We start from the raw sequence: 47,623 nt of genomic DNA, 5'->3' as shown, positions 1-47,623 counted from the left end.
CGTGGGAGAGTAGGTCGCCGCCAGGTCACCACGGCACACGCCACGCCATCCAAGGGCTTGGACGGACACGGTTTCCCAAACACTTGACAATCGGCTTCATGAACGACAGAGCCGGTGCTTCTCTCCATGGGAAGCGCCGGCTTTTCGTTGTCTTTGGGGTTTCAAAGATGTCGACGCGGGCCCCCTCCCTAACCCACCACCGCTCTTGGCGGACCAGAGGTCCGCCTGCCGCGTCAGCGCAAACCTTCGGTTTGCGCGAGAGCTTCGCAGGGGAGGGGACAGGGAGGGCGGGGAAGAATGGGGAAATGCCATGCCGACGGACGCTGACGTGCCGGATTGCGAAAGCTGCGGGGCCTGTTGCGCCTATTCCTGGGAATGGCCGACCTTCATCGGTGATTGGGATGGTGACGGGATCATGGAACATCTGAAGGAGGACGGGCGCATGCGGTGCAATGGCAACCGCTGCGCCGCCCTGATGGGAACCCTCGGCGAGTCCGTCTTCTGCAGCGTCTATGAGCACCGCCCGCTGGTGTGCCGTGAATTCACGGCGGGAAGCGATGCCTGTCACACCGTCAGGTCCCAGTTGGGGCTGCAAGATTGAACCAAGCGCCGACCCGGTGACGCAAGCTGCGCCGACGGTCCTCCTCCGGGGCTGGCGCGATGTCCCAATCCCAGGCGCGGTCCGGATGAGGAAGATCGAGCCCCCACAGGGAGTTCTCGCGCTCCTGCACCGCGCCATTCTCCAGCCAGAGGCTCTCCACATCGGTGAAGAGAGCGGCCTGCTCAGCGACACGGGGCAGCCAGGAGCGATGAGTCCACGCCAGGGCTCGGGCGAAGCGCTCCCGCTCCGCTCCCGGCGTGTTCGGCGCCTTGCGGTCGATGGCGTCCAGGGGCAGGAGGGGGAGTTGCGACAGGAGATTGCAGGACACGGCGAAAGCGAACCGCTCCCCCGGCAGGTCGGGCGGCGACGGTGAGGGAAGCGGCGAGCCGTCGGCGAGGGCGACATCCAGGGGCGCCAGCGCACCGGTGACGTCGAGCGTGAGCAGATGGACGTTGGGATGGCGCCGCGCCTGCCGGCGTGCGGAACGGGTGTGAACCATGTCGATCAGCACCACCTCGCCGAATCGCTCGGCGAGCAGCGGCAACGGAATCTCGATCAGCAAGCCGGACCCTGCCACCAGCGCCCGCCCGCCCCGCGGCGCCCGCTCCGCGGCCTCCTGGACGAAGCGCCGGCAGGCCTCGACGTGGGGAGCCCAGGCCCGCCGCTGGCGCCGGTGACGCGCGCCGAGGGCTACCGCTTCCGCCAGATAGCCGTAACGGCGGGCCAGCGGCGGGCAGGGTGTCGTCAGATACTCGAAGGCTTCCCTCAGCATGGCCGCATCCGTTCCGCGCGTCTTTTGCCGGTCCGGAGCCTGACCCGAAGGGAACCCCTTGACCGGAACGGGTGGCAGGGTACCTATGGCGGCATGGTGGAGATCAAGAGGAAAGCGGCCCTGGTCACCGGGGCGGGAAAGCGGATCGGACGCGCCATCGCGCTCGACCTCGCGGCGCGTGGCTGGCGCGTGGGGGTGCATTTCGGGCATTCCCGCAGCGAGGCCGACGCGGTGGTGACGCAGATCGTCGGACAGGGCGGCGTCGCCGTGGCGCTTCAAGCCGACCTGGAGCGCGAGCTGGACGCGCAGGCGCTTGTGCCCGAAGCCGTCGAGCGCCTTGGCACGCTGTCGCTTCTGGTCAACAACGCTTCCCGTTTCGAGCGGGACGAGGTGGGGGATGTGACCCGCGAGTCCTGGGACCGCCACATGGAGGCCAACCTCCGTGCCCCCTTCGTGTTGAGCCAAGCCTTCGCCGCCCAGGTGCCGGCAGACGTGGAGGGGCTGATCGTCAACATGATCGATCAGCGGGTGTGGAACCTAACCCCCCACTTCATCTCTTACACCCTGTCGAAGGCCGGCCTGTGGACGCTGACCCAGACGCTCGCCATGGCGCTCGCTCCGTGCATCCGGGTCAACGCGATCGGGCCGGGCCCGACATTGAAGAACGTCCGTCAGACAGAGGAGGAGTTCGCCGCCCAGCGCGACGCGACTCCGCTCAGGCGCGGCCCTTCGCCCGAGGAGATCTGCGCGGCCCTGCGCTTCCTGATCGACGCGCCGTCGGTCACCGGTCAGATGGTCGCGCTGGACGGCGGCGAGCATTTGGGGTGGGCGCAGCCGTCCCTGGGGTTCGTGCCGACGGAATAGGCGGTCCGGCCGGGATGCGCAACGCCGTTCCGCAGCCAGTGCCTCGGCTGGTCGGACAGGCCGGCAGAAGGACCGCGCGTTGTACACATCCGCCCCAGTTGGCGCAAGGGGCTGTTTGCACGATCCGGAAATTTCGCGACGCAGCGCCAAAGTGCCAAGTTGACTCGGGGTGTCTTCAGCAAAAACAAAGATTTAGCTTAAATGCCTAAATTTTGTGCATAGCTTTGGAATCCCTTGGGGCGCCTTGGTTCCGTTGGGGTAACCCGTAGGTTATCGACACACTTATCCACAGGAGTCGTGGATATCCCGATGAGTGACCGCCAATGGGGTGAGTCGTTCGTCTTAACCATTCAGGGCAGGGGGAGGTTGACCCATTCCCCGCACCCGACGACATTCGAGACATGGCCGACACCACAGACACCCCCACCGAGCTTGTTCTTCCGGAAACGGACGGCGCCGACACCGACGCTGCTGATCTTCAGGGCGCGGATGCCCAAGGCGGGAACGCCGCTCAACGCCCGCGACGGCGCCCCGCCGATCTCGCCCGGGGGGCGGAGGTCATCCGCGACCATCTGAAGACCCTGCCGCAGACGCCCGGCGTCTACCGCATGCTGGCGGGCGACGGGGCCGTGCTCTATGTCGGCAAGGCCAAGAACCTGAAGCGGCGGGTGTTCAACTACACCCAGGTCAACCGCCTGCCCGTGCGGCTGCAGCGCATGGTGTCGGAAACGGAGACCATGGAGTTCGTCACGACCCACACCGAGGTCGAGGCGCTGCTCCTCGAATCGAACCTGATCAAGCGGCTGATGCCGCGCTACAACGTGCTGCTGCGGGACGACAAGACCTTCCCGCACATCATGATCACCAAGGATCACGACTATCCGCAGCTGACCAAGCACCGGGGCGCGCGGTCGCGCGACGCCGACTATTTCGGCCCCTTCGCCTCGGCGGGGGCGGTCAACCGGACGATCACCGCGCTCCAGCGCGCCTTCCTGCTGCGCAACTGCGCCGACACGGTGTTCGCCGCGCGCACGCGGCCCTGCCTGCAGTACCAGATCAAGCGCTGCACCGCGCCCTGCGTGGAGCGGGTCAGCCCGGCGGAGTATCAGGCCCAGGTCGATCAGGCCCGCGCCTTCCTGTCCGGCAAGAGCCGGGACATCCAGACGGAGTTCGTCGCGGAGATGACCAAGGCGGCGGAGAATCTCGACTATGAGACCGCCGCGCGCTACCGCGACCGCATCCGGGCGCTGACCGCGGTGCAGGCGCACCAGGACATCAACGTCGAGGGGGTGGTCGAGGACGCCGACGTGATCGCCGCCTACGCCGAGGGCGGGATGACCTGCGTGCAGGTGTTCTTCTTCCGCGGCGGGCGCAACTACGGCAACCGCGCCTATTTCCCCAGCCACGACAAGAGCGCCGAGACCCCGGAGGTGCTGGCCGCCTTCATCGCCCAGTTCTACGAGAACAAGGCGGCGCCCGGCCTCGTCCTGGTCAGCCACGATCTGCCGGAGCAGGAGCTGCTGACCGAGGCCCTGGCGCTGCGCGCCGGCCATCGGGTGGAGCTGGCCGCGCCCAAGCGGGGCGACAAGCGGCGCATCGTCGAGCACGCCCTGACCAACGCGCGCGAGGCCCATGGGCGGCGGCTGGCCGAAAGCTCGTCGCAGGCGCGGCTGCTCGACGGGGTGGCGTCGGTCTTCGGGCTGGACGGCCCGCCGCAGCGCATCGAGGTTTACGACAACTCTCACGTCCAGGGCGCCCACGCCATCGGCGCGATGATCGTCGCCGGGCCGGAGGGCTTCATCAAGAACGCCTACCGCAAGTTCAACATCAAGACCGAGGGCGCCGCCGGCGACGACTTCGCGATGATGCGCGAGGTGATGGCCCGCCGCTTCGGCCGGGCGGTCAAGGAGGACCCGGAGCGGACGCAAGGCACCTGGCCCGATCTGGTGCTGATCGACGGCGGCGTCGGGCAGCTCAACATGGCGCTGGGCGTGCTGGCCGATCTGGGGATCGACGACGTGACGCTGGTCGGCATCGCCAAGGGGCCGGACCGCGACGCCGGGCGGGAGCGCTTCTTCATGCCCGACCGTGCGCCGTTCCAGCTGGAAATGCGCGACCCGGTGCTCTATTTCCTGCAACGGCTGCGGGACGAGGCGCACCGCTTCGCCATCGGCACCCATCGGGCGAAGCGCACCAAGGCGTTGGGGAAATCGATGATCGACGAGATTCCCGGAATCGGACCCAGCCGGAAGAAGGCCCTGCTTCACCATTTCGGCAGCGCCGTCGCCGTCTCCCGCGCCGGACTGGCGGATTTGGAGTCGGTCGAAGGGATCAGCAAAACAGTGGCGAAAAAGATATACGATCATTTCCATTCAGACGGTTAGAATGACGCCGCCCGCCGCGCGTTTCCCCCGATTCCAGAGTTGCGACCGATGCTGACCAGCCTGCCGAACCTGCTCACCCTGTCGCGCATCGCGGTGATTCCCGTGGTGGTCGGGCTGTTCTACGTGCCGGAGGCGTGGGCCGCCTACACGGCCTGCGCGCTGTTCGCTGCGGCCTGCATCACCGACTGGTTCGACGGCTATCTGGCCCGCGCCTGGGAGCAGGAAAGCGTCATCGGCAAGTTCCTGGACCCCATCGCGGACAAGCTGCTGGTCGCCGCGACCTTGATCATGCTGGTCGCCTTCGCCCGGCTGTCCGGGCTGTCGGTGCTGGCGGCCGTGGTCATCCTGCTGCGCGAGGTCCTGGTGTCCGGCCTGCGGGAGTATCTGGCCGGGCTGAACGTCGGGGTTCCGGTCACCTGGATGGCCAAGTGGAAGACGACGATCCAGATGGTGGCGATCGGCTTCCTGATCGTCGGCGACTACGGCCCGGTCCACATTCCGGTCACGCTGATCGGCACGCTGGGCCTGTGGGTGGCGGCGATCCTCACCTTCGTTACCGGTTGGGATTACATGCGCGCCGGGCTGAAGCACATGATGGCCCATCAGCCGGCCAAGCCGCAAAAGGGCGCCCCGGGCAATCCGGCCCGCACGCCGGGCTGAAACGCGTTTCCTGCGGTCCGCTTTGGAGCGGTCTGTTTTTCCGGCACATGGCAGAGCGGGCGGCCATTCCGGTTTGTCCGTTCGCATGCCCGTGTGTTTCTGCTATGTGACCGTGGAACGCCCGCGCAGCGATGGGCGGCAAGGCGGAGGATAGGGGCTTCCATGAAGATGTTCGGCCTGACGGGGTGGAGCGGCAGCGGCAAGACGACGCTGATCGTTCGCCTGATCCCGGCGCTGATCCGGCGCGGCCTGACCGTTTCGACCATGAAGCACGCGCACAAGGGCTTCGACATCGATCATCGCGGCAAGGACAGCCACAACCACCGCGAGGCCGGCGCCACGGAGGTTCTGGTCAGCTCGCCCCGCCGCTGGGCGCTGATGCATGAGATCCGGGACGACGAGCCGGAGCTGTCCCTGGCGGAACTGCTGCCGAAGATGTCGCCGGTCGATCTGCTGCTGATCGAGGGGTTCAAGCGCGAGCCGCACGAGAAGATCGAGGTGTGGCGCGCCTCGGTGGGCAAGCCGCTGATCGCGCTGGACGATCCGAGCATCGTCGCGATCGCCAGCGACGGGCCGGTGCCGGACGCCAAGGTGCCCGTCTTCGACCTGGGCGACGAGGAGGGCATCGCCGCCTTCATCATTGCGCGTTGCGCGCTGGACCGCTGTGGGGCGACAGGGCAGGCTGTCTGAGACGGCGGTGTGCGGGGGTGGAGTGGGGCGATGGCTCAGCTTAGCGACGATTGCTTCGCCTTCGGCGGGGAGATGATGGCGGTGGACCGGGCGCTGGAGCTTCTCTCCGACCGCCTCCACCCCGTCACGGAGAGCCGCCGGATCGGTCTTGCCGACGCCCTTGGTCATGCGCTGGCCGAGGATGTCGTTGCCCCGTTCGACGTGCCGCCGCACGACAATTCGGCGGTGGACGGCTACGCGGTCTTTTTCGACGACCTGACTCCCGACGCGGCCACACGGTTGCCGGTCACGGCGCGCGTCGCCGCCGGCCATGCGCTGGACCGTCCGGGACGGCGAGGCGAGGCGGTGCGCATCTTCACCGGTGCGCCGATGCCCGAGGGCTTCGACACCGTGCTGATGCAGGAGGACTGCAAGGCGGAAGCAGGCTCTGTCACCATTCCTCCCGGCATCCGGCGCGGCGCCAACCGCCGCCGCGCCGGGGAGGATATGACGCGGGGCAGCACCGTCCTGACCGCCGGCCGCCGGCTGCGGGCGGAGGACATTGGCCTGCTCGCCTCGCTGGGGCGGCGGGAGGTGACGGTGCGCACCGCCCTGCGTGTCGCCGTCTTCTCCACCGGGGACGAGGTGCGGGAGCCGGGCGTGCCGCTGGAGCCGGGCTGCATCTACGACGCCAACCGCTTTGCCCTGATCGCCGCGCTGCGCCAGCTCGGTTGCCGCGTGACCGATCTCGGCATCCTGCCCGACCGGCTCGACGCCGTTCGCGGCGCGTTGGACGAGGCGGCGGGGACGCACGACGTTCTCATCACCTCGGGCGGCATGTCCACCGGGGAGGAGGACCACGTCAAGGCGGCGGTGGAAGCGTTGGGCGGCCTGCATTTCTGGCGGCTGGCGATCAAGCCAGGGCGCCCGGTGGCTTTGGGGACGGCAAAGGGTGCCGTTTTTGTTGGCCTGCCGGGCAACCCGGTGGCGGTGATGGTCACCTTCCTGCGCATCGCCCGCCCGATCCTGCTCCGGCTGATGGGGGCGGCGGACGAGGCGCCGGCCTTGTTCCCGCTGCGCGCCGGCTTTACCTACAAGAAGAAGGCGGGGCGGCGCGAGTATGTGCGGGCCACGCTCGCCCGCGCCGCCGACGGGGTTTTGACCGCGGTCAAGCACCCGCGCGACGGAGCCGGCATCCTGTCGTCGATGGTCGAGTCCGACGGGCTCGTCGAACTGCCGGAAGAGATCACCCGCGTCGAGCCGGGGATGATCGTGGATTTCCTGCCTTTCAGTGAGGTTCGGTGATGAAGATCCTCTATTTCGCCTGGCTGCGCACCAAGATCGGCGTGGCGACCGAGACGGTGGACCTGCCGGCGGAGGTCCGGGACGTAGGCGCCCTGGTGGCGTGGCTGAAGACCCGCAGCCCGAAGCACGCCGACGCGCTCGCCAACAGCACGGTGGTCAAGGTCGCGGTGAACCAGGAGCATGTGCCCTACGACCACCCGGTCGGCCCCGGCGATGAGGTGGCCCTGTTCCCGCCGGTGACCGGCGGCTGAGAGGAAGGGCGTGAGGAAGGACGTGTTGCCGTGACGGTGAAGGTGCAGAGCGAGGACTTCGACGTCGGCGCGGAACTGGCCGCGATGACCGGCGGCAAGACCGGCATCGGCGGGGTGACCCTGTTCGTCGGGCTGGTCCGCGACATGGCCGGCGGCGAGTCCGTCAGCGCCATGACGCTGGAGCATTATCCCGGCATGACCGAGCGGCAGTTGGAGGCGATCGAGGCGGAGGCGCGAGAGCGCTGGCCGCTGGACGACGCGCTGATCATTCACCGCTATGGGCGGCTGGAGCCGGGCGACCAGATCGTGCTGGTCGCCACCGCCAGCGCCCACCGCGAGGCGGCCTTCGAAAGCTGCCACTTTTTGATCGACTGGCTCAAGACCAAGGCGCCCTTCTGGAAGATGGAGGCCACCCCGGAGGGCGAGCGCTGGGTGGAGGCCAAGGAATCCGACGACACCGCGGCGGCCCGCTGGACGAAACCGGCGTGAGGTGAGAGGCAGGGCACAGACGGCGCCCTCCTCGGGGTGATTGGATCCGCTCCCGCGCCAGGCTGTGCGCGTGTGCGGAGTATCCGATCATGCGAACCCGGTTCCTGCTCACCGGACTGGTGGCCCTGTCGCTGGGCATGGTCCTGTCGTGCCCGGTTCAAGGAAAGGAGCGGCAAACGGCGGAACGGGTTCTGACCGACCCCGTCAGTGGCTGCCGCGTCCGCGATCCTGACCCCAGCCGGGGGAAGTCCGTCCGCTGGACCGGCGCCTGCCGCAACGGTTTCGCCCATGGTGCCGGTGTTCTTGAAACGTTCAATGGCGCGGATCCCATCGACTGGACCGAAGCGGTCTTCGTCGATGGCCGGGCCGAGGGGGCGGGACGCAGCGGGCGCGAGGATGGGACGATCTTCCAGGGCCGTTTCCGGCATGGCCTCGCCAGCGGTCCGGGAACGCTGACCCTGCCGGACGGTCACCGCTACGTCGGCGGATTCGCGTTCGGGCGCCCGACCGGGCAGGGGGAGTTCATCGCCTCCATGGGGTTGCGCTACCGTGCGCGGGTCGATCGCGACGGGCGGGTGTGGCCCGGCGCGCCTCTCGGCTCGAAGGCGGCCGAGCCCATCCAGTCGGCCGAGCGGCCGGAACCACGGGGCAGGGCGGCGCCGGGCAGCCTGGAGGAGTGGCTGCGCACACCGCCGTGGGACTACAGCGATCCGGCTGGCCGCGATCCGACTGCCCGCGATCTGGCGCCGAGCGATGCGAACCGGCGTTGAGCAGCTTTGCGCAGGCGGCGTTTGCCAGACGCGCCGCTCCGTGGTGACATCCGGGACCCCTTCGGAAGACGGCGATGAACTGGCAGACCCTCGGATTCTTCTTCGCGACGGCCTTCGTGCTGTCGATGACTCCCGGCCCCAACATGCTGCTGGCGATGAGCCTCGGCCTGCGCTACGGCGTCCGTCGCGCGGCCTGGGGCGGGCTGGGCATGTGCGTGGCGCTGACGACGATGGCCACCCTCTCGGTGCTCGGCCTCGGCGCCCTGCTGGCGGCGTCGGAGCCGGCCTTCCAGGCGGTGAAGTGGGCGGGTGTGGCTTATCTGACCTGGCTCGGCATCGCCGCGTGGCGGGCGCCGGTGCCGGACGGTTCGCCGCGCGTCGGCGCCGCCGCCGCGGCGGAGGAAGCCCCGGCCCATCGCCTGTTCCTGCGCGGGCTGCTGGTCGCCTTCAGCAACCCGAAGGCTCTGGTCTTCATGGCCGCCCTGTTCCCGCAGTTCATCGATCCGGCGACCCCGCTGATGCCGCAGCTCGTGGCGCTGGTGGCGATCATGGTGGTGATCGAGTTCGGCTGGATCATGGCCTACGCCACCGGGGGCAACAGCATCGGAGCCCGGCTGACCAGCGGGTCCGCGGCCCGGACGCTCAACCGCCTGACCGGCGGTCTGATGATCGGCGCCGGCGGGCTGCTGGCGCTCGCCCGCCGCCTGTGATCGTCAACCGCCTGTGATCGTCCACCGCCTGTGATCGCCCGCCGCCTGTGATCGCCCGCCGTTTGTGATTGCTCAGTCCATCCGGCGGAGGGTCGTCTCCAGACGGCCCTTGCCGGACCGGTCCAGCCAGGTGGCGGACAGGCGTCCGTCCGTCCGGACGCTGTAGCGCAGCACGTTGCGCCCCTTCTCGTCGAACACCAGCTCGTCGTTCTCGATGCGGCCCTTGCGCTGGGCGCGCTCCATCGGCTGGTCGGCCTCCATGCCCGGCCCCAGCACATAGTCGGCGTAGACGGCGTCACCGTCGACCCGGTCCACCGCCAGCGCGATCTCCCGCCCGTTGATGTAGGCGCCGTACCAGACGCCGAGGAAGGAGCGGGCGCCGGTGCCCGCCGGAGAGGAGGTGCCGCTGCCGGTGCGCGGCTCCGGCGCCGCGGCCCGCATCAGCTCCGCGCTTGGCGTGCGGCCCCAGGATTCGTCGCAGGACGGGTCGCCCCGGCGCGGCGGCGCTTCGGCGAAGCGCAGAATGCAGGACCCGAAGCGCCGGACGAACATGCCGGTCGTCGCGGCGCCATGGCCGGTCAGCAGCGCCGGCTGATCGACCACGATGTGGTCGAGCCCGCGCGAGGACAGGATGCCGCGCGCCGACTCCCCGCGTCCGCCCGGGTCGAAATCGTCACCATGGAAGAAGAACAGCATCACCCGCGCGCTGTGGATGCCGCGCAGGATCGGCCAGAGCTGCGCCGCGTTGTCACGGAAGCTGTCGTAGGAGTCGGAGAAGTTGCCGAAGGCCGCGGGGGCGGTGCCGACGACGGCGTCCACCCGGTCGCTCTGCCCGGCGGCCATCAGCGAGATGAAGGCGCCGAAGGACTGGCCGGTCAACACGACTTTGCGGTAGCCACGGTCCTTCAACTGGTCGGCGTAGCCCGCCAGCGCGCGGGAGCTGTTCGGCAGCGTGTCGCTGACCCGCATGCGGTCCAGACGGAACACGTCCCACCCGGCGTCCCGCATGGTCTTCATGTAGAGCGGGGTGGGGGCGTTCGAATCCTCGACCTCCACGGACCGGCCGTGGCTCCACACCACCGCGCCGCGGGCCATGGTCGGACCGAGCAGGGCGCCGTCGCCATAGGCCGGGTTCAGGTGAATCTGGGCCGCCGCCGTCTGCGCCGTACCGAGCATTGCCAACGCCGCCACCAATCCGAGCAGCGCCTGTCCGACTGTCCGCCTCATCCTTCCACGCTCCTGTCTGCGGGCGTGGCAAGGGTCCCGGAATATGGTTAACCCGACCTTTCCATCGGGCCGGGCCGGCTTTTGTCACGAAGCATTGTCACAGCCCTCATCGGTGCGGGGCCCTGCGTCAGAAGGTCCATCGATTGCAAATGCGAATGACTCGCAAATCGGAGGCGGATCGTCTAAGGTCGGTTCCGTCACTTCAGTCGGGAGGGGTCAACATGTGCGATTCGGTGGGCGAGGGGCGGCTGTCCCCCTGGACGGTGTCCGATCTGACGACGGCGGAGCGCGCGCTTCTGACCGGCTTCCGGCAATGGTTCCGTCACGGCACCGCGGGCGCGATGGCCGCCATGCGGGCCAGCTTCGGCGTGGCCGGCGTGCCGTCGTCGGTTCTGCTGCCTCTGTTCGCCTTGCTGGGCACCTTCGCCGTGACCAACGCCGGGCGGCCGGCGTTCCGCTGCCCGACCTGCTCGCGGGTCGGAATGGACGAGATGGCGGTGCTGGACGCTCTGGCCGCCATGCAGGCCGGGGAAGGCGACGTGACAACCCAGGTGTTCGACCGCTGGCTTCCTCTGGTCGCCCTGACCATGGCCACGGATTCGGCGCGGGAACTGGCGGACATCCTGGACGGCGCGCGCATCCGTCTGCCGCGGCGCCGCCCGGCCCGGCTCATAGCGCTGGCGGCGGAATGACCGGCGCGAAGCCGGCTCCGGTCCGCCAAGCCGTCTGCCGGAACAGCGGCTTGCGCATGATCCACTGATCGATGGGCACCTGGACCAGCTCGCCGGCCGGGGTGCGGTAGGAATAGCGCCCCCGTTCGGTGCCGCGCAGCTCGTAACCCAACCGCTCGTAGAAGGCGAGGACCCCGGCGTTGTCCCGGTCCACGCCCAGTTCCGCTTCCGAACAGCCGTGGTCGAGCGCGGTGTTTTCGGCGGCGGCCATCAGCCGCGTGGCGATGCCCCGGTTGCGGAAAGGCTGGAACACCCGCAACGCCCACAGCGTGGCGCGGCGCAAATGCCGTTTGCGTTGGAAGTCGATGCAGATCTGGCCGGCGGGAAAGCCGTTGATCTCCGCCACCAGAAGGGCGCCGCTCCCGCGCTCCTGGGCACGGAAGGCCGTGGCGAGGATTTCCCGGTGTGGCGTGTGCAGCCCGAACCATTCGAGATCCGGCAGGTCGGTCCGGCTGGCCGGGCGAATTGCGACGGGCAGGCTGATGGCATCCTGCGACGCGGTGGCGGCGTCCATTCCTCCTCCGGGCTTCAAACCATGTGAGGGAATGAACGGGCCGGCGCTGGCCGCGTTCCCCGTGCCCGATGAAAGTCTTACCGGGCAGAAACCAGCCGACGAACGGTGCCAGAGGAAAAGACATGGTACATTGCGCACGTAAGCGTGTTGTTTTTCTGAAACAAACAACCTTTAGGCTATGACGATAAGCCTTGTTGACGAAATACGGCGTATCTTGATAAGCCTCTAAACGAAATAGGGCGCAAAGGTGCCTGTACGGTGACGGCGCCCGGACGCAGGGGAGGGCGTGTGATGATCAAGATTGTCAACCTGGGGCGTACCGGCCTTTTCGTGGCGATGCAGAATGGGGCTCTGACCACCATCGGCGGTCGCAGTCATTGGCGGTCGCTCGATGATATCCGTTCGGCCGCCAACGCGGCGAAGATCAAGATCAGCGATTCGGTTCTCCGCACGGTGCTCTGACCGCAGCCCGCGCCTCTGCCATCCCAACAGCAGGCCGATCACTCGTTCAGGCGGAGACTCTCGGACCGGCGGCACCGGATCGGGCCGCCGGTCACGATCCATTCCTGCAATCAGCCGGCCCGAACCCGCGCCAGGAAGCGGTCGACCTCCGCTCGCAGATTGTTCGAGTGGACGGACAGCTCGTTCGTCGCGGACAGGACGCTGCGCGCTTCCGACCCCGTGTCCGACGCCGAGGCGTTGACGCGCACGATGGTTTCGCTGACCTCGCGGGTGCCGATCGACGCCTGCTGAACGTTGCGGGCGATCTCGGTGGTGGCGGCGCCCTGCTCCTCCATGGCTGAGGCGATGGAGGTCGAGATATCGTTGATCCGCGCGATGGTTCCCGAAATCGAGCGGATGGCGAGAACGGCGTCCTGTGTCGCCCCCTGGACCGCGCCGATCTGCGCGTTGATCTCCTCCGTCGCCTTGGCGGTCTGGTTGGCGAGGCTCTTCACCTCCGACGCCACGACGGCGAAGCCCTTGCCGGCCTCGCCGGCACGGGCGGCCTCGATGGTCGCGTTCAGCGCCAGCAGGTTGGTCTGGCTGGCGATGTCGTGGATCAGCTTCACCACCTGACCGATGCGGCTGGCGGCATCGGCCAGGCCTTGCACGGTGGTGTTGGTGCGCTCAGCCTGCGACATCGCCTCTCCGGCGATGGCCGCCGACTGGGTTACTTGGTGGCTGATTTCGCCGATGGAGGCCGTCAGCTCTTCCGCCGCCGCGGCGACCGTCTGGATGTTGACGGAGGCTTCCTCGGCCGCCGCGGCGACCTGGGTGGACTGCACGCTGGTTTCCTCGGCGGTGCGGCTCATGTTCTGGGCGGTGCCCTGAAGCTGCTGCGCGGCGGACGCCACCGCCTGCACCACGCTCTTCACCTCGCGTTCGAACGAGTCGGCGGTGGTTCCCAGTTCACGCGAGATGATCGCGGCGGTGTTCAGGTCGACATAGACGGAGGTCGCCAGATCCATGTCGAGGAAGACCGCCCTGTTGATCGCCTGCATGAGCTGGGCGAGCTTCTCCGGCTTCTTGCGGTAGACTTGATAGGCGAGGTCGATCAGCTTGTTGAGGGTGAAGCAATAGGCGCCCGTGTACCAGCGCGGCTCCAGACCGATGCGCTGGTGGGCCTGTCCGATCTTCAGAACCTGCGCCATGTAGGCGTCGTCGAAGGTGCCGGTGAAGACGTTCTTCAGCCAATGCTGCTTCTGCATGTCGCGCGCCCGGCTGACCACCGTTGGATCGGCGAGCAGCGCCGCAACCTGCGGGACCGAGCGCAGATAGCCGTAGAAATCCTCAAGAACCTGGTCGATGCGCTGGGCGAGGTAGGGTTGGAATTCCCGAAGGACGGCCTTTGTGGGTTCGTCGATTCGCAAGAAGGAGATACGGTCAAGAATGGACTGCGTCTGGGCAGAATGCGACATGGATCGACTTCCCCACGAAAAAAGGACCGCTTCAGATTAGCGCAATTTGTTTTTAATGCAAAGTAACTAACCTGCGGGCGGCACTATGGAGGGTTACGATGGGTGTGAAAACCGGCAGAGTTGTCGCAGGCCCAACAATTCACCGGGCTTTAACGAAATAGAAAACCGGCGGAGCCGTTTGGCATCCGCCGGTATGTAATGAGGCAATCTGGACGTCGACTGTTCGTCTACATCAGGCAGCTATAATCAGGCGGCCATATGGGCCGGCGCGCGGCGCAGCGCCTGGGCGGCGCTGAGAACGGCCTTCTGCAGCTTCTCGAAAGCCCGCACCTCGATCTGGCGCACCCGCTCGCGGGACACGCAGAACTGCTGGCTCAACGACTCCAGGGTGGACGGGTCCTCCTTCAGGCGGCGCTCGAACAGGATGCGGCGTTCACGGTCGTCCAGCCGTTCCAGGGCCTGTCCAACCAGCCGGCGGCGCAGCGCCAGTTCGTCGGCGTCGGCGATCACGCTTTCCTGCGTCGGGCGGTCATCCGCCAGGAGTTCCAGCCAGTTGGTCTCGCCGTCGCTGGACAGCGCGGCGTCGAGCGAGCTGTCGTTGGAGGAGAGGCGGCGATTCATCTCGATCACCTCCTGCTCCGGCACGTCCAGCTCGGTCGCGATGGCTGTGACGGTGGCGGGGGACAGGTCGCCCTGCTCCAGCTCCTGCATCTGGCTCTTCAGGCGGCGCAGGTTGAAGAACAGCTTTTTCTGGGCGGCGGTCGTGCCCATCTTCACCAGCGACCAGCTGTGCAGGATGTATTCCTGGATCGAGGCGCGAATCCACCAGGTGGCGTAGGTCGCGAAACGGAAGCCGCGTTCCGGATCGAACTTCTGGGCGGCCTGCATCAGGCCCACGTTGCCTTCGGCGACGAGGTCGGGCAGCGGAAGGCCGTAGCCGCCGAAACCGCGGGCAATCTTGATGACCAGCCGCAGATGGCTTCCCACCAGACGTTCCAGCGCATGGCCGTTCCCGCGGTCGCGCCAGGCGACGGCGAGCTCGCGCTCTTCGTCGGGGGCCAGGATGGGGAACCGCTTCGACTCCTCGACATAACGGGTCAGGCTGGCGTTTTCACCAGTCAGGAGTTTCTTGAGCACACCGGCCTCCTCTCTCCAACGCTCCACCGTCTCTTGCCGTGGAACCCTTTCGATGGCCGTTCGCAGACGCCCACCGTTTCGGCATTTTTTTTCTGGGGGATTTGCCGAAATTATCCGGGAACACGTCAATCAGACATTGATACTGTGCCGCCACCTCCAAGTCGGATCAAGCCTTGAAACGGCGGTGCAGCAATATTTTTTGGCGTATGTCCGGACTATTCGGTCCTTATGAATGCCGAAAAGATCGGGAGAACTTTTGGAAGATTGGCGAAAAGATGACGGTTTCCGTTTGGAGATAAGGCCGATGCGGTTCTCTCCGCTTTGTCATCATTCGGCCAGCCGCCTTTATCTTCTGCATAAGCTCTGGCCATACAGGCTAAGGGCGCGCGCTGCTTGGCATATGACGTTCCTCAGGGGGCGTGGTGAAGCCCACCTCCGCCGCGGCGACGCCGGTGTTCTCCCAGGTTGCGGACGTGCTATTCCAGGTCCGAACAAGGCGAGAGGCGATCCATGCACATCCGCGACAGCCGCCCGGACGATCTGCCGCGCATCCAGGCGATCTACACCCACCATGTCCTGACCGGCACGGCGAGCTTCGAAGAGGTTCCCCCCGGCCTGGACGAGCTTGCCCGCCGACGGGACGACGTGCTGGCCCGGGGTATGCCCTATGTCGTTGCGGAGATGGACGGGCGGGTCATAGGATACGCCTATGCGGGCCCCTACCGGCTGCGCACCGCCTACCGTTACAGCGTTGAGGACTCGATTTATCTCGACCCGGACGGCATGGGCCGCGGCGCCGGGCGGGCCTTGCTCGCGACGGTGATCGAGCGTTGCACGGCGGCGGGGTGCCGCCAGATGATCGCGGTGATCGGCGACAGCGGCAACGCGGCGTCCATCGGCTTGCACCGAAGCCTGGGGTTCGACTCAGCGGGTGTGCTGAAAGCGGTCGGCTTCAAGTTCGGGCGCTGGGTGGACAGTGTGCTGATGCAGCGGCAACTCGGTCACGGCGAAGCGACGCTGCCCGACGATCGTTGACGACGTCCTATCCCGGCCCTCCGTCGGCGAAGCCAGAACGAAAAAAGGCGCATCCTTGAAGGATGCGCCCGCCGATGGGGGTGGGGCAGGGGTCAGTCCTGCGCGACCCGCTTGCGGCCCAGGCCGAGCTTCGTGGCCATTTCCGACCGGGCCTTGGCGTAGTTCGGGGCGACCATCGGATACTCCGCCGGCAGATTCCATTTGGCGCGGTAGTCGTCCGGGGACATGTCGTAGACGGTCTTGAGATGCCGCTTCAGCATCTTCAGCTTCTTTCCGTCCTCCAGGCAAATGATGTATTCCGGGGTCACCGACTTCTTGATCGGCACCGCCGGAACCAGCTCGGCCTTGGCCGGCGCGGCCTTGTCCTCGCCCAGGCCGTTGAAGGCCGCCTGCACGTTGAGGATCAGCGCCGGCAGGTCGGCGACCGGCACCGTGTTGTTGCCGACATAGGCCGCAACGACCTTGGCGGTCAGGGCCTGCAATTCCGATGCTTCGATGGTCATGGCCGCGTTCAGCTCCGTTCCCCTGTGAGTCGGCCGATTTGAATCGGCCTTGGATTGGGCGATGTCGATCAGACGTTCACCACGTCGCGCAATTGCTTGGCCGGCTTGAAACGCGGCGCTTTGGACGCGGCGATCTGCACCGCCTCGCCGGTGCGCGGGTTTCGCCCTTCGCGGGCGGCGCGCTCGGCAACCTCGAAAATACCGAACCCGGCGAGACGCACCTCCTCGCCGCGGGCGAGCGCCGAGGAAATGCCTTCGAACACCGACTGGACGACCTTCGCCGCATCGGATTTACGAATGCCGGCGTTGGTCGCGATGGTCTCGATGAGTTCGGCTTGGTTCATGCGAAACTCCTGGTGCCTTCGCGCGTGTGGATTTTCCCGTGTTCTTGGCAGATCGAATCCATCGGCACAAGAGCGATGGCCGGAAAGGCAACCCTAAGTGTTTCATCAATCATGAGTTCTTGCGTTCACTGTGGCCTGGATGCATCAAAAGGACGGCCCTGTGCGGCGCAACGGTGCCGTATCGCCGGCAAAGGCCGGCAAAGGATGGATGTCCTCCGCGGAAAGTTGATCGACTCGCGGGATGTGGATCTTGAACGGACTATGGGCGACACCATTTGCGTGGCGTTCGGGTCCGGGCCCCTCTGACGGCTGAGGCGTCAGCCGTGATGTCGGATACCGCTTGAATTCACTGCAGACGCAGCGCAATCAAGTGGGTCTTGTTATGGATTCCCTTATCGCACCCGTCTTTCTCGATTTCATGGGAAAGCCGGTGTGGGTCTGGTTGACCTTCGTCGGCCTCGTCCTGGCCTTGCTGGCCTTCGACCTCGGCATCCTCAACCGCCGCGACCGTGAGATCGGCGTCAGGGAAAGTCTTCGTCTTTCCGCCTTCTACATCGCGGTTGCCTTGCTCTTCGGCGGCTGGGTCTGGTGGTCGATGGGCGACACCGCGGCGGCCCAGTACTACACGGGCTTCTTCATCGAGAAGAGTCTGTCGCTCGACAACGTCTTCGTCATATCGCTGATTTTCACCTACTTCGCGGTCCCGCGGGCCTACCAGCACCGCGTGCTGTTCTGGGGCATCCTGGGCGTGATCGTGATGCGCGGCCTGATGATCGCCGCCGGGGCCGCGCTGGTCAGTGAGTTCCATTGGGTGCTCTACGTCTTCGGCGCCTTCCTGCTGATCACCGGCGTGAAGATGCTGTTCGCCGTGGACAAGGAGCCGGACCTCGCCGGCAACCCGGCGCTGCGCTTCCTGAACCGGCACCTGCGGATCACCGACGGCTTCCGCGGCCAGAAGTTCTTCGTGCGCGAGAAGGGGCCGGACGGGCGGACCGCGCTCCATGCCACGCCGCTGTTCCTGGCGTTGATGATGGTCGAGTTCGCCGACCTGATCTTCGCGGTGGACAGCGTCCCGGCCATCTTCGCCATCACCACCGACCCCTACATCATTTACACCAGCAACATCTTCGCCATCCTCGGTTTGCGCGCGCTCTACTTCGCGCTGGCGGCGATGGTCCACCGCTTCCGTTACCTGAAATACGCGCTGGCGCTGGTGTTGGTCTTCATTGGCGGCAAAATCTTCTACACGCAGGTCTTCGGCAAGCCGGACCCGCTGATCTCGCTGGGTGTAACGCTGACCCTGATCGCGGGCGGCGTGGTGGTCTCGCTTCTCAAGACGCGCAGCGAGGGCAGGCGGCTGCCGGCGGAGTGAGGCCGGACAAAAGACTGCAGTCAACCGGTGAAGCCCAAACGCTTCAGGGCGGCGATGCTTTCCTTCGCGCTGGTGTGGAGGATGAAGTCACCGCCCGCCTGCGTCCAGGGATCGCGAGCCTTTTCGCGGTCATCCACCAGAACCGTGCCCGGCCCGCCGTGCCGGTGTTTGTCGCGGGCCATGCAGGTGATGACCCGCACATGGGGACCCAGCATATGGGCGACCCAGCGCCGCTTCTGCTCCGGCGCCCAGGAGCCGAGCGGCAGGCCGGTCAGGATGGTCGGGGCGTAAGGTTCGCAGAATCGCCAGAGATCCTGCGCGTCGTGCATGAACTCCAGCGTTCCGAAAAAGTCGGGATGGCGGGACAGTTCCCGCCACATGACCTTCATCGGGATCGCCTCCGGGCGTTTGCCGGTGACCGCCTTCACGCCGCGGTCGAAATCGGCCAGAACGCCGTCGAGGTCGAGAAACAGCTTGGGTCTTGGCATCGTCGTCCTTGAGTTGCCCGTCCAACCCCGGCGTCCAACGCCGGGCGGCCAGAACCGAAGAATACCGGCCCCACGGAACCTTCGCCAGCCGGTCGGGTTGCACCCGAAGGCATAGGCGCACGGCTTCGGTGCCGCGGGGGGTTACGGATGACGGTCATAGGAATCTCAGGGTCTTACGGCGGCCTGAATCTGGGAGACGAGGCGATCCTCACCTCGGCCATCGAGCAGTTGCGCACGGCCGTGCCGGGGGTGGAGGTGGTCGTCTTCTCGCGCAACGCCGCCCACACCCGCGAGAACCACGCGGTGGACCGCGTCCTGAATCCGCGGGAAGCCATGAAGGACGAGATCACCCCGGAGGTCGAGCGGCTCGACCTGTTGCTCCTGGGCGGCGGCGGCATCCTCTACGACAGCGAGGCGCAGACCTACCTGCGCGAGGTCACCATCGCGCAGCGGCTGGGGGTGCCGACCTACACCTTCGCCATCGGCGTCGGTCCGCTGAAGGATCGCGTGGAGCGCGACGCGGTGCGCGAGGGACTCGACCGCATGACCGGCATCACCGTCCGCGAACCGAGCGCCAAGCGGCTGATCGAGGAGATCGGCGTGCAGGTTCCCGTGACGGTCACCGCCGATCCGGCGCTGCTGCTGAAGCCGGAGCCCTTCACCGAGGAGATGCTGGCCGAGGCCGGAATCCCGCGCGGCCGGCCGCTGGTCGGTCTGTCGGTGCGCGAACAGGGCGCCGCCGCGCCGGAACTCACCGACGCCGCCTATCATCAACTCCTGGCGGAAGCGGCGGACTACATCGTGCAGCGCTTCGGCGCCGACGTGGTGTTCGTGCCGATGGAGCGCGCCGACGTGCGCGAGGCGCACCGCGTCATGGGCCGCATGGCGGTGTCGGAGCGCGCCCATCTGCTGCAATACCGCTACACGCCGCGCCAGATCATCGGGTTGATGGATCACTTTGAAATGGCGGTGGGAATGCGCCTGCATTTCCTGATCTTCGCCGCGATCACCGGCACGCCGCTGATCGCGCTGCCCTACGCCTCCAAGGTGTCGGATTTCCTGTCCTCGGTGGGGCTGGAGCCGCGGGCGACCGTGTCCCACACCACCGCCGGGACCTTCCTCGCCGACCTCGACCGTCTGTGGGACCACCGCGCGGAGCAGAAGGGACTGCTGCGCGACCGGATCCCCGTGCTGATGGAGCGCGCCCGCGAAACGGCGCCGCTCGCCCTGCGGACGGTGGCCCCGCGCGCCGAACCGGCGGTGGAGCCGGCGGAGTGATGGCCGGCGGAACGACGAAAGGAGCCAGTCTTGCCCGTCCTGCCCTGTCCCCCGAATCCTGAATCGGTCACGCTGCCGCCGCGCCGCGCCATGAAGGTGGCGCGCTGCCACGTCCTTGTCGTGGGCGGCGGTCCCGCTGGCATGGGGGCGGCCATCGGAGCCGCCCAGTCGGGCGCCGACACCATCCTGGTGGAGCGCTACGGCTTCCTCGGCGGCAACGCCACGGCGGCGCTCGTCATGCCCTGGATGAGCTTCTACACCCAGCGCGGATCGGTGGCCGTGGTCGACAACACCCGCCTGATGCCGCAGGACCACGGCCCCGGCGAGCCGGTGGTGGGCGGGGCGCTGGCCGTCTTCCTGGGCCGGCTCTACACCAACCAGGGGGCCATTCCGCCCTCGCCGGATACCGGCTTCACCGTTCCCTTCGATCCGGAGGTGCTGAAGGTCACTGCGCAGCAGATCCTCGACGAAGCCGGGGTGAAGGTGCTGCTGCACGCCTTCGCCTCCACCGTGCTCGGCGAGCCGGGCAAGCCGGACGCCGTGGTCTTCGAGACGAAGTCCGGGCCGGTGGTCATCGAAGCCGACGTGATCGTCGACTGCACGGGGGACGGCGACATCGCGGCGCTGGCGGGTTGCGACTACGAGGTCGGGCGGGAGGAGGACGGGCTGACCCAGCCCATGACGCTGATGTTCCGCATGGTCGGCTTCGACCACGACGCTTTCAACGGCTATGTGCGGGACCATCCGACGCAATGGCGCGGTGTGCACGGGCTGTGGGACCTCGTGTCCAAGGCCACCGCCAACGGCGACCTCGATCTGGCGCGCGAGGACATCCTGTTCTTCGCCACCACCCACCCCGGCGAGGTCGCCCTGAACTGCACGCGGGTCACCGGCGCGCTGGGCACCAACGTTTTCGACCTGACCCGCGCGGAGTGGGAGAGCCATCGGCAGGCCGCGCAGATCGCCAATTTCCTGCGCAAATACGCCCCCGGATTCGCCGACGCCTACACCTGCCAGACCGGCACGGGAATCGGCATCCGCGAGACGCGGCGCATCGTCGGCGACTATGCCATGACCGCGGACGATGTGCTGGGCGCGGCGAAGTTCAAGGACGCCATCGCGCGCGGCACCTACCCGGTGGACATCCACAGCCCGACCGGCCGCGGCACGGTGCTCAAGCGTGTGCCCTCCGGCGAATGGTACGAGGTGCCGATGCGCGCCCTTCTGCCCAAGGGAACGGAGAAGCTGCTGGTGGCCGGACGCTGCATCTCCGGCAGCCACGAGGCCCACTCCTCCTACCGGGTAACGCCCACCTGCATGGCGACGGGGCAGGCCGCCGGGGTCTGCGCGTCGATGGCGGCGCGGCGCGGTGAGCGCACCCGCGACATCCCGGTCGGCGCCATCCAGCGCGAGCTGCTGCGCCAGGGCGCCCTGCTGCGTGAGCCGGACGCGTAAGGCTGTCTGGGGTCAGCGCATCGCGAAGAGTTCCTGGTGGAAGCGTTGCTCTACCGGCAGGCCGTGGGCCGCGAAGTCGTTCCGCAGCGCATGCCCGAAGCCCGTCGGGCCGCAGAACCAGACGCTGGCGTCGCGCCAGTCCGGCACCAGGGCGCGGATGCGCTCGCCATCCAGACGACCGTCGCGGCTGTCGATCAGGACATGGAGGCGAACCCCCGCCGCCGCCGCGTCGGCGGTGAGCTTCGCGATCGCGTCCCCGTCGTATTCGCTGGTCGAGTGGAAGAAATTGATGGTTTGCCGTGGCCGTTGAGGGTTCGCCGCCAGGAACTTCATGCGGGCGATGAAGGGCGTGACTCCGATGCCGCCGCCCACCCAGATCTGATGCGGGCAGGAATCGTCGAAGGTGAAGCAGCCGTAGGGCCCCTCCACCGTCACCGCCTGGCCGACCGCCAGCCGTTCCCTCAGCCGCCGGGTGTGGTCACCCAGTTCCTTGACCACGAAGGTGATGCGGCGCTCGGCATCGTTCCAGGCCGAGGCGATGGTGTAGGGATGGGCGCCCTCCGCCTTGTCCGATGTGGCGAAGGCGAACTGGCCCGCTTTGTGGCCCGGCCAGCCTTGCGGAACGTCGATGGCGACCTCCAGCGTGCGCACGCCCGGAAAGTAATGGAGCGCGCCGATCGTGCCCGGAACCCGCCGGTCGGCGGCGATCCGGCCGAGCAGCACGACGATGGCGGCCCAGGCGCTGGCGGCGAGCAGCGGCGCCATCACCCAGCCGATGGGCTTGCTCCAGTAGGTGAAGTCGGTCAGCACGACGGCGTGGAAGACCAGCACGAGGTAGGCGATCGCCAGCAGCCGGTGCGTCCTGAAGAACAGCCGATAGGGGAGGCGTTTGAACAGCGCCAGGGCGATCAGCAGCACGGCCGCGTAGAAAGCCCATTCGCCAAGCCCTTCGGCGGTGCCGCGCAGGCTGCGGAGGGACTGTTCGAGGGCGCTGTCGGGAATCGCCCGCGGCCCCCGCTGCGGCCGGGCCAACCACCCCCAGCCCACCGCCCATTTCGGCCCCTGGGCCCACAGCCAATGGACCACCGCCGCGACGAGACCGGCGATGCCCAGCCATTTGTGCAGACGGTACATCTTGTCGAGGCCGCCGAACCAGGCCTCCGGCCAGCGTGGGCGCAGTGCCAGGATCATCGCAACGGCCATGCATCCGATGGCGACGATTCCGCTGTATTGAACCAGCTGGGCGCGAAGGCTGAAGAAACCGTCGGCCAGAAACACGCCGGGCTCGGCGGCGATCCATAAAATCGTGAGAAGGGCTAAAATCCCCCACAAAGACAGCTTGATTGCTTTCATGGCGACATCCTCCGTGTCGGCCACCGTCAAGGTGTGGATGGAGGGATGTTTGGTGAGCGCCTTTCCGGTGACAAGCCGATTCCGATCATCGCAGCCATTCGAATCTTCGGCCACGGCAACGGCGGGGGAGGGCGGCGAATCCGGTTACTTGCGAATCCAGACCTTGGTTTCCATGAAGCGGTTGGCGAGGAAGCGGTAGGTCTGCTTCTGCAATTGCTCCATGGCGGTGGACTTCTCCACCGGCGTGGTGTCCCAGGCCTGAAGAATGTCCTCCCATTCCAGAAGCCGGGCGCGCAGATCGTCGCGGATCTTCCGGATGAAGGTCACGGTGGTGTCGAAGGCCTTCAGCGCGCCGAAGATCTCGCCGGTCTGGGCGTCCGCCTGCTCGAAGATGGCATCGTAGTCCTTCAGCGGCTTGCCCAGCAGCCCCTGCATGCGCGCCACCTCGTTGCACAGGGTGCGGTCGGTCCGGTAGAGCTGGGTCAGCCGGGTCAGCTTGCCGCTGATGGCGCGGATCGCGTTGAAGCGGTCGCGCAACGCCTCGATGTAGGACAGCTCCTGGGTCAGGTCTTCGATGCGGTCGGTGAGATACTGTTCGTAATTGTCCTTCAGATCGAGCTTCGCCGCGATGTCCTTGAAGGCGGCCTTGACGCGCTGCTTGGTCTGCGGGTCCTCAACGATCTGCTCCAGTTCGTCGGCCTTCACCACGATCATCTCGGTTCCGGAGATCGAGGAGACGAGCTGCACCGTCAGGCGTCCCCGCGCGATGGTCCGGTGCTTCTCCTCCACCGACCAGGAGGCGCGGCCGTCCAGCAATTCTCCTGGAATCTGTTCGCCTGGCCGGATCTGCTTCACATAGGCCAAGCCCTTTTCCACCACGTCCAGCAGCTTGGAGTCGCGGCTGTCCTCCTTGATGTCGAAGGATTCCATCAGCGTGTTGAAGGGCAGGGCGGCCTTCAGATCGCCCAACAGGATGTGGAGCACCGGCTGCTTGGACGAGGGGTCGATGCAGAAGAAGGCCCCGGACAGGCTGAACACCTTATGCTCGAAATCGAAATGCGTGTCCCGCATCGGCGCTGCGGGAGCGGCATCGCTTACTGCGGGGGTGGGCGTCGCCTTGGCATCGGCTTCCGTGCTTCCGGTTTCGGTATCGGTGGCGTCGGACATTGGCAAGGACCGGAAGCGGGAATGGGACGGGCAGGTTACAGCAGATCGCGCAGCCGGAACCAGAGCATCGCGAGGACAAGCGCTGGTGTGCGGAAACGTCGCCCTCCGGGGAAGGGCAGGTGGGGCACGCGGGCGAACACGTCGAACCGCTCGGCCGTACCGCGGATCGCCTCCGCCATCACTCGTCCGGCCATGCCGGCCAGCGCCACACCGTGGCCCGAATAGCCATGGGCGAAATATGTGGTGGGCGTCAGCCGCCCGACATGCGGCATGCGATTCATGGTGATGGCGACATGGCCGCCCCAGAAATGATCGACCGCGGCGTCGCGGAGCTGTGGGAAGACCGCCAACATCTTGGACCGCATGGCGATTTTCAGCCCCGGCGCGTCCAGTCCGGAATAACTGACGCCGCCGCCGAACAGCAGCCGGTGGTCGGCGGAACGGCGGAAGTAGTTCAGCACGAAGTTCATGTCGCTGACCGCTACATTGGTCGGCAGCAGAGACGTTGCGGTGGCCTCACCCAGCGGCTCGGTGGAGATCATGTAGGTGGCGACGGGCATCACCTTGGCCGATAGGCGCGGTGCCAGCGCCCCCAGATAGGCGTTGCCCGCCAGCACGAGAAAGCGCGCCGTCACCCGTCCCTTCGCCGTGCTGGCAACGGGACGATCCCCGGTGTCGATGGCGGTGACGCGGCTGTCTTCGAAGATGCGCACGCCGGCCCGGGCGGCAGCGCTGGCGAGGCCCAGCGCGTAATTCAGCGGGTGCAGGTGCCCGCTTCCGTCATCGGCCAACCCGCCGACATAGGCGTCGCTGCGCACCACCGCCCGCATGGCGTCGCGGTCGAGCTTGCGGACCTTGGCGTAGCCGTAGCGGTCGCGCATTTCGCGCTCCATCGCGGCCACGTCGTCCATGTGGCGCGGTTTCACCGCCGCGTGGGCGAAGCCCCAGGTGAGGTCGCAGGGAATGGCGTGCTTCGCCACCCGCTCGGCGAGAAGCGCCTTGGATTCCTCGCCGAGGTCCCACAGCCGCCGGGCATCCTCCGCCCCGACCCAGCGCTCGATGGTGCTCATCGACTTGTTGTAGCCGGTGATGATCTGCCCGCCGTTGCGGCCCGACGCCCCCCAGCTGACGCGGTTGGCCTCCAGCAGGACCACATCGTAGCCCCGCTCGGCCAGCTCCAGCGCGGTCATCAGCCCGGTGTAGCCGCCGCCGACCACGCAGACGTCGCAGGACAGCGTTCCTTCCAGCACCGGGTGCCGCGGGTGCGGAGTCGCGGTGTCGGCGTACCACGAGCGGATGTGGGATGGTGTCGGCATGACTGCCGAGTTAGGGGAGGGACCCCCGCCCCGTCAATGATTCCAGCGGTCATATGGGCAGGATCTTTGTTCCCCTCTGGCGCGAGGAGGGGGTGCGGGATCATAGTAAGGCGGTCGTTCACAGCAGGGAGGGGCTGCCCACCGTCCGGTGCGGTCCATACGTTCATGGGTTTCATGGAAGACTTCATCAAGAAGAACCGCATCACCGAAGTGGAATGCCTCGTGCCCGACATGTCGGGCATCGCGCGCGGCAAGATCGTGCCCGCCGAGAAGTTCCTGCGCATCCTGCGCGACCGCGGTCTGCGGCTGCCCGAGGCGATCTTCGTCCAGACCGTGACCGGGGAGTATCCGGAGGACGATTCGGTCACCTCGGACGAGAATTCCGACATCTACATGATCCCGGACGAGCGGACGATCCGCTTCGTCCCCTGGTACGAGGAGCCGACCGCCCAGGTCATCACGGATTGCGTCTACGCCGACGGCAGCCCGGTGAACTTCTCGCCCCGCCATGTCCTGAAGCGGGTGCTGTCGCTCTACGAGGAGCGCGGCTGGAAGCCGATGGTGGCGCCGGAGCTGGAGTTCTTCCTCGTCCAGGTCAACAAGGACCCCGACTATCCGCTGGTGCCGCCGGTCGGCCGCAACGGGCGCGTGGAGAGCGGGCGGCAGGCCTTCGGAATCGACGCGGTGAACGAGTTCGATCCGATCTTCGAGATGGTCTACGACTTCTGCGAGGCGCAGGACATCGACATCGACACCCTGACCCACGAGGCCGGGGCGGCGCAGATCGAGATCAACTTCAACCACGGCGACGCGCTGGAACTGGCCGACCAGGCCTTCCTGTTCAAGCGGACCGCGCGCGAGGCGGCGTTGCGCCATCAGGTCTACGCGACCTTCATGGCCAAGCCGATGCAGAACGAGCCGGGCAGCGCCATGCACATCCATCAGTCGGTGGTCGATGCGGATTCCGGGCGCAACCTGTTCTCCGACGCCAACGGGGCGGACACGCCGCTGTTCATGTCCCACATCGCCGGACTTCAGAAGTATCTGCCCTACGCGATGCCGCTTCTGGCGCCGAACGTGAACTCCTACCGCCGGCTGGTGCCGAACTCCGACGCGCCGATCAACGTGCATTGGGGCCGCGACAACCGCACCACCGGCCTGCGCGTTCCCGTCTCGCCCGCCGATTCGCGCCGGGTGGAGAACCGGGTGGCCGGCGCCGACGCGAATCCGTACCTCGCCATCGCCGCGTCGCTTGCCTGCGGCTATCTCGGCATGGCCCAGGGGCTGGAGCCGACCGACCCGGTGAAGGGGTCCGCCTACCGGCTCGCCTTCACCCTGCCGCGCCACCAGGGCGACGCCTTGCAGAAGTTCAACGCCTGCAAGCCGCTGAAGGAGGTTCTGGGCGAGAAGTTCCTGGACGCGGTGACCTGCGTGAAGGAGGCCGAGTACGAGGCCTACCACCGGGTGATCAGCTCCTGGGAGCGCGAGAATCTTCTGCTGAACGTTTGAGCATTTTTCCGCCCCCTTCCGCCGCTGCCGCGGAAGGGGGCGTTTGCGTTCCGCAAAACCCGCAAAACCACCCGCAAATCGTTGACAACGAACCCCCCCGTGGGTGCAATAGCGCTCGCGCCGGGGACGCTGCGCGCTGCGCGCCGCCCCCACGTCGAATGGAAAAAAGTCGACCAGTCACGAACTGACGAACGATCCAGAATTCGGGGGCTTTCTGCATGAAACGTTTCGCTCTCAGCGTCATCGGCGCCGTCGCGGCGATCGCCATCGCCGGCCCGGCGCTGGCCCAGGCCAAGAAGCCGGTCAACATCTACATCTGGAACGACTATCTGGGCGAATCGACGCTGGCGGACTTCACCAAGGCCACCGGCTACGACACCAAGGTGGACCTGTACGACAGCCTGGAACTGCTGGAGCAGAAGGTGCTGGTCGGCAAGTCGGGCTACGACGTGATCGTTCCGACCGCCGAGCCGACCCTGTCGCGCATGATCCAGGCGAAGGTGGTGGCGCCGCTCGACAAGGCGAAGATCCCGAATCTGAAGAACGTCGATCCGAAGGTTCTCAAGCTCCTCGAGAACTCGGACCCCGGCAACAAGTTCGCCGTGCCCTATCTGGGCGGCACGGTCGGCATCGCCATCATCCCGGAGAAGATCAAGGCCGTCGCTCCCGACGTCCCGCTCGACAGCTGGGACCTGATCTTCAAGCCGGAGGTGGCGAAGAAGGTCGCGGCCTGCGGCATCACCGTGATGGATTCGGCCATCGACGTGATTCCGTCGGTGCTGAACTACCTCGGCCTCGATCCGAACTCCGAGAAGAAGGAGGATCTGGACAAGGTCGAGAAGACGCTGCTGGCGGTGCGTCCCTACATCAAGCAGTTCGTCACCGGCCAGAACATCAACATCCTGGCGGGCGGCGACGCCTGCGTCGTCATGGCCTACAACGGCGACGCCATCCAGGGTGCGGCCCGCGCCGAGGAAGCCAAGAACGGGGTGAAGGTCGAGTACATCACGCCGAAGGAAGGCGTGCAGGTGTGGTGGGACACGCTGGCCATCCCGGCGGACGCGCCGAACAAGGAAGGCGCGCACGCCTACATCAACTTCATCCTCGACCCGGCGAACATCGCGGCGGTGTCCAACACGGTCAGCTACGCCAACGCCGTTCCGGCCTCGCTGGCCTCGGTCGACGAAAGCGTGAAGACCAACCCGGCCGTCTTCCTGCCGGAGAACAGCAGCCTCAAGCTGTTCGCGCTGAAGTCGATCAAGCAGACCACCGACCGCGCCCGCACCCGCGTCTGGACCAAGGTCAAGACCGGCAAGTAAGCGCGCCGCGAACCGGCACGCACGACACGCGCCCTGGTCGCTCCCTGTCGGGAACGGCCGGGGCGTTCCCATGATACGGCCGGCGATCATGCGTGGGCCGTATGAGAAAAGGACGCCGAGAGGAGCCGCATGGCCGTCCAGCCGATCCGCAAGCCCACGCGCCTTGAGCCCTGGCAGGACCCGGGACAGAAGCCCTATGTGCGAATCGAGAAGGTGACCAAGACCTTCGGCGATTTCGTTGCCGTGGATGAGGTCAGCCTGTCGATCTACCGGGGTGAGTTCTTCGCCCTGCTGGGCGGCTCCGGCTCCGGAAAGACGACCCTGCTGCGCATGCTGGCCGGGTTCGAGACGCCGACCGAGGGCAAGATCTTCATCGACGGCGTCGACATGGCCGGCATCCCGCCCTACGAGCGGCCGGTCAACATGATGTTCCAGTCCTACGCCCTGTTCCCGCACATGTCGGTGGAGCAGAACGTCGCCTTCGGCCTCAAGCAGGACGGCGTCGCCAAGGCGGAGATCAAGGAGCGGGTGGGGGCGATCCTCGACCTCGTCCAGCTCGGCCAGTTCGGCAAGCGCAAGCCGCACCAGCTCTCCGGCGGCCAACGGCAGCGCGTGGCGCTGGCCCGCTCGCTGGTCAAGCGGCCCAAGCTGCTTCTGCTCGACGAACCGCTGGGCGCGCTGGACAAGCGGCTGCGCGAGCGGACCCAGTTCGAGCTGGTCAACATCCAGGAGAAGCTGGGCGTCACCTTCATCGTGGTCACCCACGACCAGGAGGAGGCGATGACCATGTCCTCGCGGATCGCCGTCATGAATCATGGCGTCATCGCCCAGACCGGCACGCCGACCGAGATCTACGAGTACCCGCAGTCCCGCTTCGTCGCCGAGTTCATCGGCTCGGTGAACATGTTCGAGGGCAGGGTGGTGGAGGATCAGGCCGACCATGTGCTGATCCGCTCCGAGGACGCCGGATGCGACCTCTACATCAACCACGCGGTGGCGGTTCCCGCCGGCGCGACGGTGGGCGTCGCCGTCCGTCCGGAGAAGATCGCGCTGAGCAAGGAGCCGCCGGTCAACGCCGCGGCCAACGCCGCCGCCAACGCCGATGGGCGCAACGTCACCAGCGGGATCGTGCGCGAGATCGCCTATCTTGGCGATGTGTCGATCTATCTGGTCGAGCTGAAGACGGGCAAGACGGTGCGCGTCACGGCGCCCAACGTGGTGCGGCGCACCGAGATGCCGATCACCTGGGACGACGAGGTGTATTTGAGCTGGCGTCCCTTCGCCGGGGTGGTGCTGACGCAATGATCGACCTTCTGCGCCGGATCGGCCTGTGGGGGCGGGGGATGGTGGTCGCCATCCCCTACCTGTGGCTTCTGCTGTTCTTCCTGGTGCCCTTCCTGATCGTGTTCGGCATCAGCCTGTCGGAGGCGATGCTGGCGCAGCCGCCCTACGCGCCGCTGATCGACTGGCTGGTGGACGAGGACGCGGGCACGACCAAGCTCCAGATCCTGCTGAACCTGTCCAACTACCTGCGGCTGGGCGGCGACGACCTTTACATCCTGGCCTATCTGAACTCGGTGAAGATCGCGCTGGTCACCACCGTCTGCTGCCTGCTGCTGGGCTACCCCATGGCCTACGCCATCGCCCGGGCGGAGCCGTCCAAGCGCGGGCCGCTGATGATGCTGGTCATCCTGCCCTTCTGGACCAGCTTCCTGATCCGCATCTACGCCTGGATCGGCATCCTGAAGGCCAACGGGGTGGTGGACAACCTGCTGCAATGGACCGGCCTGACGACCGAGCCGTTCGAGCTGCTCTATTCCGACTGGGCCGTCTACATCGGCATGACTTACTGCTATCTGCCCTTCATGGTGCTGCCGCTCTACGCGACGCTGGAGAAGCTCGACCCGACGCTGCTGGAGGCGGCGGCGGACCTCGGCTGCCGGCCCTGGAAGGCGTTCCTGACGGTGACTCTGCCGCTGTCGCTGCCGGGCATCATCGCCGGGTCGCTGCTGGTCTTCATCCCCTCGGTCGGCGAGTTCGTGACTCCGGAGCTGCTGGGCGGCCCGGACACGCTGATGATCGGCCGCGTGCTGTGGAACGAGTTCTTCGCCAACCGCGACTGGCCGGTCGCCTCGGCGGTGGCCATCGCGCTTCTGCTGTTCCTGGTGGTGCCGATCATGGTCTTTCAGCATGTCCAGGGGCGTCAGACGGAGGCCGGTCGATGAAGCAGATGGGAAAACTGGCCTGGGCGCTGTGGTTCGGCTATGCCTTCCTCTACGTGCCGATCGCGCTGCTGATCTTCTACTCCTTCAACGAGTCGCGGCTGGTCACGGTGTGGGGCGGCTTCTCGACCAAGTGGTACGCGGAGCTTCTGCAGAACGACCAGCTTCTCGGGGCGGCCTGGCTGTCGCTCAAGGTGGCGGCGATGTCGGCCACCGCGTCGGTGGTGCTCGGCACCGTCGCCGGTCTGGCGCTGGCCCGCTTCGGGCGGTTCCGCGGCCGGACGCTGTTCGGCGGCATGATCACCGCGCCGCTGGTCATGCCGGAGGTCATCACCGGCCTGTCGCTGCTGCTGCTGTTCGTGGCGCTGGAGCAGGCCATCGGCTGGCCGGACGGGCGCGGGATGACGACGATCACCATCGCTCACACCACCTTCACCATGGCCTATGTAGCGGTCATCATCCAGTCGCGCCTCGTCAGCCTGGACGAGAGCCTGGAGGAGGCGGCGATGGACCTCGGCGCCCGCCCCGCCAAGGTGTTCTTCGTCATCACGCTGCCGATCATCGCCCCGGCCATCGTGTCGGGCTGGCTGCTCGCCTTCACCCTGTCGCTCGACGACGTGGTGGTGGCCAGCTTCGTGTCGGGTCCGGGCTCCACCACGCTGCCGATGGTCATCTTCTCCAGTGTGAAGTTCGGCATCAGCCCGCAGATCAACGCCCTGGCGACGCTGATGATGGTGGTGGTCGCCACCGGCATCTTCATCGCCAGCCTGGTCATGGCGCGGCAGGACCGTCAGCGGAAACGGGACGAGCAGATGGCGGTGCAGGGGGGCTGAAGAGCCCCCTGTAACCCCCGAACAGCGCCTCATAGGGGCTATGCCGTTAGGCCGCAGACGGTGGGGTGGCCGTTTGCCGTTGCATTTGCTAGTGTATTGGCATCTGCAACAGCGAATGAGGTCGTATCGTGCGCGCGCTCTTATGGTTCCCGATGCTTCGTCTTGGTTTTTCGATGCCTTTTTCGGCGCCCAAGCGCCGTTATTCGGACCGTCCGCCCTCCCGCCGCTGAGCGGTCGAGCGCGCTGCCCTTTCGGGCATTCCGGTGGGCCCTTTGGTGGCCGTTGCCAAATCCTCCGCTCCGTGGTTAGGGTGACCGTGGGTCACGGGTGACGTCGTGACGACCCGCTCCGGCCACGCACAAGAGCCGGGCCATTCAGGGATTTGGCAGGAGATTCAAAGATGACGACACCGGCGGCGGAAGGCTTCACCATGCCGGGCGAATGGGCACGGCACACCCGCTGCTGGATGGCGTGGCCGTGCCGGCCCGAGACGTGGCCCGAGGGGGCCTTCGACGCCGCCGCCGCCGCCTACACCGACGTCGCCCGCGCCATCAGCCGGTTCGAGCCGGTGACCATGGTCTGCGATCCCGCCGACGTTGCCGACGCTTCCCTGGCCTGCGGGCCGGGCGTCGAGATCCTGCCCCTGCCCATCAGCGATTCCTGGATTCGCGACACCGGACCCAGCATCGTCACCGATGGGAAAGGTCAGGTTGCCGGTGTCCATTGGCGCTTCAACGCCTGGGGCGGCAACTATCCCGACAGCGCCAAGGACCAGCAGGTCGGGCGCCTGATGCTCGACCATCTCGGCCTGCGCCGCTTCGAGGCGCCCCTGGTCATGGAGGGCGGCTCCTTCCATGTGGACGGGGAGGGGACGCTGCTGACGACCGAGCAGTGCCTGCTGAATCCCAACCGCAACCCGAATCTTGGCAAGGCGGAGATCGAGGAGCTTCTGAAGGAGCATCTCGGCATCTCCAGCGTGATCTGGCTGGGCGAGGGCTACCAGGACGACGAGACGGACGGTCACATCGACGAGATCGCCCTCTTCGTGAAGCCCGGCGTCGTCATGGCCATCACCACCGACGATCCCGGCGACGCCAATTTCAAGGCGTTCCAGGACAATCTGGACCGTCTGAAGCGTGCCCGCGACGCCCAGGGGCGGGAGTTGGAGGTCATCCCGGTCCGCCAGCCGGCGCGGCGCGATGAGAACGGCGTGCGGCTGACCCTGTCCTACACGAATCTCTACATCGCCAACGGCGGCATCGTGATGCCGGCCTTCGAGGACTCGGCAGATGACGAGGCCTTCCGCATCGTGCGTCGCGCCTTCCCGGACCGCGAGGTGGTGCAGGTTCCGGCGCTGGACATCGTGCGCGGCGGTGGCGGCATCCACTGCATCACCCAGCAGCAGCCAGCACCTTGATTTTTAAGGGTTTTCCGGCAAGCGGCGGTGTTGGGCAGTCGCTGGGCGGTATTGCAGGTCAATGAGTTAGCTGGTAAAGGTGGGGCACCAGTTGGGCAATCCCGGTGTCCCCACATGCCACGTTTGCTTGATGATCCCGAAGCACGCCATCAGTTCCATGACGGAAAGCTGGTGGTGTTCAAGCGCCTCGGTTCTCCCTATTGGCAAGCACGCATCTACATTGCGGGCGCAAGGAAGTACCTGAATCGCTCGTTGAAGGTCACCGACCTCACAGAAGCCGTTCGGGCAGCGGAAAAAATTTTCCGCCGAACTGAATTTCAGATTGATGAAGGACTTCCTGTCCTTGAAATGCGGGTGGCTAAGGCAGCCGAACTCTACCTTACAGAGTGCGAAAAACTTCTTAGTCATGGAGTGGGTAGTAGTTCTGTCCACGTAAAGAATAGGAAGAATGTGCGGAATTACATTAAGCCTTACTTCGGCGATAGAGGGTTTTCGTCGATTGGTAACTTTGAAGAAAACGAGTATTTCAAGTGGAGAATTGTTAATTCTAAATTAGGTGGAGGTCGTCCTGCAAAGTCTACTCTCCATGGAGAAATCAGCCTGATCAACGCAGTTATTGAGTGGGCCGAGTCAAAGCGGCATATTAAGCGGGGCGCTGTTCCAAAGCTCTCGATGCCTAAAGAGATGAGAAATGTTTCTCATGGGAAGAGAGCGTTCTTCGAAGAAAAAGAAATTACCTACATTTTGGACAAGCTTAATGACTGGCATTTGATGGCTTCGACGCCTAAAGAGAAGCGTGCCAGAAATGCTCTTTTGTACCTTGTGCCGATAATGTACTACTCGGGCATGAGGACAAATGATATTGAACTACTCCGTTGGCGTGATGTGCGGATGTACGATCATGATGGAACAAAGCATGTAGAACTTTTCTTGCGGGGAAAGGAATCCAGCAAAGTTCATGCAGCGTGGGTCGTGGCCCAACCCGAATGTCATAAGTACCTAGTATGGTGGAAACTACAAATATCACCAGTGGGAGGTGAGCCTAATCCTGACGATCACGTATTCTGGCATGAGGCGCGAGAATTCCCTTTGTATGAGCAAGCATTCCGCAATTTCCTGAAAAAGCATGACATTTGGTTAGATGCGGATGGAAAGCCTCGTTCATTGTATTCGTTACGACATGCGCATGCGATTGATAGGCTAAAAGCTGGGGTCAATGCTTTTGTTCTTGCAGAAAATATGCGCACATCGGTGCAAGCGATACGAGATCATTACGGGCAAGTGAAAAACCGCGTCAACACCGCCGAAATTACAAAAACGCAAAGCAGACGCGAATGATAAGCGACAGAAACCGTTGGTATCAAATATTGAATGTTGACGCTAGCGTGTATGAAGAGCGTTTGTCTCATACGAGGTAGACTATTAACTGTTATGAGAAGCATCACTAATTTCTTACCAACATGAAATTTATTCTATCAGGGTGGAGATGCAGTGCTGAGAGTAGAGACTATCAATCTGCCGCCGTTATCGCCGAGCAAACGTACTCTTCAACAGCCCGCTGCAACGATCTTGCTATCGTGTCTGCCCTCTACACCACCCATCAGAGAATATCCACTTGCCCCGCACTCTAGGTCAGACAGCGGAAGGGAATCTTCGCTGCGTCATTCAGCGATGTTGTGATCGCCTCGTCTAAATGAGAGACCAGAGACGGGTCAACACGCGTGTAATCTCTTGCATACTCCACAACATTCGCTCAAGAATACCGGTGGGGAACCAGCTTGCATCGCCAACGCTTCAGCCTTCCCCACTTATATTCCACGCTGGATTTGAGGGGAACTAATGACCAACGTTAGGTAGATGAAGCAATGGAGCAAAAAATCTATTGGGTCGCATCAACGACCATTAAGGCACTGAGCTAATCCAATTTCAGGTGAGAAATGATAAAGCATTTACATACTCCGAAAGCTGCTTATTTCTTTCGAAAGACTAACAAGATCACGCGCGCTTCTGTTGAGCAGATGTTCGCAGATGTCCGTCGAGAAAAAGAAAAGCCATCAAACAACATATTCAAGCATATCAAGGAAAGCTATAATGGGGCCGCATGGTCGTCTATCTCATTCTCGTTTTTACAAGAACCATCCTTCCTCAAGAATGTGCCCAGTGATTTGCGGGAACGTATTTACGGCTTTTTGCTAATGGTGGAATATAAAGATCATGTGCTGGTATTTAAATCAAAGCTAGATATTACCGCTGACTTTAAGGGAAAATACCTGCAACGCATCAGCACTGAAAAAGTTGAGTGTTCAATAGCAACTGAGTCATCTACCTTTGAAAAGATACGCCTCAGGAGCATGACTACGTCGAAGTATAGTCTTCAAGCGAAGACTTTAGAAGCTAAGAATCTTGGTAGGATAGTTGGCCCATCAGGGTCGAATCGTTATTTTGCACATAGCTATCGTGTGCGTCACGGTGACGATTGCTATTCAGCTACACCGAGTACAGGGCGCATAACTCTTCGATCAAGTGGCTGCAATCATTTGCAGCTTGTCGAATGGTCAATTAAAGAGATTGATAAAATTCTTTCTGGTGGAACAGCAACATCCTCATTCATACGTAACTTTGCTAGACCAGTAGAGCTTTCGTCCATTGGATCAGCTACTAAGGTAACGTATGTGTCGATCAACTCTTCTGATCTCTACGAAAGCTTGTTCGAGTCCGCAGAACCCATGCGCCTTATTAAGCATGAAAACGGAGTCTACACGGAAATAGATTATGAGGCTGCTAAACCAATCTTTAAAGTGCTTGAGACTAACTTTGCGGCTGAATATGATGGCGCTCTAATAAACATAGTTGGCCCCAATAGCAGCAACAAAGTAGGTCGCATTGTAATCGGAAAGACAAGAATTTCTCTGCGATCCTTTAAAATTTCCGAGATCGAGGACATCTTCATAGAGCATAGGAACCATGGTGGTGCTTTGGGCACAAAGTCTATTGAGCTTAGCCGTTATCTAGATAAGGAGAATATGTTTACTGTACTATTCAGCGATTACACAATGGCTTACATTGATGGTTCGTTGTATCGCGATGAGTTCTTGGTCGATGGGGGAGGGGGTTTCCTAAATTATATTATTACCTGCTCTGAACTTAAAAATGCGACCAGCGAGAAAGGGAACTTTAGTGCCACTCACCAAGAGTTTGATCCAGACTCTGTGTTCGGGATTGCTGTCAAGCATATTTGTCACAATGATGAGATTCTAATTTGTGATGACCTGCTTGAAGAGTGGGCGGACTTTATTGGAGTGAGCTATCAAACCCAGCCAAGGGTGGTTAGCTTCTATCACGCGAAGCACGGGGCGCTATCTCTCGGCGCAACGCATTTTCATATTTCTGTGAGTCAAGCAATCAAAAATCTCGGACTGATGTTGCTGGAAGAAAAGCTAGTTGAAGAGAAATTGAAGACTTGGGGGAGAAATTACAACAATGATGGAAAGAAAACAAAGATCGGCAGGATAATACGTGGTGATAGTGCGTCAATCTTAGCGGCGTCGAAAGAAGTTCGTGAATACCCTGACTCGATACGAAGAGTTTACATTGTTACTTCTTCGCTAAGTAAGGGAAAGGTAAAGGATGTTCTTGACGACATAAAGAAAGGGGGCCAGCCTGACCCCTACTTTGTGCAAATGTATTGGCTGCTATCGTCGTATTTCTCGGCTTGTGCGGAGGTGGGAGTCTATCCTTATGTAGTCTGCCAGGAATAGCCTAAGTTATTGAAGTTATCCTCGGTGCGCTGATTCTGGCTTCATGAACCAGCCCCGAGGAATGATCTGCTTTATATAAAGTTCAAATGAGTTCGGAAACATTGTGCTGCGGCCGCTATTGCTCCCTAGAACCAAGGGAGGTGAAATCCTGAATGTATAGGAATTTATCGCATTCATGCTACTTGCGATCCCAGCTAATGTATTTCCTCGGACTGCGTGCGAGCCGTGGATTTGCGTGCCTGTTCAATCTTAGCTTCGATGGTCTTCCGAATTTATTTACGCCTGCATCCGAGCGCTATCTCTCCTGGGCACCAAGGACAGCGTTAACCGCAAGCATGAGCGCGCGAGTCGATCTATTCGTGATCGGCCAGAAGATGCTAACGGCCAATTTCAAGAAGGCGGTACACGCTTGAGCGAGCGACTCCAAGACGCTTGGCGATGTCACTCGGTCCAAGCCCTTCGGCTACAAGCTTCTTGATGATGGATGGGTCAATCGAAGGTTTCCGCCCCTTATAGACACCTTCAGCCTTGGCTTTCGCGATGCCTTCGAGTTGGCGCTCCCTTCGCAGCTTGGTTTCGAAGTCTGCGAACACGCCGAGGAGGTTCAGGGTAAGCTCACCATAGATATCCCCCGTGTCGAAGGGCTGTTCGGTGGCTTTCAGCCGAACGCCCTTGTTCTTCAGTTCGCGAACGATGTCCTGAAGATCACCGACACTTCGCGCAAGGCGATCTATGCGGGTCACACAGAGCGTATCACCGGGTCGGATGAACTGCATCAGGATGTCGAGTTCAACGCGACCGTTGCGGCTGGTGCCGCTGACCTTCTCCTGTCGGATCACATCGCATCCAGCGGCCTTCAGCGACTCGATCTGAACAGTCAGGTCTTGATCGGTGCTGCTTACCCTGGCGTACCCATAGACTGCCATCGCATCCGCCTCATGTGTCCGATTAGGCTCTAGACCCTTCCTTTGTACCGTTCGACAATGTTGAAGTCCATCCTAATCGGACACTAAGTCGCTCAGTTTCGGCGTCCGATCCCGATGTACGATTCGGGTATACGAAAACCGGACTCGATGAAGTCGGCCAGGAACGTCGCCTGTTCGCGGTCGTAGACGCGGCGCTGAACAGCCTTAGCGTGGCCTGCCCCTCACCTACGGTCTCAACATGAGTGCGAAGCATGGGTGCATGCCGAAGACGGGAGATTTTTCCTCAACTTTGTTTTAGCACTTCGCTAAACAAAGTTTAGGAATTCTCGCTTTGATCAAACATAGTTGATGAATACCTTCTTGTTGATTTCGGAATAACTACGGCACATTATCGCTTCATCAGCCGTACCTAACGTGAATATAGTTAGTTCGACTGCAATATCGTGATAAAAGGAATAGCGGAATGTCTTATACAAACACCTATAAAGTTCATGGAGAGAATTTGCATTTGCAGGTATCAACTTCGCAATTCCGAGATGCATATGCATATGCATTGCAAGTTTTTGTGAGAGAAGGCGCGAAGAACAAAATGGAGAGGATTAGAAGTTGGCTTGAGGATAACGCCCCACTCTCTCTGCTATCCTGTACACTCACTTCGGAAGACGTGCGGGGAACCTCAGATACATTCTGTATGGGATATGAGTTTGAAGTGAACTTCAAGCACGAGACTGACATGGTGCACTTTGCCATTGCAGTTCAAGGACAGAATAGCATCTTAGGTAATTCACTGATGTCGGCTCTTCATATCTGAGGAAACGCTCGCCGTGCTCTGGTAAGCGGACGTCCTTCCGAAGGCGGGGCACAGCGTGGCTTCCATAAACATAAAGCTGCGTGCTCCAACCTCACTTGAAGCACTTTGCATTATAGGATCACCCCAATATTGATAAATATTGATAAAGCTGAATGAGATTGAGTACAATACAATGACCAGAGATATCAAACCGGAGAACGAAAAAGCGTTGATTCGATACCTGAAGCAGGCGGAGAGTTCCAATAACAGCGAGCGAGCAGAAAGCCGCTTGGAAAGTATAAAAAGGACGCTAAGGGCCGAAATCGTTCGCAACAACCCTTTTGCCAGTTCAGAGAATGTGGAAGCCATTCTCGAACAGCGGCTTATGTTTGGTGCGAAACCGACTAATGCCGGAATAAAAAAGAAGCCGCCTTTCAAACCTGCTGTTGGCCCAGATCGGCTATTCCGCTTGAAGAAGCGACGCTAAATAGAAAGAAGAGGGTGCGCGGCGGCCCTGGTCAACAGCCGCACTACATAGCTCAGGGGATATCATCGGTGACCCCGCCGACAACATCGGCCTCGGACATAGGGTTAAACCCGCCGACGAGGGGATGGCGAGAGCAGCAACGGGCGGACTCGTTGGTGGGCATAGTGACCCTGGACGATGTAACGGACCCCCGGTGTGGACCAAATCCACCGAAAGGCGATGACAATGAGGGTAGCTCTGCCTTGATGATTTGGCACCTACCCGCGTGCGCAGGTTCCTCAACAGCCGAGCGCACGAGCAAGGAGCATTATGCTCCTTAACCGTTTAGGTTCTCATGCCCACCGCGAGTACAAGACTCGGCGGATGAAAAAAGCGAGTGAGCACATCCAGCCGAACAATCCCAAAGCTCGGACTGTAGGTGGAGGCTGAACCAGAAGTGGGCTGCTGAAGCAGGTACCGGGAAACCGCCTGCCGCCACCGTAGGAGTGGCAAGTGGCTTGTTGAGCGACTCAATACTCAGGGTAATGTCGATCCTTCTTCCCTTGTGCACCATCTTTTTTGTGGTGCACAGGGGGGATTGAAAAGCAATCTAAGCCTAGGGTGATGCAATAAAATTCTTCTTCATTAAATAAAATCAACGGATTGATGGGTATGAATCCGCTCGAACGGAGTGAGAGCGAGATGAGTGCCCATCAATCCGACAGTAGCACCGGTAGGTGCTGCTGAAGGTCTTCACAATTAGTTAGCTCATGCCGACGATATGTTTGTTTACACGGCGGTTTGGAGCGGTCATTGAAGGCCGTACTGAACCGCTGAAATCCAGAACATCGGCGATCACTAAAGTTAGACAATGTTGATGAGCTTTCATTTGAATTCACCGGTGTATTCGGCGTAGCTATAAGGACATGGGGAAACCACTACCTCCATCCATGAATTCGGCATCTCGCCATCTCTACATATTCGTCTTTCATGTCGATCCCAATGAACTGACGATTCTCCGACATGCAAGCAATGCCAGTGGTACCGCTCCCCATGAATGGGTCGAGCACCATCGCCCCTGGCGTCGTTACAAGCCGTACCAGCCAGCGCATGAGTTCAACCGGCTTGACGGTGGGATGGGAATTGATCATGCCAGTGGGCAGATACCGGTCCTTCTCCCTGCTGGTCGCCCTCGGCGCAAAGAAGTGCTTGGCGAATTCAGGTCCAATGTCGCCAACGAAGTTCGACGGGTATCGGTGCAGTCCGTCCTCGCCGTGAACTCGGCAGGCATCCACGTTCAGGGTGCCAGCACCGAACTTCATCACGTTGTCGAGCAACAAGCCTTCCAGGGGGCGGCGGGCGACAACGACAACCTGATGGGCAGGCTTCAACGCTGCGCGATGGCCATCCCACTCCGCAGCGGTTGCCAGGAGCGATCCGTTATCCCGGGATAGGGTGAACGAACTGTGCATGGCTGACAGGTGCACCGTGTACTTGCTCCGCATCCGCGCTCCCGCGACAGGGTAGCGTCGCCGTGCCAAATTCACTGGTTCTCCGCCATGCCGGTGCTGAACATCGTGATCGACACCTTGGACGTCCTTCACAGCGGCGCGCATCACCCGACGACGGAGCATACGTCCAACATCCTGAGTTCGAGGCATGCCATTCGTCGTGATCCAGGCGATCTGGTCTCGTATCTCGAAGCCTGCGAGACGGAGACTCAGCGTCAGCAGATCGGCAGTACGCGGCGCGGCAAATGCCAGCAGGTATCCACCTGGGCGGAGCACCCGATGCACCTGCCGCCATGTAGACGGCTGCGGCAGTCCGCCATCCCAGTCCGCGTTGAGATAACTCCGCTGTCTACTGAAATCGAAGTCGTGCTCTTTCACCCAGGTGGCGACGATCTGGTTCACGAGTTCGCTGGGGTATTCTGTCAGCCCGTACGGTGGGTCGCATACGCATGCATGGAAATGGTGATCAGGAAATTCGGACAGAACGGACTGCGCGTCACCTTGGACAACAGCGAACTTGTCGCGCTCCACGTCCCGCAGAGCCGTTGCCGACCGTAGTGTCAGGTCAAGACGGATGTCCACGCCCAGGGCGTTCACTGCGGCGGTGAAGCTGGCAACATGGCCCCGCCCACGTTCCAGGCCGATCACCGTGGGCTTGCTGATCCCTGCTTTCGTTGCGAGGCACTGCTGAGACAATCCCTTGCCGACGCGGGCATTGCGGAGCCATGAACCAAGCTCGGTAGGATCGTGACCATCTACTTTGGCCCCTAGTACGGTCAGAATAGCGACCAGCACCGTGATGGTGCCGCCACCCGCTTCCACTGCCGACACGGTGTCAGCATCAATCGCGGCATGCGCGGCAAGCTCGCTCTGGGTCATCCTTCGGTGTGACCGCAAAGTGGGCACTTGGTCGCCAAGCTTGGTCAAGGTTTATCGGCCGTGCCTAAATGAATTCAGCGTTTAATACCCTAAGAAAGTTTACCAACAGGTTTACCCATCGCCTCCCCAGCGGAGGCCTAAGCTGGGGTGATCGTATGATCGTACCTACGAAGCGATCGGTCTGGCGCACGCCATTCGGAAGTGTCTGCCGACAAATTGACGATAAGAGTACTCCTCAGTCCCTTTCACAGCCGGTGCCCTCCCCTCATTATGCCTTCATGAGCATGCTCATGAAGGCAAAGCACTTTGATGACTAAACCTCTCCCAGCTTTCATAAGTTGCAGAAATCCTAATGGCTTTGTGCAAGGACAGAACTACAATCCATTTTTCACATCGTTAATAATCTCAATCTCGAAATCGCTATACTCACCGCTGACAGGCACAAATCCCCGAAGGCGCTCTAAAACAGCATCTAACCCGCTTTCGGGCATTAAGTAGTGTTCCAGCTTTTGCGCAATCTGTATGGGAAGCCCGTACTCTTCAAGGGATACTAAGATAGGGTCCATGAACATACTTTCTGCGCGACCTGCAAAATTTTGGAGGCTTCCTCCTTCGGAAGTTTGATAACTATGGATCACGTAATCCTTGATCCTCCCAATTGCCACGGCATGCTGCGGGAACTTGTGGCAAATAAAATTTCTGATGAAGGTAAGGCAATGGCGAACAATCTCCGACGGAGTGCGTCTGAACACATCCGATTTAATGCACGCATCAATGTATGACCTGATGGATTTCTCCCGAGCAAAGGCGTTGATATTCCAGGCGAGAGAGCTTCCGGATGTAATGCAGATGTTATGCAAAGCCCTTTGTTCAAGGTGCACAAATATGATGTTGCATAATGCTTCTAATTGCCAAAACGACGGGTATTCAGGCCACTCAAGTGCGGTGCTGTAATATAGTTTGTTATGGGAGATTTGACTTGCGATATCAATCTGAATATCTGAGGCGATATGCTTGTTTTTTGCAATTATGTCAATAGGCAAAAGTCCATTCAACGAAACCACTTTGATGCGTTCTCTAGACCATTCAGTCAAAACATCATCAGGAAGATTAGCGAGCAAACCAATTGGCGTATCTACATCCTGTGTACCAAGAGGAACCCTAACTGTGTATGTGTCCTGCGCTGGTGGCGCTTCGAGGCAATGAACAGTTCCAACAAAATACTCGCCCATTCGTCCTGCACGTCCTTGAATATTTCTGTAGGTAAAATTTGTCATGACCGATCCATTTTTCCTTCGATCATATACCACAACATTCTTAGCAATAGTGTTAACTCCTTCAATGATGGTCGAGGTGCAAATGAGCACCTTAACCTTTTTTTGATTGAACGCTCTTACCATGTACTGTTGGATCGAACGTGGAATAGCTCCGTGATGAACTCCAATGCCCCTGCTAAGGGCGTTCGGCACCAGCCAGGACGGATGGTAGTTTTCAGCAAGCCACTCAACAGCGTTACGGACACGCTGTGCAGCATTAATGTCAGATCGCTCTATCAAGAAGGATGCCAGCACCTCAGCAGTTCGAGGAGCTTGACAATAAACTATAGTCGGATCGTTTAGGCTTTCGCACAACTGCTTCGCCTTCAGAAGCCTTTCTTCCCCGTCTCTAGGAAGGCCATAATGGAATACATCAACTGCAACTGTTGTGAAATCAGACGGGTAGAAAATGTGCTGATACCGCTCTAATCCCTCTACACCTTTGATATTTGGGCCAAGAAGGTAGAACTGCTTGGATCGTCCCACTAATTTATGAAATGCGAGGTTTAGGTCGATCGCTCTATTGCTTGTTTCCTCTTCTGAAAAATCTAACTTGTAAAATTCGTCTAAAATGAACAAGTCAACGTGATCGATGTCGTCTCTGCTGAGTACGCGCTCCTGCGTCAGAATGAATACATTCTTCCCTTCACCGCTTTGGTAGGGGTTCTGGCTTTGGTGAGTGATCATCTTATAACGATCACCAAACCGACGAGTTAGGCGACGGCGAGTTTCATCGATAAGTGCGATAGTTGGAAGAACGATAACAACGTTCTCATATGATCCAACTTCTAAAAGAGCGTCGATAATAAGGCTCTTCCCAACGCTCGTAGACGCACTCAGGACGACGTTCATTTTCGACATGAGAGCGTTGAAGACTTTTGCTTGCAGCGCATGGAAGTATATTTCCTCATTATTGATCGGAGCACGGTGAAATTCTAAAGCAAACTCGTCGTAAACCGAGAGCCTTCCATTAGCATCGGTCATATAAGGGTAAAGACCGGTTGCGCGGACAAGTGAATAGAGCGCAGGCATCAAATCATTTGGGAAATAATTTCGCACAGCCAGGGCCCTAATCACAAGTTCTCGGCCCTGCTTCTCTAGTTCTAAGTTATTGGTGAAATCGGCAACTTCACCAAGGATGCGAAAGCCTTCCGATTGCAATTTGATTTCATCATTTAACTCTTCTTTGATGCGTCTGAAGTCTCGATTATTGGGCATTTATTTCTTCCTCAAACTGCTGGTGTAGACGCATCGCACTCTCTAGAGGTATGAAGATAAGGTGGAAGCGAAGAACAGACAAATTTCCCGCTAGGCATCCCTCAATTGAGTAGAAATGGTCTTTTATCTCTTCTTCTAGGCGTCTAGTATAATCGTGGCAAAATCCGTTGGAAATACAGTCGCTGTCGTAAGCGACCAATATGGGCAAGCAGAGCACACGAAGCAAACGATCTACAGTCGCTGTACGAAGAAGAGCGTTGTCTAAAGTGTTGGGCCTAAGATGCCTTGGTTCCTTAAGAGAAATTATTATGTCACGCTCTGATTTCAGAAAATCTGACGACATCAGTTGAGAGATGTGCTCAACTGCTTGGTCAATTGACTTCTTCAAGTCGCTAGCAATAAGCAGAGATGTTCCAAGCCATAATTCAGTTTCCTTTCCATGCACAAAATATGCAGTCCGCAAGCACGGAAGGTTGTCTTTGTTTGGGTGAAAGATACGGCATGCAACAGGTTCGCTCTTCGCGGTTTCGCGAATCGCCACATGGATCAGCAACTCTGAAAGAATCTCCCACGTTGAGAGACGTCCTCGATCTTTCAAGAGACGCAGAGATCGAGAGAGATTTTGCTTATAAGTGAGATGGCTGCATTGAACGAGATCACTAGCAGCCAGAGCCATTTCTGGTATAAAGTTGACGATATAGTTTGCAAGCTGCTGCGAACGCCAAAGGTGGCTCTGCGCTGAAAAATCATATTCAAATTGGGCATCCAGCCCAGTTAGAGAGCGCCTAAGATTTTCGTCATTATGGTGATGCACTTCAACGAAGAAACGCTCTTTGATGTCAACATAGGGATTTGCTACCGAAAAAGCGTTGTCCTTCGCCATTTTTATCTGGTCGGCAAACCATGTCGCAATGAAACCGTTTTCTATTATCTTTTCCGCCCAACTATTGATTCGGCATGCACCAGCGGCGTCATCGGCCATTTCGAGAATGTCTCGATATATCTGTTCCTGAAGATTTGTTGGAAGAAGGATATTTCTATTTTCGGCTAACCGAAATATTGCCGTCAAATTATCTTGGCGTACAATTCGCTCATCGGCCATCCACTCCCAGAATGTATTTCGCACCCAATAAGATAGACTACGGTCACGTAGGGATCGGAACGACTTATATAAGTTGTCAAACCGCTTTGCGACACGATCAAAATCGTCATTCCCAAAGCGTTCAGGATAGGGCAGCTTCAACGGGGATAGGTATTTGTTAGTATCCTTCAGCGTTATAAGTCTAAATCCGCATCTCTTATCTATGGTATCACATAAAAGTGATCGTTCCGCGATTGAAGTTCCTTCCTTTTTTGCCTTCCCGTCCCGCGTACTATCACGTTCAATGATATCGTCTAAACACCAAGCACCTTCATCTGCGTTAGATTTGACCTGAACGTATTCTATTTCATGCGTGCATGTTGGGTCCCATACTAGCGTAATGTCATCATGAGTTTCGCATTGAACCTCTAGCAACAGTGGGTTCGAAATCATTTCGATCAGGAAGCGGGCTGCGACATGGTCCTGGTATTTGAACCCTTTTCTAGCGGCCACACCTCCGGAATTGGAACGTTGGTTCGACATGCTGAGGTTCGACCTATTTCGAAAGAAATTTCTGGTAAAGATACCTCTAATAGCCGTTACGCCGCAATCATGGATTAGCTTGGTAGTGCATCATCCCCGGGCCCAAAGCGTCGTTCTGCCCGTCTCATCGTGTGGTTAGGAACGCGCGTGGTCAGGATCGTCAGAATTCCACGCTCAAAGCCGTGCTGCCGACGATGCCATCGAAGCGCGGCAGTGCTAGGCATATCTGATGGAGACTTCGGTAGCCAAATCGGCTTTCTGTGCAGGTCGCTATAGGGGCTATGCCCGAGTTCGGGCGATACCAGAAGCCGAAAGTCATCATCCACGGCGATCAACCCAAGATCGAAGAGAGTGTGGATGTCAGCCCTAACCAGCAGGCCGTTTGTGACGAGATTGGTCGAAGGCCCGAGATAAGGGTGAATGTGCGCAGCCTCAAGGACAGCCTCCACGGAACAACGTCTGGACTGCCGATCACAGTTCTATCATCGGCAGCATCAACAATGCCAAGCGAGCATCAGATACGGATCCGTGTTGGGGGGGCGGAAAAAGTCTGCCGACAGCAATCGGATAAATAAATTTTTGCATAATGCTATTCACGTCTAAAAATGCCAAAAACCAGACCATACCACTACCTTCTTGGTGACTTCTTGCCTTGAGGTTTTGGCTTTTTCTTGATACGCTTTTTGCGCCGTCGATATAGAAAAATTGCGCCACCTCCAATCGGCAAGATGATGGTCGTCCATAGAAGCTGTGCGCTAGTTGCTGGTGCGGAGACTTCTCCAAGAAGCTCAGTAGCGCGCTCCAATGTAGAAACTTCTACCATTATTTTCGCCTCCTTGGCCCGAAAGTACTTCGGGGGACTGGCATCACCAGGAGACGCCATAGCATACACCGTTACCATTAAGTAATGCTCGCCACCTTTGAGAGGCGTAACATGCCATGCCCAATCTGCTTCGCCTGAAGAGCCAAAATCCCTTCGCTGAAGCCCCTTGGGCTCTATCTCGAACAACTTACCGCCGCTGAGTTCGGCAGCCATCACATTCTCAGTGCGAACTGCTTCAACAATAACTTTGTATTCAAAGTCGCGTCTTCCCTGTTCGATCAGATCTTTTTTTACTTGTTCCGCTGTCAGATGTAGGTTCATCCTAGCATAAACGGGAAATTGTTCGTCCTTCTTCACCTTTGGCGGAACAATTAGCACGAAATCTGCTACGGGACTCGCAGGAGGGGGCTGTCCCAAATCAGTTCCGGAGATACGTCTATCATAGACCTCCAATAGATAAAAAGAAGCGGCACCAGATACAGCAATACTCGCAAGTGAAAATGCCGCTAAATTCGCTATTATATAATGATTACGCATAGATGGTCTAAGGAAATACAGCGCATGACGCACGCCACGCGCGACCAAAGCTATAATTACCCCGAAAGAAATAACGATGATGATAGCAACAAGCACTGTACATCCCCCCTCTTTGGTCGGATGGCTATGATAAATATTATAGGTTATTCCACCGATTTCACTCCCTTATAATTAGTGAGGCACGAAGTGAAGCGTTGTTATCACTTATGGGGACATCGCCCATTGGAATTGGCCTTATGGATGAACTAATACACTCAAATTGTGTTCACGAAGGGCGGTCTGCAAGACTAGGCGGTATTTAGAGAAGGCGACTTTTGAGCGCGGATCAAAAACCCGATCCGATGGCATTAAACCATTGATTTTGCTCAAGCCAGGCGAGGTTTTGATCCGCGCTCTTAGTATTTGAACCAGACGGACCATGTCGTACGATGCTCTGTAGGAACGAGGTATTTTACTTACCAATCGAACTTCAATCCTGACGATCCGTCTGGTGCACAGCACTAGCATCTTGTCGTCAGAACTCCGCAGTTGTGATACCGCCTACTTTTAAGGACATGTACAGCGTCCCGCAGCTTTTCAGTGACTAACACAGACATTGGAGTACATAAACAAGAGCCGCGCTTCCAATTTTTGTCCTTTGTGTCGCATTAGTAAGAAACCTGAATGCGCGGGCGGCTTTGTCGGCTTAGTGGAGTTATATACTACTCTCTAGTCCGTTGATCCTCCTGTAGACTGGCGCTGAAACAGCCGCAGAAGCGTTATGGCCCGCACTGCCTTCCCTTCGCATCTAGACCTGACACGAAGCAATAAAGATCAACATTCAACTTATCCATACGCTTTCTGAACTCAACCGCATTCTGAACAGCACTTCCATCATTCTGTTGCGAAAAACCACAAGAAGACATATTTTTCTTTTCATATATGTCTCTGTAATGGAGGCGATTCATGCAGGAGTGAAGCTCTCCAAACTGAGGTTGTATTGTTTCCTCAAAAAAACGTCTTTTATCCGTCCCATAATACTTATCTATTAGCATTATATTTATCATCAAATCAGAGTTCCACTCATCCAAAATCTTTATGTAATTATCCCATGTATCCTTTCGATCTAGCAGGCCGCGGAAAAAGGCTATGCCCGGCCTGCCGGTCGTGATTCTCTCTGGT

Annotated in this window: 43 protein-coding genes; 25 read left to right on the top strand and 18 right to left on the bottom strand. The window is 61.0% G+C overall.

The features are described from left to right. Positions 1-310 precede the first annotated feature (310 nt). Positions 311-601 carry a YkgJ family cysteine cluster protein gene (locus tag DXK32_RS22790; protein ID WP_114860601.1) on the top strand — a complete coding sequence of 97 codons (291 nt, stop codon included), beginning with the start codon at positions 311-313 and terminating at the stop codon, positions 599-601. Here the strand turns inward: DXK32_RS22790 and DXK32_RS22785 are convergent. After that, on the bottom strand, positions 573-1,373 hold the full coding sequence (locus DXK32_RS22785; protein WP_114860600.1) for a hypothetical protein: 801 nt from the start codon (positions 1,371-1,373) through the stop codon (positions 573-575). The two genes, DXK32_RS22790 and DXK32_RS22785, sit on opposite strands and share 29 nt — an antisense overlap. A gap of 93 nt (positions 1,374-1,466) precedes the next feature. On the opposite strand from DXK32_RS22785, the gene DXK32_RS22780 reads away from it, so the two are divergent. From DXK32_RS22780 to DXK32_RS22740, 9 genes are all read left to right on the top strand, one after another. Continuing rightward, positions 1,467-2,237 (top strand): SDR family oxidoreductase, encoded by a 771-nt coding sequence (locus tag DXK32_RS22780; protein WP_114860599.1) that lies wholly within the window; start codon positions 1,467-1,469, stop codon positions 2,235-2,237. A gap of 401 nt (positions 2,238-2,638) precedes the next feature. Then, positions 2,639-4,621 carry an excinuclease ABC subunit UvrC gene (gene uvrC / locus DXK32_RS22775; RefSeq protein ID WP_114860598.1) on the top strand — a complete coding sequence of 661 codons (1,983 nt, stop codon included), beginning with the start codon at positions 2,639-2,641 and terminating at the stop codon, positions 4,619-4,621. A gap of 48 nt (positions 4,622-4,669) precedes the next feature. Next, entirely contained in the window at positions 4,670-5,281 is a 612-nt protein-coding gene (pgsA, locus tag DXK32_RS22770) for a CDP-diacylglycerol--glycerol-3-phosphate 3-phosphatidyltransferase (RefSeq protein WP_114860597.1), read from the top strand. 162 nt (positions 5,282-5,443) lie between these two features. Further along, on the top strand, positions 5,444-5,971 hold the full coding sequence (mobB, locus tag DXK32_RS22765) for a molybdopterin-guanine dinucleotide biosynthesis protein B (RefSeq protein WP_114860596.1): 528 nt from the start codon (positions 5,444-5,446) through the stop codon (positions 5,969-5,971). A gap of 30 nt (positions 5,972-6,001) precedes the next feature. Beyond that, positions 6,002-7,255: a molybdopterin molybdotransferase MoeA gene (moeA, locus tag DXK32_RS22760; protein ID WP_114860595.1), complete on the top strand. Its 1,254-nt coding sequence runs from the start codon at positions 6,002-6,004 to the stop codon at positions 7,253-7,255. Continuing rightward, positions 7,255-7,506 (top strand): molybdopterin converting factor subunit 1, encoded by a 252-nt coding sequence (moaD, locus tag DXK32_RS22755; protein WP_038527886.1) that lies wholly within the window; start codon positions 7,255-7,257, stop codon positions 7,504-7,506. The genes moeA and moaD overlap by 1 nt, the downstream gene beginning before the upstream one ends. Before the next feature lie 30 nt (positions 7,507-7,536). Then, complete coding sequence (gene moaE, locus DXK32_RS22750) at positions 7,537-7,995, top strand: molybdopterin synthase catalytic subunit MoaE (RefSeq protein ID WP_114860594.1); 459 nt, start codon at positions 7,537-7,539, stop codon at positions 7,993-7,995. A gap of 89 nt (positions 7,996-8,084) precedes the next feature. After that, on the top strand, positions 8,085-8,765 hold the full coding sequence (locus tag DXK32_RS22745; RefSeq protein ID WP_114860593.1) for a hypothetical protein: 681 nt from the start codon (positions 8,085-8,087) through the stop codon (positions 8,763-8,765). Between the two features lie 74 nt (positions 8,766-8,839). Continuing rightward, positions 8,840-9,475, top strand: a complete 636-nt coding sequence (locus DXK32_RS22740; RefSeq protein ID WP_103039056.1) for a LysE family translocator — start codon at positions 8,840-8,842, stop codon at positions 9,473-9,475. A 72-nt stretch (positions 9,476-9,547) separates the two neighbouring features. Here the strand turns inward: DXK32_RS22740 and DXK32_RS22735 are convergent, their stop codons facing one another. Beyond that, a complete protein-coding gene (locus DXK32_RS22735) occupies positions 9,548-10,702 on the bottom strand; it encodes an alpha/beta hydrolase (RefSeq protein WP_114860592.1) in 1,155 nt (384 codons plus the stop codon). Positions 10,703-10,923: 221 nt separating this feature from the next. Between DXK32_RS22735 and DXK32_RS22730 the strand changes: the two genes are divergently transcribed. Continuing rightward, positions 10,924-11,394 (top strand): hypothetical protein, encoded by a 471-nt coding sequence (locus DXK32_RS22730; RefSeq protein WP_114860591.1) that lies wholly within the window; start codon positions 10,924-10,926, stop codon positions 11,392-11,394. On the opposite strand, the gene DXK32_RS22725 is transcribed toward DXK32_RS22730, so the two are convergent. Continuing rightward, a complete protein-coding gene (locus DXK32_RS22725; protein WP_114860590.1) occupies positions 11,372-11,947 on the bottom strand; it encodes a GNAT family N-acetyltransferase in 576 nt (191 codons plus the stop codon). The two genes, DXK32_RS22730 and DXK32_RS22725, sit on opposite strands and share 23 nt — an antisense overlap. 291 nt (positions 11,948-12,238) lie before the next feature. On the opposite strand from DXK32_RS22725, the gene DXK32_RS32765 reads away from it, so the two are divergent. Then, on the top strand, positions 12,239-12,409 hold the full coding sequence (locus DXK32_RS32765) for a hypothetical protein (RefSeq protein WP_205215806.1): 171 nt from the start codon (positions 12,239-12,241) through the stop codon (positions 12,407-12,409). A 110-nt stretch (positions 12,410-12,519) separates the two neighbouring features. Here DXK32_RS32765 and DXK32_RS22720 read toward each other — a convergent pair whose 3' ends face one another. Further along, on the bottom strand, positions 12,520-13,866 hold the full coding sequence (locus DXK32_RS22720; protein ID WP_114860589.1) for a globin-coupled sensor protein: 1,347 nt from the start codon (positions 13,864-13,866) through the stop codon (positions 12,520-12,522). A gap of 246 nt (positions 13,867-14,112) precedes the next feature. Continuing rightward, the gene (gene rpoH, locus DXK32_RS22715) at positions 14,113-15,003 is read right to left on the bottom strand and encodes an RNA polymerase sigma factor RpoH (RefSeq protein ID WP_114860588.1); all 891 of its coding nucleotides are present in this window, start codon (positions 15,001-15,003) and stop codon (positions 14,113-14,115) included. Positions 15,004-15,513: 510 nt separating this feature from the next. Between rpoH and DXK32_RS22710 the strand changes: the two genes are divergently transcribed. Then, a complete protein-coding gene (locus tag DXK32_RS22710; RefSeq protein ID WP_114860587.1) occupies positions 15,514-16,038 on the top strand; it encodes a GNAT family N-acetyltransferase in 525 nt (174 codons plus the stop codon). A 92-nt stretch (positions 16,039-16,130) separates the two neighbouring features. Here DXK32_RS22710 and DXK32_RS22705 read toward each other — a convergent pair whose 3' ends face one another. Together DXK32_RS22705 and DXK32_RS22700 are read right to left on the bottom strand one after the other, a co-directional pair. Next, positions 16,131-16,541 carry a MucR family transcriptional regulator gene (locus DXK32_RS22705; protein WP_114860586.1) on the bottom strand — a complete coding sequence of 137 codons (411 nt, stop codon included), beginning with the start codon at positions 16,539-16,541 and terminating at the stop codon, positions 16,131-16,133. A gap of 68 nt (positions 16,542-16,609) precedes the next feature. Next, the gene (locus tag DXK32_RS22700; protein WP_257722223.1) at positions 16,610-16,936 is read right to left on the bottom strand and encodes an HU family DNA-binding protein; all 327 of its coding nucleotides are present in this window, start codon (positions 16,934-16,936) and stop codon (positions 16,610-16,612) included. Positions 16,937-17,267: 331 nt separating this feature from the next. On the opposite strand from DXK32_RS22700, the gene DXK32_RS22695 reads away from it, so the two are divergent. Further along, positions 17,268-18,257, top strand: coding sequence for a TerC family protein (locus DXK32_RS22695; protein ID WP_114860585.1), 990 nt, complete (start codon positions 17,268-17,270; stop codon positions 18,255-18,257). Between the two features lie 20 nt (positions 18,258-18,277). On the opposite strand, the gene DXK32_RS22690 is transcribed toward DXK32_RS22695, so the two are convergent. After that, positions 18,278-18,745, bottom strand: a complete 468-nt coding sequence (locus tag DXK32_RS22690) for a hypothetical protein (protein ID WP_114860584.1) — start codon at positions 18,743-18,745, stop codon at positions 18,278-18,280. A gap of 147 nt (positions 18,746-18,892) precedes the next feature. Here DXK32_RS22690 and DXK32_RS22685 point away from each other — a divergent pair, with 147 nt between their 5' ends. Both DXK32_RS22685 and DXK32_RS22680 read left to right on the top strand, forming a co-directional pair. Next, positions 18,893-20,023: a polysaccharide pyruvyl transferase family protein gene (locus DXK32_RS22685; protein WP_114860583.1), complete on the top strand. Its 1,131-nt coding sequence runs from the start codon at positions 18,893-18,895 to the stop codon at positions 20,021-20,023. Between the two features lie 30 nt (positions 20,024-20,053). After that, a complete protein-coding gene (locus DXK32_RS22680; RefSeq protein ID WP_247877292.1) occupies positions 20,054-21,478 on the top strand; it encodes an FAD-dependent oxidoreductase in 1,425 nt (474 codons plus the stop codon). 12 nt (positions 21,479-21,490) lie between these two features. Here DXK32_RS22680 and DXK32_RS22675 read toward each other — a convergent pair whose 3' ends face one another. From DXK32_RS22675 to DXK32_RS22665, 3 genes are all read right to left on the bottom strand, one after another. Beyond that, complete coding sequence (locus DXK32_RS22675; protein ID WP_114860602.1) at positions 21,491-22,831, bottom strand: ferredoxin reductase family protein; 1,341 nt, start codon at positions 22,829-22,831, stop codon at positions 21,491-21,493. Between the two features lie 144 nt (positions 22,832-22,975). Continuing rightward, positions 22,976-23,902, bottom strand: a complete 927-nt coding sequence (locus DXK32_RS22670) for a hypothetical protein (RefSeq protein ID WP_247877291.1) — start codon at positions 23,900-23,902, stop codon at positions 22,976-22,978. Between the two features lie 131 nt (positions 23,903-24,033). Then, positions 24,034-25,314, bottom strand: coding sequence for an NAD(P)/FAD-dependent oxidoreductase (locus DXK32_RS22665; RefSeq protein ID WP_114860580.1), 1,281 nt, complete (start codon positions 25,312-25,314; stop codon positions 24,034-24,036). A gap of 165 nt (positions 25,315-25,479) precedes the next feature. Between DXK32_RS22665 and DXK32_RS22660 the strand changes: the two genes are divergently transcribed. The 8 genes from DXK32_RS22660 to DXK32_RS32320 all read left to right on the top strand — a co-directional run bounded on the left by DXK32_RS22660 (position 25,480) and on the right by DXK32_RS32320 (position 36,372). Continuing rightward, positions 25,480-26,823, top strand: a complete 1,344-nt coding sequence (locus tag DXK32_RS22660; RefSeq protein WP_014240470.1) for a glutamine synthetase family protein — start codon at positions 25,480-25,482, stop codon at positions 26,821-26,823. 218 nt (positions 26,824-27,041) lie between these two features. Continuing rightward, positions 27,042-28,142, top strand: a complete 1,101-nt coding sequence (locus tag DXK32_RS22655) for an extracellular solute-binding protein (RefSeq protein WP_114860579.1) — start codon at positions 27,042-27,044, stop codon at positions 28,140-28,142. A gap of 129 nt (positions 28,143-28,271) precedes the next feature. Beyond that, a complete protein-coding gene (locus DXK32_RS22650) occupies positions 28,272-29,447 on the top strand; it encodes an ABC transporter ATP-binding protein (protein WP_114860578.1) in 1,176 nt (391 codons plus the stop codon). Then, positions 29,444-30,367 (top strand): ABC transporter permease subunit, encoded by a 924-nt coding sequence (locus DXK32_RS22645; protein ID WP_114860577.1) that lies wholly within the window; start codon positions 29,444-29,446, stop codon positions 30,365-30,367. The genes DXK32_RS22650 and DXK32_RS22645 overlap by 4 nt, the downstream gene beginning before the upstream one ends. After that, positions 30,364-31,197, top strand: a complete 834-nt coding sequence (locus tag DXK32_RS22640; RefSeq protein ID WP_014240466.1) for an ABC transporter permease subunit — start codon at positions 30,364-30,366, stop codon at positions 31,195-31,197. The genes DXK32_RS22645 and DXK32_RS22640 overlap by 4 nt, the downstream gene beginning before the upstream one ends. A gap of 400 nt (positions 31,198-31,597) precedes the next feature. Further along, positions 31,598-32,614: an agmatine deiminase family protein gene (locus DXK32_RS22635; RefSeq protein WP_114860576.1), complete on the top strand. Its 1,017-nt coding sequence runs from the start codon at positions 31,598-31,600 to the stop codon at positions 32,612-32,614. Positions 32,615-32,728: 114 nt separating this feature from the next. Beyond that, on the top strand, positions 32,729-33,952 hold the full coding sequence (locus tag DXK32_RS22630) for a tyrosine-type recombinase/integrase (RefSeq protein ID WP_114860575.1): 1,224 nt from the start codon (positions 32,729-32,731) through the stop codon (positions 33,950-33,952). A gap of 599 nt (positions 33,953-34,551) precedes the next feature. After that, the gene (locus tag DXK32_RS32320) at positions 34,552-36,372 is read left to right on the top strand and encodes a hypothetical protein (protein WP_162801314.1); all 1,821 of its coding nucleotides are present in this window, start codon (positions 34,552-34,554) and stop codon (positions 36,370-36,372) included. 377 nt (positions 36,373-36,749) lie between these two features. On the opposite strand, the gene DXK32_RS22625 is transcribed toward DXK32_RS32320, so the two are convergent. Beyond that, a complete protein-coding gene (locus DXK32_RS22625) occupies positions 36,750-37,298 on the bottom strand; it encodes a recombinase family protein (protein WP_114860574.1) in 549 nt (182 codons plus the stop codon). 983 nt (positions 37,299-38,281) lie between these two features. Between DXK32_RS22625 and DXK32_RS32315 the strand changes: the two genes are divergently transcribed. Continuing rightward, positions 38,282-38,575 carry a hypothetical protein gene (locus DXK32_RS32315; protein ID WP_162801313.1) on the top strand — a complete coding sequence of 98 codons (294 nt, stop codon included), beginning with the start codon at positions 38,282-38,284 and terminating at the stop codon, positions 38,573-38,575. Positions 38,576-39,492: 917 nt separating this feature from the next. Here DXK32_RS32315 and DXK32_RS22620 read toward each other — a convergent pair. The 6 genes from DXK32_RS22620 to DXK32_RS32760 all read right to left on the bottom strand — a co-directional run. Then, entirely contained in the window at positions 39,493-40,944 is a 1,452-nt protein-coding gene (locus tag DXK32_RS22620; RefSeq protein ID WP_114860573.1) for a DNA methyltransferase, read from the bottom strand. 374 nt (positions 40,945-41,318) lie between these two features. Next, complete coding sequence (locus tag DXK32_RS22615; protein WP_114860572.1) at positions 41,319-43,478, bottom strand: DEAD/DEAH box helicase; 2,160 nt, start codon at positions 43,476-43,478, stop codon at positions 41,319-41,321. Beyond that, positions 43,468-45,102 (bottom strand): HamA C-terminal domain-containing protein, encoded by a 1,635-nt coding sequence (locus tag DXK32_RS22610; RefSeq protein WP_114860571.1) that lies wholly within the window; start codon positions 45,100-45,102, stop codon positions 43,468-43,470. Before DXK32_RS22610 ends, DXK32_RS22615 begins: the two co-directional genes overlap by 11 nt. Before the next feature lie 74 nt (positions 45,103-45,176). After that, a complete protein-coding gene (locus DXK32_RS33720) occupies positions 45,177-45,551 on the bottom strand; it encodes an HNH endonuclease (RefSeq protein ID WP_114860570.1) in 375 nt (124 codons plus the stop codon). 179 nt (positions 45,552-45,730) lie between these two features. Further along, positions 45,731-46,558 (bottom strand): hypothetical protein, encoded by an 828-nt coding sequence (locus DXK32_RS32310; protein WP_162801312.1) that lies wholly within the window; start codon positions 46,556-46,558, stop codon positions 45,731-45,733. A gap of 662 nt (positions 46,559-47,220) precedes the next feature. Beyond that, positions 47,221-47,623: hypothetical protein (locus tag DXK32_RS32760; protein ID WP_205215805.1), on the bottom strand; the 403-nt coding region annotated here is incomplete at its 5' end.

The organism is Azospirillum brasilense (assembly GCF_003349955.1).
GTDB classification, from domain to species: Bacteria; Pseudomonadota; Alphaproteobacteria; order Azospirillales; family Azospirillaceae; genus Azospirillum; species Azospirillum brasilense_B.
Note: the sequence above shows the minus strand (reverse complement) of the source record. Positions and strands in the feature narration are given on the sequence as shown.

Excerpts from the sequence above, each read along its gene's own strand:
- moaD (WP_038527886.1), top strand. The coding sequence starts at position 7,255 with ATGAAGATCCTCTATTTCGCCTGGCTGCGCACCAAGATCGGCGTGGCG.
- DXK32_RS22740 (WP_103039056.1), top strand. The coding sequence starts at position 8,840 with ATGAACTGGCAGACCCTCGGATTCTTCTTCGCGACGGCCTTCGTGCTG.
- DXK32_RS22625 (WP_114860574.1), bottom strand. The coding sequence starts at position 37,298 with ATGGCAGTCTATGGGTACGCCAGGGTAAGCAGCACCGATCAAGACCTG.
- DXK32_RS22725 (WP_114860590.1), bottom strand. The coding sequence starts at position 11,947 with ATGGACGCCGCCACCGCGTCGCAGGATGCCATCAGCCTGCCCGTCGCA.
- DXK32_RS22785 (WP_114860600.1), bottom strand. The coding sequence starts at position 1,373 with ATGCTGAGGGAAGCCTTCGAGTATCTGACGACACCCTGCCCGCCGCTG.
- DXK32_RS22620 (WP_114860573.1), bottom strand. The coding sequence starts at position 40,944 with ATGACCCAGAGCGAGCTTGCCGCGCATGCCGCGATTGATGCTGACACC.
- DXK32_RS22640 (WP_014240466.1), top strand. The coding sequence starts at position 30,364 with ATGAAGCAGATGGGAAAACTGGCCTGGGCGCTGTGGTTCGGCTATGCC.
- DXK32_RS22645 (WP_114860577.1), top strand. The coding sequence starts at position 29,444 with ATGATCGACCTTCTGCGCCGGATCGGCCTGTGGGGGCGGGGGATGGTG.
- DXK32_RS32315 (WP_162801313.1), top strand. The coding sequence starts at position 38,282 with ATGACCAGAGATATCAAACCGGAGAACGAAAAAGCGTTGATTCGATAC.
- moeA (WP_114860595.1), top strand. The coding sequence starts at position 6,002 with ATGGCTCAGCTTAGCGACGATTGCTTCGCCTTCGGCGGGGAGATGATG.
- DXK32_RS22665 (WP_114860580.1), bottom strand. The coding sequence starts at position 25,314 with ATGCCGACACCATCCCACATCCGCTCGTGGTACGCCGACACCGCGACT.
- DXK32_RS22675 (WP_114860602.1), bottom strand. The coding sequence starts at position 22,831 with ATGAAAGCAATCAAGCTGTCTTTGTGGGGGATTTTAGCCCTTCTCACG.
- DXK32_RS22735 (WP_114860592.1), bottom strand. The coding sequence starts at position 10,702 with ATGAGGCGGACAGTCGGACAGGCGCTGCTCGGATTGGTGGCGGCGTTG.
- DXK32_RS22780 (WP_114860599.1), top strand. The coding sequence starts at position 1,467 with ATGGTGGAGATCAAGAGGAAAGCGGCCCTGGTCACCGGGGCGGGAAAG.
- DXK32_RS22685 (WP_114860583.1), top strand. The coding sequence starts at position 18,893 with ATGACGGTCATAGGAATCTCAGGGTCTTACGGCGGCCTGAATCTGGGA.
- DXK32_RS22710 (WP_114860587.1), top strand. The coding sequence starts at position 15,514 with ATGCACATCCGCGACAGCCGCCCGGACGATCTGCCGCGCATCCAGGCG.
- DXK32_RS22730 (WP_114860591.1), top strand. The coding sequence starts at position 10,924 with ATGTGCGATTCGGTGGGCGAGGGGCGGCTGTCCCCCTGGACGGTGTCC.
- DXK32_RS32765 (WP_205215806.1), top strand. The coding sequence starts at position 12,239 with ATGATCAAGATTGTCAACCTGGGGCGTACCGGCCTTTTCGTGGCGATG.
- DXK32_RS22635 (WP_114860576.1), top strand. The coding sequence starts at position 31,598 with ATGACGACACCGGCGGCGGAAGGCTTCACCATGCCGGGCGAATGGGCA.
- DXK32_RS22630 (WP_114860575.1), top strand. The coding sequence starts at position 32,729 with ATGCCACGTTTGCTTGATGATCCCGAAGCACGCCATCAGTTCCATGAC.
- DXK32_RS22690 (WP_114860584.1), bottom strand. The coding sequence starts at position 18,745 with ATGCCAAGACCCAAGCTGTTTCTCGACCTCGACGGCGTTCTGGCCGAT.
- DXK32_RS22650 (WP_114860578.1), top strand. The coding sequence starts at position 28,272 with ATGGCCGTCCAGCCGATCCGCAAGCCCACGCGCCTTGAGCCCTGGCAG.
- DXK32_RS22655 (WP_114860579.1), top strand. The coding sequence starts at position 27,042 with ATGAAACGTTTCGCTCTCAGCGTCATCGGCGCCGTCGCGGCGATCGCC.
- mobB (WP_114860596.1), top strand. The coding sequence starts at position 5,444 with ATGAAGATGTTCGGCCTGACGGGGTGGAGCGGCAGCGGCAAGACGACG.
- DXK32_RS22790 (WP_114860601.1), top strand. The coding sequence starts at position 311 with ATGCCGACGGACGCTGACGTGCCGGATTGCGAAAGCTGCGGGGCCTGT.
- DXK32_RS22720 (WP_114860589.1), bottom strand. The coding sequence starts at position 13,866 with ATGTCGCATTCTGCCCAGACGCAGTCCATTCTTGACCGTATCTCCTTC.
- DXK32_RS22695 (WP_114860585.1), top strand. The coding sequence starts at position 17,268 with ATGGATTCCCTTATCGCACCCGTCTTTCTCGATTTCATGGGAAAGCCG.
- DXK32_RS22615 (WP_114860572.1), bottom strand. The coding sequence starts at position 43,478 with ATGCCCAATAATCGAGACTTCAGACGCATCAAAGAAGAGTTAAATGAT.
- uvrC (WP_114860598.1), top strand. The coding sequence starts at position 2,639 with ATGGCCGACACCACAGACACCCCCACCGAGCTTGTTCTTCCGGAAACG.
- DXK32_RS22745 (WP_114860593.1), top strand. The coding sequence starts at position 8,085 with ATGCGAACCCGGTTCCTGCTCACCGGACTGGTGGCCCTGTCGCTGGGC.
- DXK32_RS22705 (WP_114860586.1), bottom strand. The coding sequence starts at position 16,541 with ATGACCATCGAAGCATCGGAATTGCAGGCCCTGACCGCCAAGGTCGTT.
- DXK32_RS22660 (WP_014240470.1), top strand. The coding sequence starts at position 25,480 with ATGGGTTTCATGGAAGACTTCATCAAGAAGAACCGCATCACCGAAGTG.
- DXK32_RS22670 (WP_247877291.1), bottom strand. The coding sequence starts at position 23,902 with ATGCGGGACACGCATTTCGATTTCGAGCATAAGGTGTTCAGCCTGTCC.
- pgsA (WP_114860597.1), top strand. The coding sequence starts at position 4,670 with ATGCTGACCAGCCTGCCGAACCTGCTCACCCTGTCGCGCATCGCGGTG.
- DXK32_RS22610 (WP_114860571.1), bottom strand. The coding sequence starts at position 45,102 with ATGTCGAACCAACGTTCCAATTCCGGAGGTGTGGCCGCTAGAAAAGGG.
- DXK32_RS32320 (WP_162801314.1), top strand. The coding sequence starts at position 34,552 with ATGATAAAGCATTTACATACTCCGAAAGCTGCTTATTTCTTTCGAAAG.